Source organism: Nostoc sp. FACHB-152 (assembly GCF_014697475.1).
Lineage (GTDB): Bacteria > Cyanobacteriota > Cyanobacteriia > Cyanobacteriales > Nostocaceae > Nostoc_B.
The window spans coordinates 1-57671 of the sequence record NZ_JACJRV010000039.1; the positions used below are offsets into that span (position 1 = coordinate 1).

Below are 57671 nucleotides of genomic sequence, written 5' to 3' on the forward strand. Positions count from 1 at the left end.
CGAACTCTAGCTAGTGCCACTGCCAAACTCAACCTCTGCTTCATCAGGCTCATGATTAAGAGGCTTGCAGGTTCTTCCTAAGATGTCAAATGGGTTCTATATTGTTGAGAATGAAACTGGGCAAATCGTGGGTTTTGCAAGTGGAGGTCGAGAACGTACTGGCAAGTACCTAAATTGCGGTGAATTGTACGCTATTTATATTTTGCAAACCTACCAACGCCAAGGTTTAGGCTATCGCCTGATGACTCAGGTAGCCACAAAACTAGTTAAGTTAGGCATTAATTCGATGTTAGTTTGGGTGCTGGCTGATAACCCAGCTTGCCAATTTTATCAAAGCCTTGGTGGTTTGCAGGTCGATGAAAAACAACAAGAGTTTGGCAAAGTTGGGCTAGTTGAAATCGCATACCTGTTCAAAGATATGCGATCGCTGCGACTTCAACATGAATAATAGAATTTAGCAGATTATTGGTATTCAAATCCTGCCACATCAAAACTTTCGCATATTATGACTAACTGGGTCAAAACCACTAGTAAAGCGGGTGCTGTCATCATAACAAGCACCAGTTAAATCTGCGCCATACAGCTTGGCGAAGTTAAGTTTCGCTCCTCGCAAATTCGCATCTTTCAATTTGACACCAGATAAATTAGCTCTGGTTAAATTTGCCTTTGCTAGATTAGCCTGACTCAAGTCTGCTCCCCAGAGTTTAGCTTTTGCTAGATTAGCTCCGCTTAAGTCTGCTCCCCATAAATTAATTCCTGGTAAATCAGCAGCAATTAATTTAACTCCACTTAAATTTGCTGCGCTAAAATACCTTTCTCCTGCGGCGTAACGTTGTTTGAGTTGTTCAGCATCCATGAGTTGAGTTAACCTTCTTCAGTAATTGAGAAGTAATTTGTTCCCATTCCTGGTTGAGTTCGCCGATAAACTCTGGCTGACTGCTGCGGCGATACCAGTAACGCGCATTATGTATATCGCCTTCTTTGCGGTGGAGGTAAGCATGAACCCAAGCACTATCAGCATCGCTGAGATTTTGTACTATTTCATGTGCTTGGTTCCAATTGCCTTTTTTTTCATACCACAGGGCTTGCAATGCTTTTGGTAGGGTTTGGGGACATTGCCCCAGTTTGTCAATTAATCGTAGGAATTCTTGTGTATTCACGATCGCCATTCCACAAGTATCAAACTTATATTTCCAAGATACTCTCTGGCTGGCTGAGGTACGAGCATTCTTTGGTTAATTTTATTCTTTAGCGGCTAATTTGTCTTTTTCTTCAGGTAAAAGAGATGTTTCACCCGCAGGTTGCACGCCAGCAACAGGTACAGTTTTCACCAGATACGGCTTAATAATTATACTTACACCTGTTCCCCAAGCGATCGCCGCCATCCAGCCAGCAATAATATCACTAGGAAAGTGAACACCCAAATAAAGCCTTGTCCAGGCAACAGTTAAAACATACAACGTGCCAAAAATTAACGCTACCCAACGCCAGGAACTCCGCCAAGCTAAAACCAACACAATCATAGCCAAGGTTGTACTCGTCATGGCATGACCACTAGGAAAAGCAAAATCTAACTCTGGTGCTAGAGATGTCCACAAATCAGGGCGTAAGCGATGCCATAATTCTTTAGCTGTGCGGTTGATGAAGGTGCTTCCTAAGGCAGTGATGAGTAAGAAAACTAGCGATCGCCAATGTTTTTGCCAGATTAAAATAATTGCAACGGTAATTAAAATTGGCAATACAGTCCAAAATGAGCCTAATTTAGTTAACACCACCGCCAACGCATCTAATTGTGGGTTAGCTGTAGAGTGAACTGCCAAAAGTACTGGCACATCCCAAGGAAAGCCCGCTTGATATTGCCACACTTGGGCGGCTAGGATTTGGAATATTTGTAATGGTAGATATATACCAACAAATAATAATGCTAGCGATCGCCAACGGGCAACCAGCAAATTTTTGATAAAAGAAACAAGTGTCCTACTCTTTGCTGGAGATATTTTCTCTGCTTCCATATCAGCTTTTGTGCCTTTGTAAAAGAGATGAATACAAGGATTTTTAAGCACCAGACTCTATCAAGATCCCCCTAACCCCCTTAACAAGGGGGGAATAACAAGTCCCCCTTTTTTAAGGGGGATTTAGGGGGAGCTAAAAATATTTGATACATCACTAGTGACTTTTAAAACATCCTCTAACTTTGTGATTGTAAACGCACAGCTACGCTACCTGCATGGGCTGGTAAACCTTCCGCCTCTGCTAAAATCACAGCAGCTTTACCAATTTCTTGCAACGCTGCTTGATTGCATTCTAAATAAGTAATGCGCTTGAGGAAGTCGTACACACTCAACCCAGAAGCAAACCGCGCCGAACGGGAAGTAGGTAAAACATGGTTAGGGCCGCCTAAATAATCACCGATGGCTTCTGGGGTGTAGCGTCCTAAAAACAGACTACCAGCACATTTAATTTGACTCGCTAGTATTTGCGGGTTATCAACGCACAATTCGACGTGTTCAGGAGCCAGTTGATTTAGTAGTGGTATACTTTGAGCCAAGTCACCTACTACAATGACTGCACCGTGATTTTGCCAACTAGCGCTCGCTACTTCTTTACTAGGCAAATTGGTGAGAACTTTTTCAACTGCGGCGATAACTTGTTGGGCGAAGCTTTCAGAATCAGTAATTAAAATTGATTGGGCGTTGGGGTCGTGTTCTGCTTGCGATAATAAATCCCAAGCTATCCACTCAGGGTTATTTTTATCGTCAGCGACAACTAAAATTTCGGAAGGCCCGGCGATGCTGTCAATACCTACAGTCCCAAAGACCTGACGTTTGGCTTCCGCTACATAAGCATTACCAGGGCCAACAATTTTATCTACAGGAGTCAGGGTTTCTGTACCGTAGGCGAGGGCGGCGACTGCTTGCGCCCCACCAATACTATATATTTCCGTTACGCCAGCGACTTGGGCAGCTGCTAAAACTGCGGGGTTAATTTCACCGCGTGGCATTGGTACAGTCATCACAATGCGTTCCACACCTGCGATTTTGGCAGGTAAGGCATTCATGAGTACCGAACTAGGATAACTGGCGCGTCCTCCGGGAACGTAAATCCCAACTTGCGACAGGGAAACCCAATTTAACCCTAGTTTTACGCCGACGGTATCGGTGTAGCCAATATCTTGGGGCAATTGTTTTTGGTGGAAAGCACCGATACGTTCTGCTGCTAATTCTAAGGCTGCTTTCACATCAGTCGGACATTTAGCGGCTTGTTCGGCAATAAAATCGGCACTTAAATGCAAAGATTCCGGGCTGAAATGGTCAAAACGAGTCGTATATTCCTTAACTGCGGCATCACCCCGCGCTTTTACATCGGCGAGAATACCATGTACTGTACCACTAACATCAACCGTTGCTTCGCGGCGATCGCTCACTAAGGCTTGAAATTTAACAGAAAAGTCTTGGTTGGTAGTCTGAAGGAATAGCATGGACAGTACTTTGCAACAGTAAGGTCAATATTTATTTAGTGTAGAGCGACAAGGCACTTATTGATCTCCCCTAGCTGCCTTTCACAAGGGCTACCGTCTACACAAAAGTCTTTTAAAGCCGCCAGTCAAGCGGGTTAATTTTTACCAGTAGATGCATTAACAATGTAAGGCGATACATTAACAATGTAAGGCAATGCATTAACAATCTAAGGCGATGCATTAACAATGTAAGGCGATACATTAACAATCTAAGGCGATGCATTAACAATCTAAGGCGATACATTAACAGTGTGAGGCGATGCATTAAGCAAGTCAGTGTGAACAAACTAAACTATGTTCAAAAAATTTAATTAAGCTAAAACCCTTTTTCCTGCTGCTTTATCTCAACTATAGGATTCATATTTGATTTCTGAAAAAAACTCAGTATCCTTTTATTCCTTCTTTCATGTTCCCTATTGCCTATTGCCTGTTGCCTCTCTACACAAGTATGTTCAGTAATCAAATTAGATTCCTGTATAAATATTTACGCTGTTTTACTTAATAGTGCAGGGCGATGTTTTGTTACACCAAAAAGATAAATTTTCAAACATCCTCTTGTTGAACACCAGCCAGATGCAGCTTATTTGAGATAAATCAACAAATTCAACCCTGGTATGGTGCGCGAAAGCGTCCACAAAATCAAGGTAATATATAGTATGCCTAAACTCCATTGATACCAAGCCAGAGTAGCCACAATTCCTGGTAGATGTTGGTCGCGCAGGCGAATATCATTAAATCCCAATCTGACTAAGTTGTTCAAACTAAAGTCATAATAGTTCAACCAATTCCATTTGCGATCGCCCAATAATGGCATATATCTTTCCCGAAATGTCTGGTTTCTGGGAATTACTGGTAAACGACCAATTAATAATCTCAACTGGCGAAAAGTTCCGTCTTCTGTGAAGTACGAAACATCCATTAAGTCGTGATAGCGTCCCTGTTGATATAGTCTAATTATTAACGTCATTGGCAAAGGGATAATAATAATTAATAAACATCCCAAAGTAAGCCAAGGTTGTTCGGCATTCCGAAAAATCGCTAACAAACTCAAAAATTCTAAGCCAGTAAAACCCATCAATATTGATACAGTCTCGTAGTATGTGGGAATAATTGGTACAGGACGCAGACGGCGGTAACGATCTACTAGCCAAAATAGTAAACCAAAATAAGCGATCGCAACACCACCCACACCAAAAGCTAACCAAAAATTTGTGCCATAGCCACTTAATAGCAATAGCACACTCAACGCCAGCCAACTCCAGGCTTGTAATAACCAATTACCCAAAGAAAGGGGTTCACCAAAACTGAGGCGATCGCTCAGTTTATTATATGTTTCTAAATCAATATCTGCTAAAGTTAGTAATTCGCTGCTATTGCGGAAAGGTTGAACAGCACGACGATTAGATATGGCTTCGGCTTGAGTTGCTGAAAATCCTAAATTGATTAACCTATTTATGGAAGCATTATTAATATTAGTTCTAACCAAACGTTGACTTAATTGCACTAACCGTAAATGCTGCTTTGTATATTCCAATTGATTAGCATCAGCAATTTGCTGTTGCTGCCGAAAATTTTGTCCTAAATTTCTTAAAACATTTTGATTACCTTGTAAGTTTGGTACGCAAAACATTTTACCAATCTGTCCAAGATTGCCTAAAATTTTTGATTGGTTTGAGTTAAAACTTAAACCTGGAACGCTTAAAAAAGCAGTTTTGCTAAAACTTGCATCACTAAAATCTGCTAGATTCAGAATAGCAGCACCCCGCAAATTGACTGGCTGCTCAAATTGGGCTTCACGAAAGATAACAGCTTGTTCAAAAGTAGCATCTGCCAGCGATAAAATTTGATTAAAATTAGCTTTGGTAAACTGTGCTTGATTCGCAAAGCGAACCTCAGAAAAATTAGCATTTCCTTGCCACTGCACATAGCTAAATTTAGTTAACTGCTTAAACAATGCTTGGCTAAAGTTAGCTGCATCCTCAAAAATGCTACCTTGAAAATCAGCCTGTTCTTGAAATTGCACTTGTTTAAAATTAGCTTTATCAAAAAAAATACTGCCCTGAAAGTTGCTAGGTTGACGAAAAGTAGCACCCGTAAAGCTAACAATACGGCTAAATCTGGCAGCACTCCAATTTGTAGGTTGCAAAAATATGGCGTTTTGGGCATCTACAGACTGGAGAAAAAAAGTATTGGGAAACTGTACTTGCCCATTAAACCGAGTGTTAACTAGGGTTAAAGTACCGCGAAAAACATTAATTTCTCCAGAGGTATTGGCATCAGTTGCCAAAAGTGAGCGACAATCTTTAGAGGTAGGTAAAGCGATCGCTAGGGATTGTAAACAAACCAAACGTAAACTTTCTAATTGTTCTTGTTCTGTTGGAGTAAAAATCGGTGCGATCGCTTGCACATATAAAGGTGTACGTAAAGCCAATTCGCTCCCTAAAAAATCTCCCTGAATTAAAGAATAGCTGAGGTCTAAACCCAAAGGTTTATTACTAGTTTTTTGTAATTCTTTACGCAATAACTGATAAAAACTATCACGAAAACTGGCATTTTCCGGACGTAAATCAATCACCATTTGCCGCAAATCTACAGTTAAATTACCTTCGCGGAGTATGGGTGTACGTAGTCTCTCTTGCAAAACTTCTCCAGTTAGAGGCGTGCGTTCTAGGGTCTGTGCGGCTAAAACAGGTGATGGAATCAACAGAGTCGTAAAAATTAGACACAACGCCAAGATTAATTGCCAATTTTTTTTAAACCAGCTTTGCATAAGTTTTAACTAATATCAAGCTCAAGTTTATGAATTGAAATATAAGTTAGATTTTTGATAATAAGCCGAGTTTTAGCAAATAAACCACAGTTATTTCAGATGTTAAGTTCTTTTTAGTAAACATCTGCCCCCAAATTCTCTATGTAATGTTTATCCTGGAATAGTAGGGGAATCACCTTAGCGTAAATTGCCAGCAGGTGTTAGATGCTGCAAATAGAACAGATATTACACCACCGTTATCAAATTCAACGGCAACTTGGAAATAATGGCATTCGCCAAACTTGGCTAGCCAAAGATTTACAAGTTGCTGATGGAGAAGAATCACTAGTTGTGGTTAAACTCTTGGCCTTTGGTGGAACTGTCCAGTGGGATGACTTGAAGTTGTTTGAGAGGGAAGCACAAGTTCTCAAACAGCTAAAACACCCGCGCATTCCGCAATACATTGATTATTTTTGTGTTGATGACCGCACCTTATGGTTTGGCTTAGTACAAGAATATATTCCTGGGGAATCGCTCAAAGAAAAATTAGCATTTGGTAAAAGATGTACAGAAAAGCAAGCCAAAAAAATTGCAATTGAGGTTTTAAATATTCTGATATATCTGCATGAATTGAACCCTGGGGTGTTGCATCGGGATATTAAGCCGAGTAACTTAATATGGGGTGAAGATAATCATGTATATTTAGTAGATTTCGGTGCAGTACAAGATAAAGCGGCTAAAGAAGGCGTGACTTTTACCGTTGTGGGTACTTATGGTTATGCCCCAATGGAACAATTTGGTGGTCGGGCTGTGCCTGCATCTGACCTTTATGCGCTGGGAGCGTCTTTAATTCATTTATTAACTGGTGTTCCTCCTGGTGATTTACCTCAAAAAGATTTGCGCTTACAATTTGCTGACCAAGTTAGTTTAAGTCCTAGTTTTGTGCAGTGGTTGCAAAAGCTGACCGAACCTGCGCCAGAAAAACGCTTTCGTAATGCTCGTCAAGCACTGGATACATTAAAATCTGGCTTGGCTATCAAACCTGTTAGCCAAAAGCTCATTAATAATTCTGGTTGTGGAATAAATTCTCTTGAACCCGTACCGGAAGAAATTTTGGGTTGGAATTGGGGTGCTTTTTTATTGCCTTGGTTTTGGCTGTGGACTAATCAGGTATGGTGTGGCTTATTCTGCTTTGTACCACAAATTAGTTGGGTTATGGCGATCACTATGGGTGCAAAAGGCAATGAATGGGCTTGGAAAAGCAGACAATGGCGCAGTATCGAACATTTTAAAGAACATCAACGCGGTTGGGCGATCGCTGGAATTCTCATTGGCGCACCCTTTAGTATGGTTTTATGGCTAATGATGCTTGTGACGCTCAAATCAATACTGTAAGGGAGTAGGAAATAGGGGGTAAGGAAAGACAGAGACAAGGAGGAAAAGGAAGACAAGGTAGATAAATCAAGAATTTCTCTTTTGCCTTCTGATTTGAGAGAACTGGGTGCTGAGTAAATATTCTCCCCTGCTCCTCTGCTCCCCTGCTCCCCTAACCTTCTGCCCTCTTAGGCTTGTGTCTCAAATACACCCACAGGACAAGCAACATTTGTCCCGCCTAAACCACAATAGCCATTGGGATTTTTAGCTAGATACTGCTGATGATAAGCTTCAGCGTAGTAAAACTGTGGTGCATCTAAAATTTCTGTAGTAATCTCGCCATAACCTGAGCTAGTCAGTGCTTGCTGATAAGCTTCTTTTGATGCTTCTGCTTGCTGTTTTTGGCTTTGGGAATAGACATAAATCCCCGAACGGTATTGTGTGCCAACGTCATTACCTTGGCGCATTCCTTGGGTGGGGTTGTGGCTTTCCCAAAAAACTTTTAGTAGTTGGGCATAACTAATAATTTGAGGGTCAAATACAACTAAGACAACCTCATTGTGACCAGTCATGCCAGTACAAACTTCTTCGTAGCTAGGGTTAGGTGTAACGCCAGCAGCATAACCGACAGCAGTGGTGTAAACTCCAGGGAGTTGCCAAAATTTACGTTCTGCACCCCAAAAACAGCCCAACCCAAATACCACTTGCTCCATGCCTTGGGGAAACGGCGGTTTTAGAGGATTATTATTCACATAGTGATTTGCAGGTACAGGCATTTCCTTAGCTCGTCCTGGCAACGCTTCTTCAGGAGTGGGGAGAGCCAGCTTTTTTTTACCAAATCCAAATAGCACCATTGGTTCTAACTCTGCTGTTTGATATACATCTTTACTGTAGTTAATATTTTAACGATTCTGGCGATCGCTACGGATATTACTACTTCACCTCCAGTACTCAAAAAGAATTAAATTATCATCGAACTTGGCTTTACCACGAGTTGCCTAAACAGACTGAAGACATTCATCGAAGTCATCACCTGTCCAAGTCCCTGCGTGTCTGAAGATGGAACAGACTTTCAACCCTATTGCCTATTGCCTGTTGCCTGTTGCCTGCTGTATCAAGCTACATCAGAAACAACGGAAACAGAGGTATGCACCAAGGGTAACAGAGGCCCTAGTTGTTCTTGTCCGTTGACGGCTAAATCGCTGTGACACAAATAAACTTTGTCAGATACACGCGACAATAAATCTGCCAAAATTCGCTTTAGCCTTTCTTGTTCGGTTAATTTTTCATCCTCTGCTGTCCAAGGTTGACCTAGCCTGTCTCGCAAAAATAACGGCGCACCAAATAAAGTGGCTGCACCACCTTTCGCCCACAACGGTGAACCAGCATCTAGCCAAAAATGCCAACGATGCGATCGCCGACTCGAACGATATTGGAAAATAGTAGCTAAGGTGACTGCTTTTTTCGCTGGGCCGATAGGGCGCAGTGGGTAAGGATTGGCAGTAATCGTACCACGCCGCAACAATTGAATAAATTCCGCTAAAGTATTGCTGAGTAAATATTGCTCCCCTGCTCCTCTGCTTTCTTGCCTTAACCTCGTATCAATTTCCCAATAATGCTGGGCAGTTTCTAGCAATTCGCGCAGTGCTGCCATTTGGTCGTAGGGTGGGTTACTGTCTTTGCACAGAAAATCTTGAATTGCCAGATATAACAAAGAAATTGGGCTAGGAATTAAACGCTGTTCTTGTTGCGATCGCTGCCGTTCAATCCACTGTAATATCTCACTATAAGCTGTGGTCGCTGCATAGCCGATTCTATCCCAACGCTCAAAGGATGTTACAGGTAACAAATTAGGACGCTCAGGATGCGGTACAAAGCAGTAATCAGCAATTAAACCAGCACGTACCGGGTCAATCTGACTGCTAAATGACTGCTGATTAAATACTCCCCCCTGCTCCCCGGCTCCCCTGCTCCCCTTCCTACTCAGTACCAGCAACATCTCCGCCACTGCATCTCGGTCTACTAAGCGTCCCAAGCCAGGATAAACTAGTGCCAACATGGTCAGCAAAGCCCGAATCATCGGTGAACTAATCAAGGGGCGTTGGTCGTTGAGTGATTCGACGGGGATATTTTGCTTGGTCAGAATTTCTGTCAGGGTGTAACGGGCGATCGCATCCAAACCTGGTGCTATAATTGCTACTTCTTCTGGTTGTACTTGTCCTAACTTAATTGCCTTGCCTATCACCTCGGCTGTTTTTCGCAGGATCTCTGCACGGGATGTCATTTGAATCGACTGCACTATTCCCGGTAACTCGACCATCACCATTGGTTGGGTAATAAAATCTACCATTGGTGTAGCGAGTCTATCTGCTAATGATGGTTGAACTGGCTCATACAAAGTTTCTATTCGACAGTGCCTTGCCAACCCTTCCATATAATTAGGATCTGCCCCTAATCCCAGGCGTATTGCACCATCAGGATTGTAACTAAATGCGCCAATAGCACCTTGAGCGAGAAGTGTCTCAAACAGCTGACGTGCTACCCCCGGATATTCATCAACATCATCAGCGAGAATTGCTTGATATCTTTGTTTGAGGCGTTCTTGGTAATGGCGATCGCTTAATAAATGCTGAGTGTAGAGTTCAGTTATAATTCCATAGGTTAGTAAGCCTCGTTCTAAACACCAGTTACGCCAATCTAGCAGCAAAGATGCTAAAAATTCCGGCTCTAGATTTACGCCACTTTCTTCTAAGCCCGTTTCTAAAACCTCAGCAATGGCTTCGCAAGGTTTACCACTGTAAGCGGCTAACTGCAATAAGTCTAAAATCCGTCGCACGAAACGGTACTCATTCACTCCCGCGCGCTGCAAAACTTCCGCATCCAATTGCTCACGCCACAGTTTTGTTGCTAATTCCTGTTCGGTTTCTGGGCGCAGTCTTACCGGAAATTGAGCTTTTAAATTTAACAACTCAATCAATAAAGGCCAAAATAAAATTACCTCATCTTGAAAAAATCCCAACGGAGTTTTACCCCTAATTGGATATTTTCCTAAAGTTTTGGTAACTATTTTATCAGCCAACTCGCGGCGATTGTCATCATTGGCGGCTAAAACTAAGACTCCTGCTTCTGCTTGCTTCAAAGCCAGCGTTTTCGGTATAGATGTACCTGCTTTCTGACCTCGTTTTTTAGTATAAAATAATTCATTGTTATGATGCTCGATTTGCAGCCAGCGACAAAAATGCTCTACCAAGCGAGTTGTCTTACCACTGCGACTAGTGCCGACAATCCAAACAGAATGAGAAACCACAAACATTCTCCTTGTAGATTTGTTAGTATAGCTCGTGCGTTAATTTAGGGTTAAGAAGTACTAAAAAAGGCTGGATGATTGCCTACGATGAATAACTTTGCGTTTAGCCAAAAAATTTACTCTTACTTACTAGCTGCTTACCGTTGGTATTTACTCACACCACAGCGTTCTCTTGATGAAGCATATAAAGCAGCATTACACATTAAAGCCATAGAAGATGAACATTTCAATGGTAAGCAGGTAGATGCGACCTCAAGCGGCTATAGCAGCAGTGTAATGGATTATTTTGAGATAGATTTGCGAAAACAGTTAAAAATTGCCCGGATGCGGCTGACAGAGTTTCGAGCTAGTCGCTGGTTTTCTAACGAATCTAATCAAAAAGCTGCACGAAAAACAGGTATAGAATATCCAAGCCCTGCTGTAACTTTAGAAAAGCTAAGATTCATTGATGAAGTCATATCAAAATATACGATATCCGATATTGATGAGCCTGTTGTAGATGTAATTAAACCACAACAAATAGTTAAATTTGATGGTGCGAAGATGGAACCATCACCCGTAATATTACCAAATAAAAATGTCGAACAAATTCCCAGACCGAAACAAAAACCTCTTGGCAAAGCTAATACAACAGGTATATTACCACGTTCAATTTTAAGCACGATCGCCCGTCTTCAAGTTGAGTTAGATCCTAATTCAGAGCAGGATGTTGTACAAAACTTTCGTCAAGCACAAAGACGAACAATTATATCTATCAGATTTATATTGTTACTGATTATTGTACCCCTGTTAACTCATCAACTGGCGAAAACTTTAGTTGTCGGGCCATTAATTAACCATTTTAGACCTGCCGAAGCAACAAATGTCTTCATAAATGTTGAAATGGAAGAAGAAGCCTTAGCAGAGTTGCACAGGTTTGAAGAGAGAGTCAAATTTGAAAGTTTGATTTTTAATCATCCACCCATTTCAGGGGAAGAATTAGAAAATCGCCTGAAAGAAAAGGCGGAAGAACTGGCTGAAGAATTTCGCGGTGAAAGTGCCAACGCCATTAAAAATGTTTTTTCGGATATGTTTTCTGTTGTGGCTTTCATTTGGCTGTTACTTGTAAGTAAGCCAGCGATCGCAGTTCTTAAAGAATTCTTTGATAATGTAGTTTATGGGCTGAGTGATAGTGCCAAAGCATTTATTATCATTTTGTTTACCGATGTATTTGTGGGATTTCACTCGCCCCACGGTTGGGAAGTGATTTTAGAAGGCATATCTCGTCATTGGGGTTTACCTGCCAACCGAGATTTTATCTTCTTATTTATTGCTACATTTCCAGTGATTTTAGATACCATTTTTAAATACTGGATATTCCGTTACCTCAACCGTATTTCGCCTTCTGCTGTTGCTACCTACCGCAATATGAACGAGTAAATAGTAGGGGATAGCTTACAGGTTACAGATTTAGATGCCCTAACCTATACTTTGATTGCTATATCAATTTTTTGGATGAGATACCACTTAGCGACTATCAGCATCAACATCCCCTTAATTCTGTTCGTTTTTGGAGTGCAGATACCACCATTAGGACACAGGGAACTTAGTCCATTAGAATGTCAAATCAGTAAGTGGAATATCCCAGGGTCTTTACCAAGTAAACTACAACCACTCATCCAAAGATCGCCAATTACTTGTTGTCAAACTGACTTATCTTGTTTAGATCAAGTTCTCTACCAAGAAGACAACAGCAATTTAGCCCAAAAAAAAGCACTTGTAACCTCTATTGACCGCAGTTTAAAATATCTCCAAACACCTCAAGCTGTTGCAACTTATCAAAGCTATCCGGTAAAAGAAATTACACGCGATCGCATCATTAAAAGTTTACAAAGATTCCGCGAACTATTAGTTAACTCTCAATCTGCCACAGAACTTCATGCAGCTATAGAAAAAGAGTTTGTCTATTATCAGTCAGTAGGTAAAGACCAAAAAGGCACAGTTTTGTTTACTGCTTATTATGAGCCACTATATATTGCTAGTCGTGTGCCGACAGCAGAATTTCGCTATCCTGTTTATCGATTACCCCCTGATTTCAACAATTGGCCTCAGCCTCATCCTACCCGCAGCCAATTAGAAGGCGCAGACGGCTTACAAGCTGCAAAAGGCAAATTAAAAGGAACAGAATTATTTTGGTTGCGCGATCGCCTTGAACCTTATATGATTCAAATTCAAGGTTCGGCAAAACTTCAGTTAACCGATGGAACCCAAACAAGTATCGGTTACGCCGGCAATACAGGTTATAACTACAAAAGTATTGGGCGAGAACTTGCCAACGATGGCAAACTGCCTTTACAGGGGATGACGATGCCAATTATCCTCGATTATTTTCAACAGCATCCCCCAGAATTAAATATTTATATTCCCCGCGATCCTAGCTTTGTCTTTTTTCAAGAAAACCACGGCGCACCAGCCCAAGGTTCTATCAATGTACCACTCACAGCCGAACGCTCCATTGCTACAGATAAATCTCTCATGCCTCCCGGTGCTTTAGCTTTAATTCGCGCCGCTTTTCCCTTTGTTACCGCTAACGGCGAAATGCAACATCGAATTGTTAGCAGATACGTGCTTGACCAGGACACAGGCGGTGCAATTAAAGGTGCCGGGAGAGTCGATTATTTTTTAGGGACTGGGAAAATAGCAGGCGAGAGGGCTGGGGTGACAGTTAGCAATGGACAATTATTTTATCTATTAATAAAGCCCACACCATAGAAAAAACTCTAGGAACATTTAACTCAAAAGATAAAATTTTGTTATGAAAAACTATCTATAGCAAACCGTGGAGGATATCCAAACAAATCTTTTGCAAGAGTTCCTATTGCCTGCCTCCACGACTAGTTTGTAAATTAAATAGGATTGCTGTATATCAAAAAATCTCAGATTTTTCTACTGTAATTATAGTGTAAATAAAAAATTAATTAAACTTACTAAATACTGAAAACTACAGTTATCTTTTCCTCAGTATAAAGCAATAATAAAGACAGTTGGGTTTTAAATAGTAAAGTTGTACAAAATAGCCTTAAATTAAGTTAAACATAATGGCATATAGGAAAAATATAATTATTAAAAATACTGCTCATTAAAGTTTAACTAATACTACAAAATACAGCCTTGGAAAAGATGATTTTTAAAACACAAAGTACGATTTTCTAAGGTATGCAGACATAAAAAAGTTACAAACTCAGAGGTAATTTTTGCAACTATTTTGTTGTGCATTATTAGAAGGCTGATTAAAGATTATTAAATTACTGAGTTTACTTCTGCATAAACTAATTGCAGCAAATCCTTTTGTCTATGCTGCTAATTATCGAATTTTTTGCTATTAAACATTTCTGAATTTAGTATTTATTACAGAGGTTTATGGAAAATTTAACTTTTCCCGATTTGTACTGCCCATTTTCATCCCAAATCAATAAATATGGTAATGTTCTAGAAGATTATTCTTTGAAATGGTTACACCACTTTGATTTGCTAGCAAATGAATCAGCTTATCAGCGTTTTGCAAAATCGAAATTTTATTTATTAGCAGCAGGTACTTACCCTTATTGTGAGCTAGAAACTCTCAAAATTACGAGTGATTGGCACACCTGGTTATTTATTTGGGATGACCAATGTGATATGTCAGATTTAGGAAAACAACCTGAGGCTATAAATCTTTATCATCAAAGATTTATAGAAATATTGCTGGGAGCCGAACTGACAAGCCAAGATATAGCTTTGAGTCATGCTTTAAATGAGTTAAGACAACGAATTTTGCAAAGAGGTAATGCAAAATGGTATGAACACTTTGTCAGATGTTGTCAAAATTATTTTCAAGGATGCTTTTTACAAGCTCAATACCGCGCTCAGGGAATTGTGCCTAGCGTTAACACATATATTATGATCCGCAATTTATGTTCAGCTGTGGATAGTTGTCTCGCATTAATTGAACTAGGACAAGAAATCAAGCATCTTGGCTATATCAGAGAACATTACATCTTGAAACAACTTAATGTAATGACCAACAATATTATTTCTTGGTGTAACGATATTTTTTCTGCCCGCAGAGAGATAGAAAGTGGTGATGTTCATAATTTAGTATTTATCTTACATTATCACCACCAAATTAGTTTAGGAGAAGCTGTCAAACTAGCGGCTAAAATGCATGATAAAAAAGTAAAAGACTTACTTATTTTAGAATCATCTATTCCATCATTTGGAGAAAAATTAGATGATGAAACTGCAAAATATATTTCAGGACTACATTCATGGATACGTGGCAATCTAGATTGGTATTTTCAGTCTGATCGTTATCAAAATCAAGGCAAACTTGAGCTTGCTAAACTCTAAATGTTTAAAAATATATACAGCAAAAAGCAATTCTGTTAATAAGTAATAGTTAACTATTTGTTAATCAGATAAGAGCAATTTGTGATTACTAGGAAATATTACAATGTCATTACCTAATCCGCTCCAAACTCAGCCTTTTATTCAAAAGTGGCAATGGTTACTTGATCCGGTTAGATATCTGGAAAATGCAGCTACAAAATATCCTGATATTTTTACTGGTGACATACTGGGTTTTGAGTGTCCAGTAGTATTTGTAAACCATCCCGCAGGTATTCAACAGATTTTTACTAATGATCGCAAAAAGTTTGCTGCCCTCGGTGAAGTTAACAAACTTTTTCAACCCTTAATTGGCAATACTTCAACACTGATGTTAGACGGCGATCGCCACAAACAACGCCGACAATTGTTGATGCCTCCCTTTCACGGTGAGCGGATGCGAACTTATGGTTCTTTAATTTGTCATATTACTCAAAAGGTCTTGAGTCAGTTCCCGCTAAACAAAGCTTTTTCTGCTCGAACTCTAGCACAAGAAATATCGTTGTCAGTTATCTTAGAAGCTGTTTTTGGCTTACATGAAGGAGAACGTTACTATCAAATCAAGCATTTATTAGCTTTGCTGATGGATGTCTTTCAGTCACCACTCGCTTCTGGTTTTCTATTATTGCCCTTTTTGCAGCAAGATTTAGGCCCTTGGAGTCCTTGGGGACAGTTTCTGCGTGTACGACAGCAGATTGATAAATTACTTTACGCTGAAATTGCTGAACGTCGAGAAGAGGCTGATTCTAATCGCATCGATGTCCTTTCGTTATTGATGTCAGCCAGAGATGAAACAGGTAATGGGATGACTGATGAAGAGTTGCGTGATGAGTTAATGACCCTGTTGTTGGGAGGACATGAAACTGCTGCAACGACAATGGCTTGGGCATTGTATTGGATTCATTATCAGCCAGAAGTTCGGGAAAAATTACTTCAAGAACTGGATACTCTGGGTGACGACCCAGATCCCATGACTATTTTCCATTTGCCTTATTTGACCAATATCATTAATGAAACTCTGCGGATATACCCTGTTTTGGTGGCGAGTTTACCCAGAGTAGTACAGGAACCTGTTGAATTACTGGGCCATCCCTTAGAGGCTGGTACTATCGTAGTTGCTGGCATTTATCTCACTCATCATAGCGAGAGTATATATGTAGACCCAGAGAAGTTTCAGCCAGAGCGATTTCTCAATAAACTATTTTCTCCCTATGAATATATGCCCTTTGGGGGTGGTGTTCGTCGCTGTATAGGTGAGGCTCTAGCAATGTTTGAGATGAAATTAGTATTAGCCAAAATTTTATCTAACTATCAACTCCAGTTAAAAAGTAAGCAACCAGAAAAAGCTCAACGTCGAGGTGTCTCTTTAGCCCCAGGCAATGGAGTCAAGATGGTAATAAAAGACCGACGTGTGCGCCAAAAGTCTGTAATTCCTATGGCAAATTAATCTCAGAGGATGTCTGAAAAGTATTAAATATTTCTCTTTATCCCCTTGTCCTCTTTAATGCCCCTTGAAAAGCACGGTGATTTCATACGAAAAAATAAAAATCTATAAGTCGTGATTGATTTGTTTTGTAGCAGAGATCTTGACCCCTCTCCAAACCTCTCCCACGAGGGGAGAGGCTTTGAAATACAGTTGTCTTTTTTCTCTGATTATATGAAACCACCCTGCACTCTCTCCTACGAGGAGAGATTCTTCCAGCATTACTGAATTGATGTTCTAGTGGCGATTCGATAACTTGTGTGTACACAGTAGGACATCCCTTCACTGTTGGATTGGTATTTCAATTACAAACTCAGTTCCTTTGCCAAGAGTAGAATTACAAGCTAATTGACCCTTATGTTTATCTACAACTACCTGATAACTAATAGATAATCCTAATCCCGTACCACTACCTACTGGTTTAGTAGTAAAAAATGGATCAAATATTTTCTGCCTGACTGCTTCTGTCATTCCAGAACCATTATCAGCAATCCGAATTCGTAAAGTATTTGAGCCTGTTATTTCAGTAGAAATGCAAATTTGTGGTTTAGTTAATTGTTCAGAGTTTTCTTCTAAAGCATCGATCGCATTACTCACAATATTCATAAATACCTGATTAAGTTGACCAGCATAACAAAAAACTTCGGGTATTTTTGCATATTCTTTGATAACTTCTATTTCCGGAGAATCGTTCTTTTCCTTCAAGCGGTGCTGCAAAATCATTAAGGTGTTGTCAATACCTTCATGAATATCAACAGCCTTCATTTCCGATTCATCCAAGCGTGAGAAGTTACGTAAACCTAAAACTATATTGCGAATCCGGGAACTACCAACCTTCATAGAATCAAGAATTTTAAGCAAATCTTTAGCTAAAAAATCTACATCAATCTCTGCTGCTTTTGCTTCAACTAAATCTGAAGGATTGGCACATTCTTGCTGATATATAGCTAGTAAATCTAGTAAATCTTGGACATATTCACTAGCATGATCAATGTTGCCATGAATAAAGTTAATTGGATTATTAATTTCATGAGCAATCCCCGCAACCATTTGACCCAAAGAAGACATTTTTTCGCTTTGTACTAATTGGGTTTGTGTGCGTTGCAGCTCTTGCAGAGCTTCTTGCAGATGTTGATTTTTTTTGTTTAATTCTTGTGTTCTAGCTTCTACTTTTTCTTCTAAGCTATGGCTGTATTCCTCCAAGCTTTGATTCGCTTGTGCCAGATTGTTGTAGAGAATGGCATTCTCTAAAGAAATGGCTGCTTGAGTGGTGAGAAGTTTGAGAATTTCGACGCGATCGCGTGTAAATGCACCTGTAGTCAAATTATTCTCTAAATAAAGAATTCCCAGCAGTTTACCTTGATTGATAATTGGAATACACAACAGGCTCTTAGGATGTTCATGGATAATATAGCGATCGCCTGCTAAGAAATCAACAGTTTTAGCATCATCAACCACAAACACTTCTCCAGTGCGCTTCACATATTTCATCAATGTCATGGGAACATCGTTGCTAGACTCCAAAGAAATTGATGGAAACTGTGTAGAAATAGGTGCAGATGTTGAACTAGAACTAATAGCTATGACACTCAATTCTAACTTTCCGTCTTCACTCAAAATCAACGCAGATTTAGAAGCTCCGGCATTCTCCATCACAACTTGCATTAATGTAGCCAGCAGTTGCTCCATCTCAATTTCTCCAGAGAGTGCTTGAGAAGCCTTAATAACAACTGCTAAATCTAGCGAATCAGAAATGCTTGTTTTAGAACCTATGAGTGTTGTGTAACTACTTTGGTGTGATAGCGGTTCAGAAGTAGGAACAGTAGTATTTTCAACGGATTGGAAGCCAAGTTTTTCTTGCTGAAGTATTGGTAGAAGTAATTTAGGATAGCGTGTTGCTAAATCGTCAACTTTGGCTTTTGCTCCCCAACGAACATAGCAATAATAAGCATCAGTAAGATATGTTTGGGCAATTTTTTCTTTGCCCCATTCGAGATAAAATCTAGCCGCCAGTTCATTAGCTAAAGCTTCTTCATTAATGTAATCATTTTCTTTAGCACCATAAATGGCACAATCATAAAATTCTATTGCTTTAATATAATTACCTGTAACGCGATATCTTTCAGCCTCCACTAAATAAAATTTGTGTAAATAATTCATTGGCGCATGAGCCGCCCATTTCTGAAACTTTTGTTGATTAGCTTGTACTTTATCAATAATGTGTTTTTTTTCAGAATTAGATGCATCAGAATAAATTGCTATTCTTGCTAGAGAATCGTAAAAATGGAAAAGTGGAAAGTGCAGTTGTCCTGTCACACTTTCTAAATATTTTCCTGCTAATGCGGCATTGTTCACTGCTTGAGCAAAATCTTGAAATAGGTAGCTCAAATATAGTTTGCTCAAATATAAAGATAAAAGACTACTTCCATCTTTACTTAAAAGGTGAAACTGTAACATTTTCTCTTCGTCGTAGGCTTCACCCTTTAAAAGACAAGGGTTTTTCTCCTGACCTAGCAAGTTTAAGACACTTTGTCTATAGATGGCATTCCAGTGAAATGTTCTCTCTTGTTTGATTTGGGCAATGGCATAACTGTAGGTTGCCATCTCCTGTGCTAACAGTGTTAGTTCTTTACCGATGAAATACGAAGAGCAGGAATAATTGTAAAGAGAATAGGCAGCATATTCTAAATCTCCTGTTTCCAGCCCAGCCGCATAAGCTTCCAGCAGAGATGATAATATTTCTCTGGCGTGTTCCTTCCAATGCCGAATAACTGCATTAAAAGAATTAATAATTTTTGCTTCAATTTCTTTCGTATTAAACTTATTCAAAATGAGCAAAGCTAGTTTGCCAAATTTATGACCAGATTCAATATCTTCTATTACACAACAAAGAATAACTCCGTAATTGAGGTACGCGAATGAAGATAAGGAAGCATTACCATACTGAACTGATAACTTAATTTGCTTAAATATCAGCAAAGGGAAAAGTGCAGGCACACTTTGATAAGCAGGAGAAATTGTACTAGAGATAATCCGCATTATGGCTAGTGGTTGCGCGGCTGTCATCTCTGGTAGATTAATTAAATCTTCAATACATTTCCCACTTAAATCTGATGTGATTTCTGCCATTGCTATCTGAAAATCAGACTGACTGGGATTATTAGAAAATTCTACTCCTAATAACTTTAAAAAAGGTAGTGCAATATTGACGGCTTCTAGTGCTTTATCCTGTGTGCCGTAAGCTTGAATTTTAACTTCATAAACTTTGACTTTTTCTAGTAATGTTTTAGCTTGTGCTAACACAACATCAACTAATTGCTCCATCTGTTCAAATTCACCAGCTAGGTATGCTGCTTCTACTGCTGTTTCATACAAAGCTAAAGTGAATTCATATTGTGTTTCCCAGCTATCAGATGAGAGGAGTTCAATCCCAGTCATTAAATACTTTATGGCTGCTGTATAAGCTGTAGATGTTAAAGCTTTGCGCCCCGCCATAAAATTCATTTGGGCGATTTCATCACGCTTTGTCTGGTCAGTGATCAGTTCTAATGCAGTATTGAATTGATTGACAAGCTGAAAAATCTTGTTTCCCCGTTCTGCTACTGGAATATTTTCTAACAGTAATAAGCCAATTTTTAAATGAATTTGCTTTATTTGATGTTCGGGAATTAAAGAATAAGCAGCTTGTTGTACTCTGTCATGTATAAATTTGTATTTAGGAGCTTGAAACGTACTATTGTCAAATTCTGGATGATTTGCACTTTTGAGAATTTCTGCTGAACTATTACTATTTTGAAATAACTTATAAAGCTCAGTCTGAGGTAACACTATCCCCTCATGTAGAGCTATCCATAAGTCAGATGCTGTCTCTAATACAGATTTATCGTTGATAATTGCCAGAGTTCTTAAGTCAAATTCATTACCAATACAAGCCGCCAGTTTCAAAACATCTTGCGTAATTATTGGCAACTTCTCTATTTGCTGGGCAATGAACTCTACAACATCATCTGTTAGAGCTAATGCCTGGATTGCTGCTAAATCATATTGCCAGTAACCTACATCAAAGTTAAGTTTAATTATGCCATCCTGATGTAAAGATTTAAGAAATTGAGTTGCAAAGAAGGGATTACCTTTGGTCTTGGCAAACACCATTTGGCACAGAGGAATGGAAATTTCTTCATGACAGCTAAGGGTATCACTAATCAAAAAATTTAAATTAGCTTGATTTAGAGGTGCTAGGGTAATTTGATGAATATTAGCTCCCGCTTTTTCAATTTCTTTTAATGTTAAGCAAAGTGGGTGTGCTGGGTAAACTTCATTGTCTCGATATGCACCAATTAGGAGCAAATCTCCGTCAGTCTGAGTAACTTTCGTTTCTTCATTAACTTCCCAAGGCTCGCCATCCAATATAGGAGTCCATAAGTTCTGTTTTGTTTCTCTAGAAACTAAGCTAGAGTTTTGATTGGTGGCATTAGTTTGACTCATCAATAGTTGAATAAACTTCAAAGAAGCTGAGTCTGCCCATTGCAAGTCATCTAAAAAAATAACTAGAGGATGCTCTTTAGTACTGAATACTTGAATGAATCTTTGAAATAATAAATAAAATCGGTTTTGAGCAGCGTTACTAGAGAGATCAAGCACTGCTGGCTGCTTACCAATAATTTGTTCCAGTGCAGGAATTACATCGATAATTACCTGTGCTTGTTCACCCAATACCAAGAGAATTTTCTCTTTCCACTGTTGAATTTGATCATCACTTTCTGACAGGATTTGCTCCATTAAATCCTGAAAAGCTTGTACTAATGCTGATAAGGGAACATCACGTTGGAATTGATCAAATTTACCTTTGATGAAATAACTTTGCTGTCTAGCAATTGGTTTATGTACTTCATTAACTACTGCGGTTTTACCAATCCCAGAGAAACCAGCGACTAATATCATTTCTGTCGCACCTTTGGCTACTCGCTCAAAGGCTGCAAGTAAGGTAGCAACTTCTTGTTCACGACCATAGAGTTTTTCTGGGATGAGAAAACGGTCGGAAATATCTTTGGTGGCTAACTCGAAGGTGGTAAAATTACCGTTTTCTTGCCATTGGTTGTAGCAAACTTCTAAATCGTACTTCAGTCCGTAGGCACTTTGATAGCGGTCTTCGGCATTTTTAGCCATCAACTTGCTCACAATTGCCGACAAAATTGACGGATGATGAGGATTAATTTGGTTGACGGTTGGTGGTTGTTTAGCAATGTGAGCGTGAACTAACTCCATCGGTTCAGTATTGGTGAAGGGTAACTGTCCGGTCAGGAGTTCAAAAAAGGTGACACCTAAAGAATAAAAATCGCTGCGATAATCAATACCACGGTTCATTCTGCCTGTTTGTTCAGGAGATATGTAAGCTAGTGTTCCTTCTAAGACGTTGGGATTTGTCAGGTGTTGAACTTCTCTTGGCAGAAGAGTGGCAATACTGAAGTCGATAATTTTGACTTCTAGGGTACTGGGGTTGATGAGGATGTTGGCAGGTTTAATATCTTTATGAATAATCCGACTGCGATGCAATACTTCTAAGGTAGATGCGATCGCAATGACAATAGGAAAAAATTCTTTAAGTGTAAACCCTGATTCTTGTAACACCTTGTTATGCCGTACCAAGTCTTTGAGCGATATCCCGCCAAAGTCCTCCATGATTAAGGCATAGCCATTGCGATAGTTTTCTAAACACAGAGGTTGAACTATACCTGGTAAGTTGAGGTTTTTGGTAATTGTATACTGATTACGGAATTGAGCAATTTCACTGAAGGTAGGATACTCACTGCGAATCAGTTTAATGACCACAGGTATTTGGTCTTGTTCTCTAATACCGCGATAAACTAATGTCTTGCTGCCACAATAGATTTGTTCTAAGATTCGATATCCAGCAAGAGAGAATGCTTTATCAGATAAGGCTAACATTGCAGCAGTGTTCATCATATTTTTACTGTGCTTAGTATTCCCTTTAAATTAAATGATTTAACGTCGAAAGTTGTTTTTCGCTAATTGGGTCGATTGCGTACTTGCTGCGAATCAAAGCTATTACCTTGAAGCTTCTGATACTAAGTTACGTTCAGAAGTAGTATTCCTACTCTCCTACTCCCCTACTCCCCCGCGCTCTTAATGATATTTAGTGCGCCCCTGTTAACTTTGGTGCTGTCCCTCTAAGGGCGAGCTTGATGGCGATGGATTGTATTTTTTTCTGGGAACAAAACAACTGTTCCGTGTCATCACTAAAGTAGTTCAACTCATGATGATTCCGTGCATCTTAAAGTGGCACATCAAATCTGAAATCACCCTAGTTTTACTTGTATTTAATTATGTAAGTTTAAATTAATGCTAATTCAGATAATGCCTGTCTATATTGATATTCGCTTGATTAATCATCTCAGCGATCGCTGGTTTACCACCAAACACCTGACTACTGACCATGCTTCATTGTCAGCAGCCTAAATACAAGCTTATTAAATGCTTATTCGCTGCATTCATCCAGTCCATAATGGGAGTTAAAAGTGTTCAGGATTTTAGTTGATGCCGATTTAATATTAGATGCTTTAATGAACCGCCACAAATTAACCAAAGATGTCAGAGAATTATTAGATGCTGGGCATCCCTCAATACATATCTATTTAACAGATATTGGCTGGCAAAAAATTGCTGCTTACACCAGTCGCTTGCAAAATACACAAATTGCGGAGATGGTAATTGAGTGGTTACAAGAAAAAATTAGGATTTGTATTGTTGATCAGCATATGGTGCAAACAGCACGCTCTTTACCTCTGAGAGATTTTGAATCGGCTGTCGAGTTAGTTTGCGTCACTGATCAAGCCCTAGATGCGATCGTTACCCATAAACCAGAAGATTTTGCTCAAGCACCAAATCAACTGTGGGTTTGGTCAGTAGCAGACTTGTGGTTGCGCGCAAAATTAGAAAGACAGTTACAAAAATGTCTTTAAGGGATAGAGATTGGGGGCTAAAGGCTAGATTTTATACTTGTTTAAGCATTCTTAATAAAATGAGTCTCACTACTAATACTAAGTTGCGTCAGAAATAGTATTCCTACTCCCTACTCCCAGCCCAAGTTACTATCTTTGATTGCAACTTGGGATAAATACAGTAATCTTTACTTTCAACTCCTTAACCCTCTTTCCTGCTAATCACGGTAAAAACTCTCTTCCCTAGCCCCTAAACCCTAACCCCTAGCCTCTAGACCCTGTATTTAGGTGTAAAACTAAGTTTTTTTAAGGATTTTCTAGGCGCAGGTTTTGTTTGGTGCTAGGATCTAGCACTATAGATTGAGATAAAAGTGCTGTAGCTGTGAAACATAAGCCAAAACCGAGGATCGCTTTGCTTCGTGAGAGAGCAGGGCTAACCCAGCTTGAACTATCGCGTCTTGTCGGCGTGACTGAAAGCACTATTCAAAACTGGGAAAGTGGCAGAACTGGGACAGACCATATTGAGAGAATCATTAGGTTTTGCAAGGCTTTAAATTGCCAAGTAGAAGACCTAATTGAGTATGTGAACGAACCATTAGAAACACCTGTTGTAGCTAAACCAAGTTCAATAAATGAAGTACATCAACTCTTGGGTACTGAGGAACCAACCTCAGCTACTACTCATGAGAATGAACTGCCTCAAAAACACAAAGCTACATCTAGCTAACATCTCTATTGCGTAAATATACTACTGTTATAGCCTACAGTCCGTCCCTAGTGAAGGAACTGTAGGTAAACTCATAGTAGAGTTTTCATTATTTACTCCTGAGGTGAAAAAGTTTGATGTTGCTGCCACAGGCTGTCTATTGTCACAAACTTATAACCTTGTTGTAACAATTGGGGAATCAGGACTTCTATTGTTGCAGCTACGTCTTGTCCGCCACAAACGCCATCGTGCAGAACAATTAAAGAACCGTTTTGTACTTGCTGGAGAACTCGCTGCACCACAGTGGTAATTCCTGGCCTTACCCAGTCTTCTGGTACTACACTCCACATCACCGAACGGTAATTCCATTGACGGAATAATTGTAAAGTTTTCGGTGTAAATAAACCGTTGGGGGGTCGAACATCCCGGACTTGTTCGGGAAGTAGGTTGCAACTATCGTAGATAGCAGCTTGGGTTTTTTCTAAACTTTCCTTGAGTTGATAGGGAGAAAGTAAAGGAAAAGAACGATGATCGTAACCATGTAGACCGATCCAGTGATGGCGATCGCTCACTGCTTTAGCGACATCTGGCGCACGATTAACACAAACACCCAACCAAAAAAAACTCGCTGGAATATTGTAGCGGTCTAAAACTTTTAATACCTGGGGTGTGTATTGGGGATGGGGGCCGTCGTCAAAAGTCAGTGCGATCGCTTTGGAGTTGCGATCGCCATGCCAAAGACACCGAGGAAAACTCGGTTGCAGAATCCGATAAACAAATGGAAACAGAGGCGCAAACTGCATTACTAATCTTTTCGTAGCTTTCCCTAGTCTAGCTTGAGAATCTTGCCAATATTTGCTAACAGTCTGTTGATTCAATAATATCCATCATCTCCTCATCCCTCTTTTATTAGTTCACAGAGAAAATATCGTCTCAAACCTAAACCTTTTAAAAGAAAATTGGCAAAACTTTCAACGAAAAAAAATGCTGATAATTTTTCTAAAATCTGCATAAATAGCTAAACATCAACAGATAAGACAATAGAAGCTCACTCAGCAAAGGCAAAACCCAAGTACTTGAATAGCTTTTGGAATTTAGGGCAAGTAGCTGATTTTTCAGTATTACTTTGGATTTGACCGTTCAACCCTAAGCCTTACAGCCGTTCATCTAAACTTATAAAGAGTTTGCATTTATTGAACTTGCCATTTAACTATTGAGTGTGTATTCAGAAAATTTGTAAAAGTTAAACAAGGAGAATCATCATGAATTTATTGAAGATGTTCATCAAGCCAGCAAAGGTTTTGGCATTTGCTCTGTCATTTCTTATATTATGTTTCACTACGACAGCTATGGCAGTTCCAAATACTTTTGCTACCTTAATTATCACCGAAAAAGCTCAAATTAAAGGTGGAAAATTCAGTATCGATACAACGACTCCAGCTTTACCTGCTACAACAGTGATTCGCTCTGCCAAACTTGTCTTAGCTCCTGGTGAAACAGGCACAATCAATAAAATTAAAATTACTGGATCAAATGGAATTGAATTTGGTTGTCAAAATATTAAAGTAAAGGATGGGGTTGATTTAATTAAAGCTTGTGGTGGCCCTGCGGTTTTAGAAGCAAGCGGCCCGATTACTTATGTAGCTGAAGGAAGTGATTTTGCACCGAAACGTAACACGCAGCTTCAAGTTGTTTTATCAGATGATTTTTAGACAACAGTTTCAATTGGACTGACAAATATAAGACTGAGAAATAAATTGCTCTAGCCTGAATTTCAAGCACAAATATTTTGAAGTGAACCTGATTCAGATAATTTGTGCTTGGAATTTTTCTTACTATTTTCATCAATTATTTATGTCAATAATTTATCCCTTAACACATTTAAGTATTGCATTCAGCGAATGGATATTAATAGGCTGGGCAATTTATCGGTGGCGGCAATCAACCAGCCTCGCAATGATTATTTTGCCTATATTGCTAGCAAGTATTAGCTATGATAATTTTATTCTTTCAATAGGAAGTCTAATTGGAGAAGGAGAGGTTTTAAAAACACTCAGTGCAATACGCTTTCTTTTACACTACTTAGTTGTACCACTATTTATTGTAATTGGTGTTGAACTCGCTCACCGCGCCGGTGCTAGTTGGGCAAACAATATAGTCCGGATTTTATCTTGGGTGATTGCATTAGGACTTGCAGCGATAGATATTGCCAATAACTATATAGGATTAGAACTACTTCCAGTTCAGTTTATGGGTATCTTACGCTATCATATCGCTAATCTGAGTGGCCCTCCAATGATCACGATTGTAGTTAATCTGTTTGTCCTACTAATTGCTATAGGTATTTGGATTAGGCAGAAATGGTGGTGGTTATTTGTAGGAACCTTAGCTGCTCTTGTTGGTAACGCTATACCCGCCTCTTTAGTAGGTACACTTGCTGGTAGCACATCTGAATTTATAATGGCGATAAGTTTGTTGTTAACTGAAAATATTTCTAGTAAAATGCCTCGATTGAGTGTCTAAGCCCAAGGTATCTAAAGTATAAAAATCCTTTTTCCCTGTAAAAATTTAAAAAATCACATTGGATTTATTCTCTAAGGCTTGCCAACAGATAATAAATCTTTTTTTTACTCTTTTCTTAGCATTTTTATGGGTTCATTTTAAAAACAAATTATATTTTTACAAACAATTGCTACAAGTAGATAAACCATTTGTCATTTACCCAACAATTTAATAAAAAAACTTGATTTTGTAAGTAAAATTACATTCTATTAGCATAAAAACATTTTGTATTATAAATGACTTATTTAACAATATATATGTTAGTAAATCAAAAGAAATAAATAATTTAAATTAACTTTTTATTTTTTTAATTGCCTATTATAGAAGTAGGTCAACTACGTTTTAAGATAGATTATGCCAAAGCGTGTAATTAAAGAAGTCAATAGTTGGTTTGAGCGAGATAGAATTGTCAAAAATTTGGAAAGATTTCAAGACTTTATCATTGTATCGCTTTGCCTTGGATTATTCTGCGTCATGCTGCTGAGGCTAGGAGATATGTTTTTCTCCTTTTTACATCCCTTAGATTTACGAGAAATTACCTCGGATATACTGTTTATTTTGATTCTTGTTGAGTTATTTCGCCTACTTCTTGATTACTTACAAACGCAGCAAATCTCAGTAGGAGCAGCAGTAGAAATTACTATGGTTTCTGCATTACGTGAGGTAATTTTACGCGGTGTATTAGAACTACAGCAGAGTCAACTGTTTGGAATTTCAGCATTTTTATTAGTTTTAGCAGTAATTTTTGTGGCTTTACCTTTGATGTCTGGTTTATTTGAACACGTTACTGCAAGCAAGCAAGAAACATTGTCAGAATCAACAGAAATGTTGTCTCATAAAGTTGTGGCTTCTGATTAGTCATTACAACAATACAAGTGAGAAGTTTAACATTAAATTTAGGGTGCGTTAAGGTATTAATATACCCTACGCTACTTTTATTTTGAATTTAGTTGACTTACCGTTAAGCAAAAGATACATTCTAAATAATGTTATGGCTTTTAGTTGATGTATTTTAAAGTACTCAGGATTTATAAATTAATCTTATCCCACATTCAAAAGGAGAGAATTTACCCTTTTTAAATACCCCTTACTTAGTGGGCATTAAAGGCTGTCTGTTTGTCACATAATCTGTAGCAATCTTAAATCAAAGAAGTATAAATATGAATAGGATACTATTTTGCTTTTAGAGTATTATTTGTCAAATTTTGCTGATGCTTATTCAAGCTTAGACAGATAAATCTCTTGTTTTGGAGAAATTAGAGAAATGGATCAGGTTGTCATTAATGACACTACATTAAGAGACGGTGAACAGGCGGCTGGCGTTGCTTTTAACTTACAGGAGAAAATAGCGATCGCCAAATTTTTGGATGCAATTGGTGTACAAGAGATAGAAATTGGCGTTCCGGCGATGGGTGAAGCAGAACAGCAAGCGATCGCTACAATAGTTGACTTAGGTTTGCAAGCTCATCTTCTAGGTTGGAACCGCGCCGTGATTTCAGATATTCAAGCTTCCATAGCTTGCGGTTTAAACCGAGTGCATATATCTATCCCTGTTTCCGAAATTCAAATTGCTGCCAAATTTCAGGGAAAATGGCACATAGTATTACAAAAGCTCAAAGATAGTCTCAGCTTTGCCCTAGATCAAGGATTATTCGTCTCTGTAGGCGGTGAAGATTCTTCTAGAGCCGACGAACAATTTCTCCTGGATGTTGTATCATCTGCCCAAGAATGGGGTGCATCCCGGTTTCGCTTTTGTGACACTGTGGGCATTCTCGACCCTTTCACAACTTATGACAAGGTGAAGAAACTGGTACAATCGGTGTCCTTACCTCTAGAAATGCATACTCATAATGATTTTGGTTTAGCTACCGCCAACGCCTTAGCGGGGATCAAAGCTGGTGCTGTATCTGTTAATACTACCGTGAATGGTTTAGGTGAAAGGGCGGGAAATGCAGCCTTAGAAGAAGTTGTGATGGCGTTGAAACATCTATATAAGATTGATTTAAATATTGATACGCGGCGTTTGTTAGAAATATCTCAACTCGTAGCGACAGCATCAGGTTATCATGTTCCCCCTTGGAAAGCGATCGTGGGCGAAAATACCTTTGCCCACGAATCTGGTATTCATGCTCATGGTGTCTTAAAAAACCCCAATACTTACGAGCCATTTGCACCCGAAGAAATTGGACATGAGCGGCGTTTAGTTGTAGGTAAGCATTCTGGACGACATTTGTTATCTAATGTCTTACAACAACACGGTATTCTTCTCAATCAAGAAGATACTCAATCTGTTTTGAATGCCGTGCGACAAGAATCAATGCAGAAAAAACGTAGTCTAACTATCCAAGAACTTTTGTATTTAGCACAAGTACATCAGCATTCTCATGCAAGTTAGTATAAGCAACAACTACTGGCACTGATTCAATTTGGCTGATGGGCGCAGGTTGCATATCTCTAGAATCTAAGATTTGGACAAGAATGAGATAGACAACTGCCAATAGTATAGAGATTGCGCCTGTAACAATCGCAACTATTTTTGAGCGGTTCATTAGTAGTTCCTCAAATGTAAATTACTGTGTGTTTCCTAATATCCACATTGCCACAGGATATGTAAATGTTCTTGCTTTTCATCCATCGGCAAAGTTAACTAAATTTTGAGTTCAGGCAGGAGAGAATATACAGCACATTGCAGGTAAATGAGATACAAATTTTAGAGGCTATTTATAAGTCTAAAAGCGAGAGAAAGAAGTTACTAGAACGATAAGATACTTCATAAACAGTGTATTTACATAGTTGATCATGGTGCTAAAGTCTGCTCCCACAGACTTAACTGATATGGAGTGGGAAATCTTGGTTCCCTGGATTCCACCAGCCAAATCAGGTAGGCATCCACGTACAACAGATATGCGAGAAATATGCAATGCCATCTAAGATACATTACTTTAGATACATTACTTTTTTGTTGAAATTATCCGAAATTATATATAAAGGACTTTATAAAATGTGAGCAATATGGCGTTTCATTACCAATACGTCAGTATTGAGCAGCCAGCCATCAGTCAATTGATTCGAGAACTCCGGCAAACTTTAAAGCTGACCCAGGAGAAGTTTATTGAGATGCTTTTGAATCCACTATCGGAGTCAGCCGATGCTAAGGTAAGAGAACGCCACTAGGAAATACGTGGGAAATACTTTCCATATGGAACTCAACGTATGAGGGCAGAGGAATCCAAGGCAACGGCTGAGAATTTGTTGATTGGCGGCGAGTTGGGGGAGTTGTTGCTTACGCACGATTGGTCACAAACCTCATTAGGGGCTGTGGAAACTTGGTCAGAAGAACTGAAAACGGCGGTGCAAATTGTACTGACCGAACTCGAACGAGCCAAGCCAACTGAAAAGCCCCGGCTAGACTCTGCTCTGCCACAGGATGGGTCTACCTTAGCAGTCGGTGTCACTCACGATACCTTCCGCCATCTAGTAGAAAACTCACCCTTTGGTGTGTATATCGTCGATGCAGACTTCCGCATCGCGCTCTTGAGCGCGGGGGCGCAGAAAGCTTTTGAAAACGTCCATTCATTGATCGGGCGCGACTTTGCCGAAGTGCTGCGTATGCTTTGGTCAGAGCCGTTCGCCAGTGAAGCGATCGCCCACTTCCGGCACACACTAGAGACAGGTGAAGCGTACCACGCGCTCGGCACGAGCGAGCGTCGCCGCAACGTTGGCGAGGTCGAGTGGTATGACTGGAAGATTGAGCGCATTACGCTGACCGATGGACAGTTTGGAGTTGTGTGCCATTTCTACGATCTTTCGGAACGCCAGCGTTATGAGGCAGCATTGCGAGCAGCAGAAGAGATTTCGCAGCGAGCCGCCCGATTGGAGGCATTTCGCGTTTCGCTGGCCGATGCGCTGCGTCCGTTGGCTGACCCGATCGAGATTCAGGCGACAGCCAGCCAGGTGCTGGGTGAAGCGATTAATGCAAACCGCGTGGCATACTTCGAGGTTTGCGGCGCAGATTACGTCGTCGAGCAAGATTACATTCATGGAGCCGAATCCATTGCCGGACGCTACCCGATCGACTCGTTCGATCCCAGGCAGCTTGCAGCCTTTCGCCAGGGTCGCACTGCAACTTCATCTGATGTGCCAGCCGATCCAAATTTGTCGCCAGAGCAGCGATCCGCCTTCGCCGCTATTGGGATTGGGGCTTATATTGGCATTCCGTTGATTAAGCAGGGTAAGTTCGTGGCAGGTCTCGCCGTTCACACTATTAGACCGCGAGTTTGGACAGTGGATGAGGTTGCACTGGCAGAAGAAGTGGCTGAGTACACTTGGGCAGCAGTCGAACGCGCCCGTGCTGAAGCAGCTTTACGCCAAAGCGAGGCGCAAACTCGGAATATTTTGGAGAGCATTCATGAGGCATTCTTTTCTCTAAATGAATTTTGGCAGATCACTTATGTTAATCAATCGGCTGGAAACCTGCTTGATCGCGCTCCAGAAGATTTGATTGGCAAGAATTTATGGGAAGAATACCCAGGACTGATCGGCAGTGAGTTTGAGCGAATTTACCTGGACGCGATGCACAATCACGTCGCTGGCTCATTGACCCAGTTTTACCCGGATCACGATCGCTGGTACGACGTTCGCACCTATCCCGCCCCAACTGGCATCGCCGTTTACTTCAGAAATGTCACTGACCAAGTTCAAGCCGAGGAAGCACTGCGCCAAAGCGAAGCTCGCTTTCGGCGGATTTTTGAGTGCAACATGGTGCCCATCGCAGTTTGGACAGCGACAGGCAAAATTACTCAAGCCAATAATGCCCTGCTCGATATGATTGGCTATACACGCTTTGAGTTGGAGACGGGGCAAATCAACTGGCAAGCCTTGACTCCACCGGAATATCGATCGCTGGACGAAATTGCCCTCAACGAAATCGCCACGAAGGGGGTTAGTGCGCCCTATGAGAAAGTGTACATTTGCAAAGACGGCAGACAAATTCCCATTTTGATCGGTGCGGCATCATTTCTGGATGATGCCAACAGCGGTATTTTCTTTGCCATTGATTTAACCGATCGCAAACAAGCTAAAGCCGCCCTGCGGGAATCGGAGGAACTCTATCGCACGCTGTTTGAGTCGATCGACCAGGGCTTTTGTCTGCTCGAAGTTCTGTTTGATGCAGATGAAAACCCGTTTGACTACCGCTTTGTTGAGATCAACGAAGCGTTTGAACAGCAGTGCGGCTTAGTTGATGCGGTGGGAAAAACTATTCTCGAACTCGTACCGAACTTCGAGCCTCAATGGGCAGAGATTTACGGTCAGGTAGTCAAGACCAGTGAGGCGATTCGATTTGAAGCCGATGTCCCCTCGCTGAACGGGATCTTTGACATTTATGCGATTCCCAGCGGTGCGCCCGGTCAAAATCTAGTTTCTGCACTGTTTACCAACATTACCGAACGTAAACGTCGTGAAGCCAATCTCGCCTTTTTAGCAGAAGTTCAGGACGATTGCGCTCATCTGACGACGGCTGAGGAGGTGATGCAAACGATTGGCGCAAAAATCGGTGCGTACTTGAACCTTGCCATTTGTGCATTTGTGGATGTAGACGAAGCCCAAGATCAAGCGATTGTGTCCTATTGTTGGCATCGAGCAGACGTACCAAACTTGGTTGGCACTTACCGCATCTCCAACTTTGTTAATGAAGAATTCTACATCGCGGCACGGGCTGGAGCGGTTGTGATTGTCAAAGATACGAATACAGATGCGCGTACTGATGCAGTAAGCTGTGCCGCACTCAATGTTCAGTCGTTCATCCATGTGCCGCTGCTACGCGATGGGCAATGGAAATTTCTGTTCAATGTTTACGATTCTCGCCCACGGAATTGGCGTGAAGATGAAATAGAATTATTCAGCGAACTGGCAAACCGCATCTTCCAAAGACTGGAACGCGCTCGTGCTGAAGTCGCCCTAAGCCAATCCGAGGAACGTTACCGGACGCTGTTTAGCTCGATGGACGAGGGCTTCTGTGCGGTTGAGGTGCTGGTTGAGCCGAACAATACACCGATTGATTACCGCATCTTAGAAATCAACCCGACCTTTGAGCAACAAACTGGAATCCCACAAGCCGTAGGTAAAACAGCACGGCAGTTGAACTTGGAAGACCATTGGATTGAAACTTACGGGCGAGTTGCGCTGACGGGTGAACCCATTCGGTTTGAAAGCAGATCCGAAGTCCTGGGGCGCTGGTTTGATGTGTATGCCTGCCGCACAGGTGAACCAGAGACGCGAAAAGTGGCGATCATCTTCAAAGATATCAGCGATCGCAAACAAGCCGAAGCCACCATCGCCACCGACCTTGAAAATACCCGACTGCTGCACGACTTAAGCGCACGACTGATCAATGAAGACAACATTCAGGTGCTGTACGATGAAATTATGGCGACTGCGATCGCTCTGACAAAAGCAGATGCGGGTACGGTGCAGATTCTAGACAAAGCCACGCAAGACCTTTTATTACTGGCATCTCAAGGCTTTGACAGAACCATGACCGATCATTTCTACCGAGTGAATGCGAGTTCAAACACACCCTGTGGCATTGCCCTGAGGAGGGGGACTCGTACCTTCATTGATTTTGATGTACCAGAATGCGACGACCCCGATGGTTCTTTGCGAATGCACGTTAACGCAGGCTACCTTTCCGCCCAGTCTACGCCGCTAATCTCCCGCTCCGGCAAACCGATCGGCATGGTTTCGACTCACTGGTGCAGGCCGCATCGACCGAGCGATCGAGAACTCCGGTTTCTCGATCTACTGGCGCGTCAGGCTGCCGATTTGATTGAGCAGCGACAGACCGAAGCGGAACGTCAACAGATTTTGCAACGCGAACAGGCGGCACGGGAAGAAGCGGAACGGGCAAACCGCATTAAAGACGAGTTTCTGGCAGTGCTGTCACACGAGTTGCGATCGCCCCTCAACCCGATTTTGGGCTGGACGTGCTTACTGCAAAAGGGCAAACTTGACGAAGCCCGTCGAGTCGAAGCCTTGAGAACAATCGAGCGCAATGCCAGACTGCAATCGCAACTGATTGAAGATTTACTCGACATTTCCCGCATTATGCGGGGCAAGTTATCTTTAACTGTGGCTCCCGTCAGTTTGACATTTGTGATTTCTGCGGCGGTTGAAACGGTGCGGTTAGCAGCAGAAGCCAAGCACATTCAGATCGTACTTGACCTCGATCCAGCCGTTTCTTCCATCTTTGGCGATGCCGCTCGCTTGCAGCAAGCGGTGTGGAACTTACTCACTAATGCCGTCAAGTTCACACCTAATGGCGGACAAGTGACCGTTGAACTGCGGCAAATCGACGGGCTGGGTCAGATTCGAGTCATTGACACTGGCAAAGGCATCAACCCACAATTCTTGCCCCATGTATTTGAATATTTCAGACAGGAAGACGGCTCAACCACGCGCCAATTTGGCGGGTTGGGATTGGGGCTGGCGATCGTGCGGCAAATTGTAGAAATGCACGGGGGTAAGGTCACAGCAGAAAGCCAGGGTGAGAATCAAGGCGCAACCTTCATCATCAAACTGCCCCTCATGCAGCAGGCAACATCGAGCGCATCCGAGCCAATCCACCCCCAGGCAGAAGCAGAAGTGCCTTTAGACGGCGTTCAAATTTTGCTGGTGGATGATGAGCCAGATACCCGCGAGTTTCAGGCATTTGTGTTGTCACAAAGCGGGGCAAATGTGACAGCCGTCGCTTCTGGGGAAGAAGCTTTACAAGCTCTAGAGCAGTTCATTCCTGATGTGCTAGTAAGTGACATAGGCATGGCACAGATGGACGGCTATATGCTGATGCAGCAGATTCGCTCCCGCCCACCGAATCAAGCAGGAACCATTCGGGCGGTTGCACTGACCGCTTATGCCGCAGAAATTGACCAACAAAGAGCATTTCAGGTAGGATTTCAAACTCACATTACAAAACCTGTAGAGCCAGAGAAGTTAGTGAGCGCGATCGCCAACTTGCTAGAACGCAAGTAACTTTCCGCATCTCTATTAATGAGGCTTTTCATCTGCCAGTGCTGCGAAACTTCCTTGCTCATACCGTTTCACTTTAAATTTGATACAAATAGGCCGCAGGGGAGCAGAGAAGAAATTATTTGTATCATTTATAGGGTGAAATGGTATCAGTCGAAGGGCGATCGCAATTTTCAAGCCTCAACCGGGAAAGAGTTGCTTCTAGCATTGATAGATGCTCTCTAAGCACAAAGTCATATACCAATAGCCTTTTAACCCTATTGCCTATTGCCTATTGCCTATTGCCTGTTACCTGTTACCTGTTACCTCCTGTAAGTTAAGGCTGACTTGTTGACAAACAAGAGAAAAATTGTAGATGAATAATTATTCAAAAATATGGTAAAGAAAGTTGCTATTATTGGCGCTGGCCCAGGAGGTTTAGCAGCCGCGATCGCACTGTCAAATCTCGGTTTGGATGTGCAAGTTTACGAACAAGCTCAAGAATTTCGTCCGGCTGGTACTGGTTTAGGGCTAACTCCCAACGGTTTAACTTGTTTAGAAGCGATCGCACCAGGAATAGTTGCCGCACTCACCAGTTCTGGCTGTCAGGTTCACCATACTGTTTTCAAAAGTATGCCCGGAGAAACCATTAGAACCAACGCCAGTATGATGTTAGCGCAATACGGACAGCCATTGTTAACTGTTTGGTGGTGGCGATTGCAACAAACCCTGGCCTCCAGATTACCATCTAATATTATTCACCTCAATCATCGCTGTATTGGCTTTGAACAGAATGAAAGCAGCGTAAAAGTTAAGTTTGACAATGAAAAAACCATAAATGCAGATTTGCTAATTGGCGCAGATGGATTACACTCCGCAGTTAGACAAACCTTATTTGCAGAAGGTCAACCGAATTATGTGGGGAGTATGTGTTGGCGTGCTGTGATTGAATACGATCACGAACTATTCAATTCCTATGACTTAGCCTTTATCAAAGGCCAGCAACAATTTATGTTTCTGCTTAATGTTGGTGGAGGGTACACCAGTTGGGTTACTCGTAAATTCATGCCAGATTATTCTTTGTCACGTAGTGCAGTAGAAGCTAAAGCTCGGATTCTGCATGAATTAACAGACTGGGATGCATCCTTTCGGGCAATTGTAGAAGCAACGCCAGCCGAGCAGATTTGGGAAGGGCCGATATGCGATCGCCCACCGTTAACCCACTGGAGTCAAGGTAGAGTCACGCTTTTAGGCGACGCAGCCCATCCGATGGCCCCAGCAATGGCTCAGGGAGCTAACAGCACATTTGAAGATGTATGCGAACTGCAAGCTTGTTTATGTAATGCAACAAGTTTGACAGAGGCTCTAGTCAGCTACGAACAGCGTCGCCGCGATCGTACCAGTATCATCCAAGCTCGTAGTGCAGTAGGGGAGATGCGTTACTATGACATTGAAACACCTGGGCAGAAGCAGGAGTTATCCCAGTCAAATAATGAAGATTTCCAAGATTGGCTATATAAGTATCAACCACCTGTCCATTCTGGTAAATTGACAGCCATGCTATAACAAGAAATACAAAAAGAAACAGATACTTCAGATCAGCTAAAACCAAAAATTAACTAGTATCAAATTCATTAGCCAGATTTTTATCACTAAATTACTTAAAAGTAGTGTTTACTTAATGTCTAAAAAGCCGTCTCAAACCCCTTCCACAAACAATGCTCATTACACAGATAAATGGCATGAAAGGGTAGCACAAGTAGCCTATCGCTTTAACCGAGAGTATCAAAAACAAACCTTTGAGCTACCAGCAGAAGTCCAGGCAATGCCAATATATCAAGAGTGGATTGCAGGTTTATTAGCAGGAAGAATAGTTTCGCCATTTTGGGAAATTGCTCAACCGCAAAAAAGCCAGCAGTGTTTAGATATTGGTTGCGGTGTCAGCTTTTTGATTTATCCTTGGCGAGATTGGCAAGCATTTTTTTATGGGCAAGAAGTTAGTAACTTCGCACGAGATACGCTCAATTCTCGTGGTTCACAGTTGAATTCTAAGCTGTTTAAAGGTGTTGAGTTAGGCCCGGCTCATCAGTTAAACTATCAGCCATCTCAGTTTGACTTGGCGATCGCCACCGGATTTAGCTGTTATTATCCTTTGGAATACTGGAATCTTGTCTTAGAGGAAGTCAAACGGGTATTAAAACCAGGTGGACAGTTTGTGTTTGATATCCTCAATCCCGAACAGCCTTTGGCGGAGGATTGGGCAGTGTTAGAAACTTATTTAGGTGCTGAGGTGTTTTTAGAACCTGTAGCTGAGTGGGAGAAAATAATGAAAGAGGCTGGTGCTAAAGTTGTCACCCAGCAATCAGGAGAATTATTTCATTTGTACAAAGTGCGGTTTTAAAACTAGCTTTTTGCCAATAAACTCATCCAATCTCAGGGTGCAAAATGATAAACCCAAAGAACTATACTTTTTTGGGTAAGTGAGGATTTTGATATGTCGCCCTGGACAAGTCTGATAACTGTTTTGACATTACTGTTTTACTTAGCGATCACAATTAATGTTGGTCGAGCTAGAGCCAAATATAAAGTACCACCTCCACAAATGACAGGAGATGCCAATTTTGAACGAGTACTGCGTGTTCAGCAAAATACCCTAGAACAATTAGTTGTCTTTCTTCCTGGTTTATGGTTGTTCTCTTTTTATATCAACCCGTTATGGGGAGCAATTATTGGTGCTATCTGGCTGGTTGGAAGAATTGTCTATGCTTGGGGATATTATCAGGCTGCTGAAAAACGGGGAATTGGTTTTGCTATTAGTTCCCTCAGTGGTATGGTGCTACTTTTGGGTTCGCTAGTTGGCATTATCCTCTCTTTAGTGAAGGTGTAAACTGCACTGAAGCGCAAAAGCGATCGCACTGATTTTGACTTATTCTGAGAGTGAGAAATGAGGCGATCGCTTTTGAAATTGGTAAAACTTTATCTAATACTTGGTAATTATCGGAAAATCGATTCAGTAAAAATAATACAAATATTTTACGTACTAATACTATATTTTATTTACAAATAATTATTAAATTATTACATTTAAACTACTGAAATAAGACAAATTTCAGCCTTAATTATGGTTTTGAGCCTGAGAATATTACGAAAAAAGTATTTAATATCACATTAATCCTATGTGATATTTTTACTAAAAAAATTAGCGAATTCATGCATAAATATCCTGATATCAGATTTTGCTGCGAGGAGAATTTATACAGCTATAACCAGACTTTGCTTGGCATCGGGAGTGACTTCAATCATGACTATGACATCTCCATACTTGTTCAAAATTCCAGGAAATTCGGCTATTGAAATTTCGCATGATGAACTGCGATCGCTACTTGGAGAAATTGAAGGGGAACTCCATCGCAGTAGAGTTTATCGTCAAGCTGTAGCTAAACTGCAAAAGTTACTAGGCTCTTGTGAAGAAGCCAAAACTTTGTTTAAAGCTGTAGGTAGAGAAGCAATTGGTTTAGCATTTCAGCAATTTGCTCATCATGCACAAGTTTTAGATACCAACCAACAAACAGATACAGCAGCAGAAACATCTAATAATCAGATAAATCCGCAAACAACAAACACAGATTTATCATCAAAACCTTCGCCAACCCAAGATGTAACTAATACTTGCATAAATAATCCAGAAAATTCAGAAAACAAACATCCTGTAACTGCACTAGTAAACTGGCTTAAGCCTAATCAAAAAACTGCTAAAGCTGAACTAGCCAAGCAAATGGCAGAGGAACAGCGCTTAGAAACTATGCGCCAAATTGGTCAGCAACTTAAACAAGCCCGTGAAGCTAGAGGTTTTTCTTTCAGAGATTTAGCTATCTTCACTCATCTGCCAATTCATCAAATGGAAGCAGTGGAAAGCGGTAACTTAGACTTATTGCCAGAGGATATTTTAGTTCGGGGATTTATTCGCGTGATGGGTAATGCTTTAGGGCTAAATGGCATAGTTTTAGCTAACTCTTTACCTGCAACTAACATTGTGCCTTCGGTGTTGCCTTCTTGGTCTAAACCTAAGCATAGCAAAGGTTTAGAGATAGAAATACGACCGATGCATTTGTATTTGGGATACACAGCACTTGTGGCTGGGACAGTAGGAAGCTTGTCGTTAATGTCTCAGCCTGGGAAAATTGACACAACTGTAAATCCAGAAGTAACGCCTTCTTCGCCTATTTCTCAATCGAGCCAAGATACTGAGATGACTGCTAAACCAGGTATTAAATCCAGTCCTAATGGAATTGGTGTCGGTTCAGATATTGCCCCTCCAGAAGCACTGTAGTAAAAGTATGTAGACGCTGTTAGCGGCTTGCCGTAGGCTAGTCTAAAGTGTGAAGTATGAAACTGTATCGTACTTCACAATACCTATGCCTAGAAATTATGACTACAGACCCTTATGCTTGGATAGAACAATCATTAACCACCATTCATCGAGCAGACTGGTATCGTTCAGTACAGGTATTGAGCGATCGCCCAGGGGCAACTGTGGTTTTAGCAGGGCAAGAGGTAATTAACTTTGCCAGTAATGATTACTTGGGTTTAGCTGGTGATGAGCGGTTAATAAATGCTGCGATCGCGGCTGTTTCTAAATTTGGTACTGGTAGCACTGGTTCTCGATTACTCAGTGGGCATCGAGAATTACACAGAGAATTAGAGATAGCGATCGCATCTCTCAAACAAACAGAAGATGCGATTGTCTTTAGTTCAGGATACCTTGCCAACTTAGGTGCGATCGCTGCTGTTGTTGGCAAACGTGATTTAATTCTATCTGACCAATACAATCATTCCAGTCTGAAAAATGGCGCAGTTCTCAGTGGTGCAGCAGTTATCGAATATCCACACTGTGATGTTTTAGCTTTAAAAACTCAGTTGCAACAACAACGCCAAAACTACCGGCGCTGTTTAATTATTACCGATAGCGTCTTCAGTATGGATGGCGATTTATGCCCTTTACCAACACTATTGCAATTAGCTGAAGAATTTAACTGTATGCTGTTAGTTGATGAAGCTCATGCCACTGGAGTAATAGGCAAAACTGGCGCAGGATGCGTTGAACATTTTGGATGTACAGGAAAGCAGTTAATTCAAATTGGGACTTTAAGCAAAGCTTTGGGTAGTTTGGGCGGGTACGTAGCTGGGAGTGCAGCCCTGATTGACTTTTTGCGTAATCGCGCCCCGACTTGGATTTATACCACCGGACTTTCACCCGCAGATACAGCAGCAGCATTAACCGCAATTGGAATTGTTCAACAAGAACCGCAACGGCGAATTCAATTGTGGCGAAATGTAGATGATCTCAAAAACTTAATGCAACAGCAGCTACCGCATCTCCAATTACTACCTACAGAATCACCCATTCTCTGTTTTCAATTACCTAGCCCAGCAGATGCACTCCAAATAGGTAAACACCTCAAAGAATCAGGCATTTTCGCTCCAGCAATTCGCCCACCTACAGTACCTACAAGCCGCATCAGAATTTCTGTGATGGCTACTCATGAAATGATGCATATAGAAAAATTAATAACTGTGCTAAAAAAACAAATTAATGCCTAATGTTTGAGTTATTTCCGGTGGCGGCGAGGTTGGTGATTGAGCAATCTAATGCTTAGAGTCTGAATTAGATGCTTTCTCCTGTTTGACCTTTTTGATTAATTCCATATAGACATTAATCTCGCTAACTTCTATATCATGTTCAATTCGCGTTACTCTCCAATTTTCCTTATTTATGTAAATTTCTTCTCCTATTCGGGGAACGAATTGTAAATCATAAAATTTTTTGACATATTCTTTTTGTTTTTCTTCCCATAATATTACTTTGGTTCCTTCTCTACTCATTGCTGATCCTGTTTTGTTACTAAATGGAAGTCAGTGTTTAACAAGACTCATTTAGCAAGTTTATCTTAATCATTAAATCCAATAGCGTAGTTAAAACCACATTATTCCTAATATTGCCGGCAACTATATAGGAATCTGGTTTGATTACTGAACTACTTGTGTAGTCAGGCAATAGGGAATAGACAATAGGCAATAGCAAAGAAGGCAGGTAACGATGTACTGATTTTTTTCAAAAATCAAATATGAGTTCTATAGCAATCCTAAATGAATTACACACAAATTTACTTACCACTCTCTACACACTACTCCCTGCATCAACCAGTACTTAAGAAATCAAATAGGATTGCTAGGTAGGGTTTATCTAGCCAAATTTTCTTTTTTGGCTTTTATTGAAAATTTAATAAAATTTCAGCTTTTGAATTTAAAATTTTACAACTTACAACATTATAAATTTATTTAGATACGTACAATATTATCTAAGAATTGACCACTGGCAGAAGGTATTTTTAATTTAAATATAAGAATCTACCTGAAGGTAAATTCCGAAAATTTGCAAACTAGCTTAAGGTATGTATATGCCCTGCCATAAGTATTGGTTGTTTGCAAATCTGTTCATGCCATACATTCATTATTCACACTTACTACGTTATGCCGTTGTAGTTTTAATTGTCGCCACAGCACTAGTAACAATGCTATTGCTTGATCCTTGGATAGGAATGGATGGAACGCCATTCCTACTATTTTTTGGTGCTGTGATGGTAAGTGCTTGGTATGGTGGTTTGAAAGCAGGAATATTAGCAACCTTTTTATCTGTGGTACTGAGCGATTACTTTTTTCTTTCCCACAGGTACGCCCTAGATTTAAATTTAGCTGATGTTGTCAAAATATTGTTATTTGCTGTACAGGGATGGCTGATTAGTATTTTATGTGAAGCATTAAGGCACGCTAAACGTAAAGCTGAAATCAATCTTCAAAAGCTGAAAGTTAGCGAGGAGCGATTTCGCATAGCATTAAGCAATTCAGATATTGTCGTTTTTCAGCAGGATCAAGATTTACGCTATCAATGGGTTCATAATCTTCAAGGCATAAATACAGCCGAGTCAGTATTAGGTAAATCTGATGATGAAATTTTTCCCATTTCATTAGCGCAGCAATTGATAGCAATTAAGCAGAAGGCAATCCAACAAGGTATTTCGACCCGCGAAGAAATCTGTGTAAATCTGCATGGAGATGTTATTTATTATGACTTGCTGGTAGAACCACTCAAAGGCATAGACGGCGGTGTAACTTGTGTAGGGGTGAATATTACAGAGCGTAAACAAACAGAAATTGAAAAAACCAAGTTACAACGAGAAGTTCAGCAAGCCCTTCAGGAAAAAAATGAATCTTTGGCTTTATTAAATGCGTGGATAACCAGTTCTCCCATCGCATTGGCGTTTTTTGATACAGAACTCCGCTATGTTTATGCAAATGAAGCATTAGCCGCAATCAACGGTATACCGCGAGAGCAACACATCGGTCGCACACTACGAGAAGTGCTACCGCAATGGGCAGAGGAACTAGAGCCAGTTTTTCGGCAAGTGATGCAAACAAGGGAACCACTACTCAACCAAGAAGTGGGCGGTGAAACTTATCCGCCTGGGGTATATCGTCAAAGTCTAGTCAGTTACTATCCTGTAAGCTTACCAGATGGTAAATTGCTGGGAGTCGGAGTCACGGGGGTTGAGATAACTCCTTTAAAACAAGCGGAAAATGCATTGCGAGAAAGTGAAGCAAAATTTCGCAGTGTCGTTGAGTCAAATATGATTGGAATCGGCTTTTGGGAAAGAGACGGGAGAATTACAGATGCCAATGATGCTTTGCTGAAGATGCTGGGTTATAGCCGCGAAGATTTAGAGGCAGGAGAACTTAATTGGCTCAATATGACTCCTGTAGAGCATCTGACACTTGATGAGCAAGCACTGGCTCAATTTGAAGAGGGTTCTTTTTCTACTCCTTATGAAAAAGAGTATATCTGTAAAGATGGAACTCGCATCCCAGTTTTGATAGGTAGTAGCCATTTTGAAGGGACTTTAGAGAGAGGAGCTTTTTTTGTTCTCGACATTACAGAGCGCAGGGAAGCTGAACAACAACTGAGATACATTGCGGAAATTAGTAGTTTATTGTCTACCTCATTAGATTATGAGGAAACTTTGCAGCAAATTGCCAAAATTTCTGTACCTCAACTAGCTGACTGGTGTAGTGTAGATATTCTGGCTGAGGATGGTTCGATTCGTCGCCTACCTATTGCTCATGCAGACCCAGCCAAAGCAGATTTAGCCGAGAAACTTCAGCAATATGTACCTGAGTCCCAAAGTACAAATCCGATCGCTAGAGTACTACAAACCGGACAACCACAGTTAATTTCAGAAATTCCAGATTCACTGTTAGTCAGGGCGACTCAGAATGCAGAACAATTAGAGATTATCCGGCAGCTAGGCGTGAAATCGGCAATGATTGTGCCTTTAATCGCACACAAGCGAATTCTCGGCTGCATTACATTTGCGATCGCCGAATCAAATCGTCGTTATGATCAATCAGACTTAGGATTAGCTACTGATATAGCTTATCGCGCCGCCATAGCAGTCGAAAATGCCCAACTTTATCGAGATAATCATCAATCTTTAATTAAATATGCCGAATCTCTGTCACTGTTAGATGCTTTATTAGCAGGCGCACCTGTGGCTGTATGCTTTTTAGATCGAGAACTGCGCTATATCAGAATCAATCAAACTTTAGCAGATATCAACGGTTTAACTATTGCAGAACATCTCGGACGCAAATTTGGCGAAGTATTTCCGGGGTTGGTAGATGAGTTTGAAGCTCAGTTACAGCAGGTGTTAGAGACAGGAGAACCATTACTAAACGTAGAAATCACTGGGGAAGCCTTAGGAAAAGGAGGAACCTATAGCCACTGGTTGGGTAACTATTACCCAGTCCGCAATGCGTTTGATGAAACTATCGGAATTGGCATCATTTTATCGGATGTCACAGCCACAAAAATTACAGAAATTGCCCTGCGCGAAAGTGAAGCTAGATTTCGCGCGATGTTCAACCAAGCAGCTGTGGGCATCGCTTTAGTAGCTTTAAATGGACAATTCCTGCAAGTTAATCCGGCACTGTGCGACATTACTGGGTACAGCCAAGAAGAATTGATGCAGTTAAACTTTCAAGAAATTACTCACCCTGATGATTTAGCTGCTGATTGGGATCAAGCTAGAAGAGTATTAGCTAAGAAAATTAGTGGTTATTCTTTAGAAAAACGCTATATCTGCAAAGATGGTGGGATTATTTGGGTAAATCTGACTTCTTCGGCGGTGTGGGATGCTAACGGCCAAGCGAAATATGCAGTCGGCATTATCGAGGATATCAGCGAACGCAAACAAGCGGAAGCAAACCAAACCTTTTTACTCGAAGCCAGCACCCTACTAGCTGCATCATTAAATTATGAAGTCACCCTCGCTAATGTGGCAAATTTGGCAGTACCTACCCTAGCTGATTGGTGTCTGATCGATGTTGTTAAAGAAGATTATGCAATTCAACCTATTGCCATGATCGCTGATAATCCGGCAAAGCAAAAAATATTAACTCAACTGCGACGACTTTATCCACCTAAATACGAAAACAACCATCCTTTTCGGGAAACTCTGTTACAGGGGCGATCAATTTTTTATCCCGAAATTCCCTACCCAGCACTCACCCAAATGGCTGAAGATGAGCAACATTTGCAATTACTGCAAAGTCTGGGGATGCGTTCTTTAATGGTGATTCCCCTATACTCACGCGGGCAACTATTTGGGGTGATTTCTTGTGTCAGAGGCGAATCTAGCCGTTTATACGAACAATCGGACTTAGCTTTAGCCCAAGATTTAGCGCGGCGGGCGGCCACAGCGATTGACAACGCTAGACTTTATCAAAAAACTCAACAGGCAAAGCAAGCCGCAGAATTGGCTGTCAGCCGCACAGTCCGGTTACAAAAAATTACCGCCGCCCTTTCGGAAGCTGTCACACCGCAACAAGTAGCTGAGGTAGTGGTAAACCAAGGAATTGCTGCTTTGGGTGCTAGTGCAGGTTCTGTTTTCTTGTTAGCCCAACAAGGTAATTCTCTCCAAGTTATCCAAGCAAGTGGCTATCCCCAATCAGTAGTTGAGGCTTGGTCAAATTTTCCAGTGTCGGCTGCTGTACCTTTAGCAGTAGCAGTGAGAACTGGAAAACCAATTTTTATCGAAAGTCCGGAAGCCTTCGCAGCTAATTATCCAGAATTAGCAGATTTACCATCGATGACAAGAAATCAAGCCTTTGCTTGTATTCCATTAATTGTAGAAAAACAAACCCTTGGGGTGCTGGGGTTAAGCTTTACTACTAGCCAAGCATTTGCAGCCGAAGACCAAGGATTTATGTTGACATTGGGGCAACAGTGTGGTCAAGCGATCGCCCGCGCTCAACTTTACGAAGCTGAACGCGATGCGCGTTCCGAAGCCGAAACAGCCAACCGCATCAAGGATGAATTTTTGGCTGTACTTTCCCACGAACTCAGAACACCGCTAAACCCGATTTTAGGCTGGGCAAAATTACTCCGCACCCGCAAAAACGACGAAAAAACCGTAATTAAAGCTCTAGAAACAATTGAGCGCAACGCCAAGTTACAAGCCCAACTAATTGAAGACTTATTAGATGTATCGAGGATTTTACGCGGTAAGCTAAGTCTGCATATCCGCATAGTCGATTTAAAATCAACAATCACAGCCGCTTTAGAAACAGTGCGCCTAGCAGCAGAAGCCAAGTCAATTCAACTGCAAACGGTATTTTCTAAGAAAAACTTAGAAGTTATGGGCGATGGTGATCGCTTGCAACAAATCGTCTGGAATCTCGTTTCTAATGCTGTCAAATTTACCCCGGCTGAAGGTAGGGTAGAAGTACGTTTAGAGCAAGTCGGCTATGAAGCTCAAATTCAGGTAATTGATAATGGTAAAGGCATTACTCCTGAATTTTTACCCTACGTCTTTGAATACTTCCGCCAAGCCGATGGCAAAACCACCAGAGTATTTGGTGGATTGGGTTTGGGACTCGCCATAGTTCGCCATTTGGTAGAATTACACGGCGGTACAGTCGCAGCAGAAAGTGAGGGTGAAGGAAAGGGGGCAACTTTTACAGTCCGGCTACCACTGCATAAAAGTGCCGAATCTTCCGCTTTCAGTGCTGATGCCCAGATAGATGAGACTGATGATACATTACTCGCTGGATTAAAAATTTTGTTGGTGGATGATCAAGCTGATGTGTTAGAGTTCTTTACCTTTGCCTTAGAACAGTATGGTGCAGAAGTCACATCTGTCGCATCCGCCGCCGAAGCATTAGAATCGCTAATCAACCTACAGCCAGATGTTTTATTAAGCGATATCGGTATGCCTACCACGGACGGGTATATGTTAATGCGCCAAGTGAGACAACTACCCCCAAACAAAGGGGGGCAGATTCCGGCGATCGCATTAACCGCTTATGCTGGCGAAATCGACTACAAACAAGCAATGGCCGCCGGCTTTCAAAAGCATATCCCTAAACCAGTTGATCCCGCCGATTTAGCAGTAGCGATCGCTAAATTAGTTAGTAATAAATAATACTCAAGCTAGATGTGGCAAACAGGCGCAGAACGTAAAAATAATCTATATACTCTTGTTTAAAGTTAAGTCTTCATATCATGTCTGCTTGATTACTTAATAAAACCTCTAAGCCGCACCCCGCCAACGAGGAGTGGTGCAATGATTGCGGGAATTATAACTAATTAGCCGGACATCATATCACAACCACTCCAGATGATGTTTTGATTTTCCTACCTGCTACCCAACTTACCCCTTAAGTAAGAATTTTTGCTTGTTTAAGTGGTATTACCTTATACAATCAAATTTTGTAAATCACCCGATCGGGTTAACCTAATGGGCGATGTATTGAGGATATTTCTTATTATAAATTTTGAAATCTAGAGAAAATGCATATTCGTAGGATTAATTTTCACGAGAAAACCAAATTTGTAGACTAAGCTACTTTCGTTAACTCCCACACTTGGTTGAAATTATGGTTGAAATTAAACAAATCGTCCAGCAAGCTTTCAAAAACGGTTATTTGAGTATTGCAGAGCAAAACCAGATCAAAGCACTGCTGCGGGCAAATTATGACTCAGAAGATTTAGATGCTTTTATTATTTTGCAACGAGCGATCGCATCTGGTGAAGTACAACGCGAGTCAAACCGTCGCAAAGCCTCTACATCTTCTAATCACAAAGATCATACATCCAATATCAAACTAGCTTATAAGATAGCTGCCGAGCTTGCTTATACAGCAGCACTAGCTCTATCCATACCAAAAAATTCGCAAGATCAGCCTTCTTTAGGCGCATAAAATTAAATAGTCAGTTAAAACACAAATTCATTGCACCATTATTTCGTGGGATCGTTAACTGTTGACTGTTAACCGTTGTCAGTCAACAGTCAACACCACTGTTTTGTCTCATCGATTTGGCATATTCAATAATTAAATAATTACGAAAATATTAAATTTTGATACACAAAGCAGACACCAGAGGAGAAGTCTGAAAATGGCAAACACTTATGGTGTCAGGTTTAGCAACAATTACAACAAAAGTTTTTAACTTTTAACAAAGTCACAGCTACTTTACAAACACAGTATAAAGAATTGGCAGCATTGAGAAAAGAAAGTCAACAATAACCATAGCTGAACTAGGAGGTTTGCTATCTCTATGCAACCAATTCGCACATTCAATGTTTCACCCTCGCTACCGCAACGCCTGGAACCACTGCGGCGACTGGCGTATAACCTGCACTGGGATTGGAATGTTGAAACTAAAGATTTATTTCGCCGTTTAGACCCCGATTTGTGGGAGTCTAGTCGTCATAACCCAGTGTTAATGCTGGGTACTATCTCTCAAGCACGGCTGTTGGAAGTGGTAGAAGATGACGGCTTTCTAGCACAAATGGATCGCGCCGCGCGTCAGTTAGATGATTATCTGCAAGAGCGCACTTGGTATCATAAACAACGCAGCCAAAAGCCCAAAGAATGCTTTGCTTATTTCTCGGCAGAATTTGGACTAGTAGACTGTTTACCTATTTATTCTGGTGGCTTAGGCGTTCTAGCAGGTGATCATCTAAAATCTGCCAGCGACTTAGGGCTGCCATTAGTGGGTGTAGGCTTGTTGTATCAACAAGGGTATTTTGCCCAATACCTCAACGCTGATGGTTGGCAACAAGAACGCTATCCCATCAACGATTTTTATAATATGACCTTGCACCTAGAGCGCAATCCTGATGGTTCAGAATTGCAAATAGCTGTGCAGTATCCCGGACGCAAGGTATACGCCAGAGTTTGGCGGGTACAGGTGGGCGTAGTTCCCTTGTATATGTTGGACACCAATATTGAACCCAACAATCCTTACGACCACGACATCACAGACCAGCTGTATGGTGGTGATATCGATATGCGTATCCACCAAGAAATCATGCTAGGGATTGGTGGTGTACAAATGCTCAAAGCGTTGGGATATGATGTCACAGCCTACCACATGAATGAAGGTCACGCCGCCTTCTCCGCTTTAGAGCGTATCCGCATCCTGATTCAAGAACAGGGATTAAGTTACGCGGAAGCTAAACAGGTAGTAATGTCTAGCAACATCTTTACTACCCATACACCAGTACCAGCAGGTATTGACTTGTTCCCTCCCGATAAAATGTTGTATTACCTTGGGTACTACGCAGATATCTTTGGCTTGCCCAAGGAGGAATTTTTAGGGCTGGGAAGAGAAAATACTGGTGATTTATCCGGGCCATTCAGTATGGCAGTGCTGGCGTTGAAGATGGCTAGTTTTTCTAACGGTGTGGCACAGCTGCATGGTGTGGTGTCGCGGCAAATGTTCCAAGGTTTGTGGAAAAAAGTACCAGTTCAAGAAGTACCAATTGCTGCTATTACTAACGGTGTTCACGCCCGGAGTTGTGTTGCTAAATCAACGCAAGAATTGTACGATCGCTACTTAGGGCCAAACTGGTCATCCGCACCACCCGATAACCAACTGTGGGAACGGATGGAGGCAATTCCCGATGAGGAATTATGGCGCAATCACGAACGCTGTCGCCTAGACATGGTGTTGTACGTGCGGGATCATCTAGTCAAGCATTTACGCGATCGCGGTGCTTCTCCTTCAGAAATTGCCCAAGCCCAAGAAGTTTTAGATCCCAATGTTTTGACAATTGGCTTTGCCCGTCGGTTCGCTACCTATAAACGTGCTACCCTCTGGATGCGCGATTTAAAACGCATTCAACGCATTTTACTCGGTGATAAAAACCGCAAAGTTCAATTTGTGATCGCTGGTAAAGCCCACCCCAAAGATATTCCTGGTAAAGAACTCATTCGTGAAATAAATCATTTTATCCGCGAACACCATTTAGAAAAACAGGTAGTTTTTGTTCCTAACTACGATATTCATATATCCCGGTTGATGGTTGCAGGTTGCGATATCTGGTTAAATACACCCCGTCGCCCACGTGAAGCTTCCGGTACTAGCGGGATGAAAGCCGCTATGAATGGATTACCCAATTTAAGTGTTCTTGATGGTTGGTGGGATGAAGCTGATTATGTCCGCACCGGATGGGCAATTGGACAGGGCGAAAATTACGAAGATCCCAATTACCAGGATGATATAGAAGCCAATGCTCTCTATGATTTGTTAGAGAAGGAAGTTGTGCCGCTATTTTATGACCGAGATGTCGATGGTTTACCCCGGCGTTGGGTTGCCAAAATGAAAGATGCCATTCGCTTAAACTGTCCATTCTTTAATACAGCGCGGATGGTACGCGATTATGCACAAAGGGCTTATTTCCCAGCCAGCGATCGCTGTCATACTTTAATTGCTGATAATTACGCCCCAGCTAAAGAATTAGCCGCTTGGAAAGCCAATCTCAGCGAAAATTGGTTTAACATCAAAATCAAAGATATTGATGTCTCCGCCAGTGCAGATATTGAGGTTAACCAAACCGTAGCCGTCAAATCAAAAATTGACTTAGCAACTTTGACTAACGATGATGTGCAAGTTGAACTTTACCAAGGTTCGATCGATGCCAATGGTGATATCGTCAATGCTGTGCCAGTAGTGATGGATTACCAAGGGCAAGATAGCCAAGGTTTGAGTATGTACACTGCTGATATCATCTACACTACCTCTGGTTTGCAAGGCTTGTCTTTGCGCGTGTTACCTAAACATCCGCACTTGTCTAGCCCTTATGAGCCAAGGTTGATTGCTTGGGCTGAGTGAACTAGGGAATAGGGAGTAGGGAATAGGGAAAAGAAACCTATAGCGAGATTTTCCCTTTTCTCCCTGTCCCCTAACCCGTTTCCTCTTTCCACTCTCCACTCCCCACTCTCTGAGGAATGACAATGTAACCTGTAGTGCGATCGCCTAATACGAGGTTACGTTGTTCACCCCAATACCACCAGTGGGCGGCTACATAAGCGCAGATTAAACTGTCTAGTTTGTCTTCGATGGCTTTAAGGGCTGCACCTGTAAGACTCAATTGGGTGAAAGAATTCTCGTTAAGGCCGCAGGGGAGCAGGTTTTGCGGTTCCTGGATGAATTTCAGACTAGGTTCAAGACTAGGTAAAACTTCGAGAATATATTGATAGAGTTTGATTAATTCTAGGCGACGCTCATTGATGCGTCCTTTTTTATATTTAAGGATGCGTTGTAAACCAAATAAATGCACGATCGCCGGATGGGGAAAAACTTCTATTTGATATCTGCCCCTTTTTTTGGGTTCGATAGTAGGTGCGTGAACAAAACCACGAGATTCTAATTGGAAGCCAAAGTTAATTGTGCGATCGGCAAAAGCTAAATTTTGATTCGCTGGGTAGCAGCCAGCATGATATTTACCAAAAAATTTATGGCTGAGTTTATCGGGGAGGCGGCTACCTGTGGCGTTGGGGATCAGAGTTGGCGCATCCACTGCAATGATTGCGGGTTCCTCTGGTTTTACCCAGGTATCTATCCAAGCGAGAATATCTGCGATCTCTTCTTTACGATCTAAATCAGCTAATTGTAGCTGTCCTTCTATTAATTCTAAACAGCATAAACCACTTGGTTGCGATTTCCACCCTAAATCAATGCCGATAAATTTCATAACTCATACCATTTTGGATTAGAGTAGCAGGAACCATAAATATACAAAAATAAACACAGATATAGATGTGTACCCTGCCAAACGCCGCTATACATCTATATCTATGTTTACCTGTAGTTTTATATAGCAAACCGTGTAGGAGATCCAAACAAATCTGTTGCCAGATTGCCTATCGCCTGCCTTCACGACTAGTTTGTCAATTAAATAGGATTGCTATATGCGAGATCTAGTCTGATGCAAGAGGTTTAAAGGATCAGCTTCAAAGTCTCCTGCTGTCTGACTATTATCAGTAGGTCGGATGAGTTTACTAGTGAAGCGATCGCTCCTACAGCCTTGTTTAAGGGTGAGTGAAACGGTCAGTTTGGCCATTGTGGTTTTCCACGACTAGGCTATCTTCATAGCTAACCGCTCTACTCAGCCTTAATTTCAACTTAGGTGAGAATGATATCACTAGCACCTAGTGTTACTCCACCTGCTAGAGGATGATATCATTGGCACTTGGTATTGGCCCACCTGTAAATTGAATCTCAAAGTCTGGACTTGTAGTGCCAAAGAGATTTGCTTGCAACAATCCGTCTTGGAATCGCACTTGCCCAACTGCATTAAAGCTTCCAGAGCCAATGAACACGAGCGTTCCGTTATAGAGTGTTCCTAAATCGATTTTATCAACACCAGTAGTGAAGTCTGTGATGGTATCACGGGAATTTGCACCAACTTGTGACTGACTGGCAGAAGTGTAGACAAATCTATCTGCTCCACCTCCACCTGTCAGGATATCTCGGTTCTGTCCACCTATCAGCACATCATTGCCAGATCCACCACTGAGAGTGTCGTTGCCAGATCTGCCATTGAGAGTGTCGTTGCCAGCTCCTCCATCGAGATTATCGTAGGCAGAGCCTCCATTGAGATTATCGTTGCCATCATCTCCAAACCCAGAGATTGCTGTGTTTGTACCACTAGCATCCAACCTATCGTTTCCTACACCACCTCTAAAAGTCACAGCACTTACGCTAGTTCCTCCTAGATTGCCAACGACAAGGCTATCATCGCCTCCTAACCCATTAATCTCGAAACTTTCTGCACCATTGACTGTTAGGGTAAATGGAACTAAATTCAGCCGTTGAAATATGGCGTTACTACCATTTCTCTGTAAGCTGAATTGGTCGCCCGCAGGCGCACCATTGACCTCAACGATGTCGTAGCCAGCCCCACCATTGATGATGTCGCTGCCGTCACCGTTATTCCAAATTAGTCGGTCGTTGCCATCCCCACCATTGAATGTGTCACTACCAGTATTGCCAACTAGGGTATCGTTGCCAGATCCGCCATTGAGTCTGTCGTTGCCTGCTCCACCATTGAGTCTGTCGTTGCCAGATCCGCCATCGAGAGTATCACTTGCAGACCCACCAGTGAGAGTATCGTTACCCCCATCGCCAAAGGCTGTGATTTTGATGGTTGTACCACTACCATTAAAGCTATCGCTTCCTGCACCGCCTCTAAATGTAGTACCAGAAGAAGAAGAAGAAGAAATTGACAAAGAAGAAGAAGACGACGAAGAAGACGAAGACGAAGAAACAGAAGAAGAAGAAACAGAAGAAGTAACAACATTACTTCCTCCTCCTTGCTTTTCGGCCTCTGCTACTACGTCTTTTATAAATTTATCTATATCGAAATCGTCTAGTGCCATGATTAGGTTCTCCTGATTTGCTATCCTTGAAAGACTATCAAGTTTATTAGGTACTAATAGCTTTAGTAGTACCTAATAAACTTGAAATATTTTAAAAAATTTCCTACTGGAAATGTAGGCTTGGCTGATTCAAAAAGCAGTCATAGCTAACAGCATTTATTTGCTTGGTAGCTGTATAATAAACACTACCATTGTCAACTTCGCCTGACAATTCTTATGCATCAAATTTTGGGAATTTTTCTTATTTCCAGCGTGTACCTGGATAATAAATGAAAAAGATAGGAATTAAATCGACACAGTTAGCAAAATACTATTTATCTTTCTGAGAATCGATAATGCTTAAATATGAGCTTTATTTATTCCGCCCATATCTTGGCTAACTCCCCTATAGAAGACCTACTTGTAAGTTTATATAAAACTACGAAAAATCATCCACTTAGATTGTAACTTTTTATAAACTCTATGCATCAATTGAATAATAATCTAGTTTTGACGAAAATGTATAATATTAACTGTTTAAGATCAAGTCATGAGGACTATAATCTTTCACTTTCTCTTGCGCGCTCCACGTAGCATTGTTTTACTTTTATATTCAGCATCTGCAATATTGTATTCACTGTTATTTTGACAATTAAGAAAACCTGTAATTTTCTAAATAGCTACAAAACTTATCTTTATTTGTTATGAGATTTTTTTTAATCGTTAATTGTTATTTATTTAACTTCGGTAGTGTAATTTATCTGCAAAAACTTGGAGCGAGTATTCTAATTTTATTATACTGTTTAACTGGATAAAATATGTTAATTATTTAGTTCTAAGCATCTGATAATTTATATTATTTATATAAAAATAGGACAAATTTAAGTTTAATAACTTTGCCATTATATAGATACGATCGCATATCAGTTTAGTTATAAAAGTGATTATTAAAAATTGAACTTGCTCAATTTCAATTTTTAGGGAATTAAATCATATCACCACTTAATAAATTTAGTCTATTTTGTAACTTCGGTAGGAAATTATGAGCTATAATGCTCTTGAATTGCCAAGCTTGCTGTTAAAAATGCTTCTTGCTTGCCTTGTGCAGAATATGGACATCTTGCTTTTTGATAATCTGTAATTGCCGCTTGATTATTGCCTAATTTACTTTGCAGATTTACCCGATGAAAATAAGTATCTACTTGCCCATTGTTTATAACAATTGCTTTGTTGTAGTTCACCATCGTTTGTTGATTGTGGCCAAGTTGATAGTTAGCAATATCTCTGTTTGTATAGCTGTCGCTATCTTCAGGAGAAAGTTGAATTGCTTGAGTATAATTCTCTCTAGCTTTTGGGTAACTTTTTGAAGCCTCATCAGCTTTGCCTTGCTGATTATAGATATAAGAAAAAGAGGGATTTTGCTTTATAGCGATTATGTCGTCTTTGATCGCTGCTTTATAATCTCCAAGTTGGCTGCTAAGATTAGCACGATATAAATAGGCTCTATCGTGATCTTTGTCGAGTTGGATGACTTGAGCGATATCTTTCAAAACCTCTCCATAGTCTGGTTTATGCCGTTTCTCCAGCCCTTGGTTTACAAAGCTTTCCACCTGAATCGACTGGAGTAAGGGTACTAGAGTTGAAGAAGGTTTAGTGGTAGTACTCGCTGGAGAAGAATGATGATGTTGGGCGATCGCTGGTATAATTTGGAGACTGACAAGTAAAGCACCTATGAGGCTGGCTAGTCCCCATGTGGCAATCTTTTTTAACAGACGGCGCATAGTTTTACTGGATGATTTGATTAGGTCAAAAACTACTGTGGCTTAATCTTCTGGCAAAACATAGTCCAACTGAGGTCAGCTGTTGCTTGTACTGGTAGAAATGCAGTAGAAAAGCAGCTACTAATACTACTCTAACGAACTTTTTCTACATAGATTGTTTTGCCCTGTGATCTTCAACATTACTCTGAACAATGCTCTCGTCTGTCCAAATCTACATCCTCTTTGCTTTCAGATTTAGCTTCTATATATATCTATAGATAGAGGTATGTTCATTAACTTAATGCATAGTTCTTACGATCTATAGAAGGGATGCTGGCAGAGGCTTTGCTGAAACTTTAACAACTTCAAGCTGATTGATTATATCGTTGTCTTCGGAAATCGTATTGTGACAGTAGGTTATGTACTTACCAACTGAAAACCTAAGGGAAGCATAAAAAATTACCAGCACGCTCCTAGCTTCAGGGCTACTCATCAAGTTATGCGGCTTACTTTCATGTCTCTCTTGGTAGATGGCAAATTTTGAAAGCAGAAATCATAAAAAAACGTCAAGAATTACGAAAAAAAAGTCATACATTAAAAACTAAGCAAACACAGCATTGTTAGTGGGTTGTGTCTGTTTAGAATCGTTAATTTCCCTTGAACAAGCTCACTAAACTGATAGAAAGATAGTGCGGCTAAGGTTGCTTATTGATCAAAAAAAATTAATATTTGTCAGGAGAGTTTTTGTAACATTTTCTAGGATAAGAGTAGATAATTTGAAAATTTCATCTTGAATTGCTTATGAAGCAACGCACATATATGCTGATAGGGTTTTTCCTCAGTTTTCTTTTAAGTTTCGTTCCCTTTTCAGTGAATTTGCTCACAGCCACACCAACAGCAGCTGCGCCTGTACCTGGTTTATCTTTTACCCAAGGCGTACAAAAAACAGTATTAGACAATGGCTTGACAGTATTAACTAAAGAAGTGCATACTGCTCCGGTTGTGAGTGTACAAGTTTGGTATAAGGTTGGCTCACGCAACGAAGGTAAAGGAGAAAATGGGATTTCCCACCAGCTAGAACATTTGATGTTCAAGGGTACAACTGACCGTCCAGTACAGTTTGGACGTTTGTTTAGTGCCTTAGGTAGCCAGTTTAATGCTTTTACTAGTTACGATGAAACAGCTTACTTCGGCACAGTACAGCGAGACAAACTACAAGCACTGCTGATCTTGGAAGCCGATCGCATGAAAAATGCGTTAATTGGGGCTGACCAACTCAAAAGTGAAAAACGAGTGGTGATATCCGAGTTGCAAGGGTATGAAAATTCACCGAGCTATCGTTTGAATCGGGCAGTAATGCGGGCAGCTTTTCCAAATCGAGCCTACGGCTTAATGGTGGGCGGCACAAAGGCAGATGTAGAAAATTTTACTCTCGAACAGGTGCAGAATTATTATCAAACTTACTATAGCCCTGACAATGCCACTTTAATAATTACAGGTGACTTTGACACAAAATCTGTACTTAAGTCCGTTAAAGAGACTTTTAGCAAGTTGAAAAATAGTCAAGGGTCAACGGTTAATGCTCAAGGGTCAACGGTTAATGCTCAAGGGTCAAAACCTTCAACTCCTATAGTCCTAAAGGAACCAGGAAGTGCTGCACTGTTGCAAGCTGTCTATCCTTTACCAAATATCCAGCATCCTGATGTGCCAGCAATTGATGTTATGGATGCAATTCTTACAGGTGGACGCAGTTCTAGACTTTATCAAGCTTTGGTTGAGTCTGGTCTGGCTAGTTCTGTAAGTGGTGCGGCGGCGGAGTTAATCGAACCAGGTTGGTATGAAATTGATGCGACAGCTGCGCCTGGTCAAAAGTTAGAGAAAATTAGTCAAGTTCTGCAAACATCTCTATCACAATTACAACAAAAAGCTGTTAGCTCAGAAGAATTAAACCGAGCCAAAACATTACTCCAAGCTTCGTTTGTCTTAGATAATCAAGACATTACTAGCCAAGCTAGCCAATTGGGTTATAACCAAACGATCGCCGGAGATTATAGATATATTGAACGATATTTAAGTGCGATCGCCAAAGTTACCCCAGAGGATGTGCAAAGAGTCGCCAAAACTTACCTCGTTCCAGCAAAACAAACCATTGGCTTTTTTGAACCGACTCAACCAGACGGTAAACCAGGAACTTCTAATGCTGGTGCTGGCCGCACTATGGAAAACTTCAGTCCTGGTAAACCTGTAGACCCCGCAGAACTAGCCAAATACTTACCACCAGCCAACTCAGCTACAAAGTCTAATAAACAACCCCTACCACAGCAGTTCTCTTTGGCTAATGGTTTGCGAGTTTTATTGCTACCTGATCGCAGTGTACCGACAATTAACATTAGTGGTCAAGTCGATGCTGGCTCGGAATTTGATAGCAATCAAAAAGCGGGATTAGCCAGTCTAACTGCGGAAAACGTAATGAATGGTACGCAGACTAAAAATGCTTTGGTTCTAGCACAGACCTTAGAAGACCGGGGAGCTAGTCTAGATTTTAATGTCAGCCGTGAAGGTGTGAATATTAGCGGTCAGGGATTATCAGCAAACTTGCCCATATTAATTCAAACTTTGGCAGATGTGCTACAAAATGCTAACTTTCCTGCTGACCAATTAGAACTGAGCCGCCAAAGAGCATTGATTAGTCTGCAAGCGCAATTAGATGATCCTAATGCTTTAGCTAGACGAGTATTCCAACAAACCATCTATCCAACTAATCATCCTTTTCACAGTTTTTCCACAGTCGAGAGCTTAAAGAATATCACTCGTGATGATGTGTTGGGTTATTACAAAGAACACTACCGACCAGACACGACAACACTAGCTTTAGTAGGTGATTTTGACCCAACTAAGGTAAAAGAGTTGTTGAATCAAACTTTTGCTAAATGGCAAGCTGAGGGTAAACCGCCTGTGGTAAATTTGCCGAAAGTCTCACTACCAGAGACATCGACTCGTCTGAATAAAGTAATTCCTGGTAAGGCTGAGGCGGTGACTTACATCGGCTACAACGGTATCGCTCGCAAAGACCGGCGTTATTA

General features: G+C 41.0%; 38 protein-coding genes and 1 pseudogene (1 of these 39 running past the window's edge). 24 read left to right on the forward strand and 15 right to left on the reverse strand.

Annotated features, from left to right (window positions below; all coding sequences use genetic code 11):
- Positions 1-82 precede the first annotated feature (82 nt).
- Positions 83-448: a GNAT family N-acetyltransferase gene (locus H6G76_RS21900; protein ID WP_190705496.1), complete on the forward strand. Its 366-nt coding sequence runs from the start codon at positions 83-85 to the stop codon at positions 446-448.
- 39 nt (positions 449-487) lie between these two features.
- Here the strand turns inward: H6G76_RS21900 and H6G76_RS21905 are convergent, their stop codons facing one another.
- The 5 genes from H6G76_RS21905 to H6G76_RS21925 form a co-directional block, all read right to left on the reverse strand.
- Positions 488-856 carry a pentapeptide repeat-containing protein gene (locus tag H6G76_RS21905; protein ID WP_190705498.1) on the reverse strand — a complete coding sequence of 123 codons (369 nt, stop codon included), beginning with the start codon at positions 854-856 and terminating at the stop codon, positions 488-490.
- Complete coding sequence (locus H6G76_RS21910) at positions 846-1169, reverse strand: hypothetical protein (protein WP_199337476.1); 324 nt, start codon at positions 1167-1169, stop codon at positions 846-848. Before H6G76_RS21910 ends, H6G76_RS21905 begins: the two co-directional genes overlap by 11 nt.
- A 72-nt stretch (positions 1170-1241) precedes the next feature.
- The gene (locus H6G76_RS21915; RefSeq protein WP_190705505.1) at positions 1242-2012 is read right to left on the reverse strand and encodes a phosphatase PAP2 family protein; all 771 of its coding nucleotides are present in this window, start codon (positions 2010-2012) and stop codon (positions 1242-1244) included.
- A gap of 176 nt (positions 2013-2188) precedes the next feature.
- Entirely contained in the window at positions 2189-3478 is a 1290-nt protein-coding gene (gene hisD, locus H6G76_RS21920) for a histidinol dehydrogenase (protein WP_190705509.1), read from the reverse strand.
- Between the two features lie 619 nt (positions 3479-4097).
- Entirely contained in the window at positions 4098-6287 is a 2190-nt protein-coding gene (locus H6G76_RS21925; protein ID WP_190705510.1) for a pentapeptide repeat-containing protein, read from the reverse strand.
- Between the two features lie 204 nt (positions 6288-6491).
- On the opposite strand from H6G76_RS21925, the gene H6G76_RS21930 reads away from it, so the two are divergent.
- Complete coding sequence (locus tag H6G76_RS21930; protein ID WP_190705513.1) at positions 6492-7661, forward strand: serine/threonine-protein kinase; 1170 nt, start codon at positions 6492-6494, stop codon at positions 7659-7661.
- Positions 7662-7828: 167 nt separating this feature from the next.
- Here the strand turns inward: H6G76_RS21930 and msrA are convergent, their stop codons facing one another.
- Positions 7829-8494 (reverse strand): peptide-methionine (S)-S-oxide reductase MsrA, encoded by a 666-nt coding sequence (gene msrA, locus H6G76_RS21935; RefSeq protein WP_190705515.1) that lies wholly within the window; start codon positions 8492-8494, stop codon positions 7829-7831.
- Positions 8495-8754: 260 nt separating this feature from the next.
- Positions 8755-10947 carry a recombinase family protein gene (locus H6G76_RS21940; RefSeq protein WP_190705519.1) on the reverse strand — a complete coding sequence of 731 codons (2193 nt, stop codon included), beginning with the start codon at positions 10945-10947 and terminating at the stop codon, positions 8755-8757.
- An 87-nt stretch (positions 10948-11034) separates the two neighbouring features.
- Between H6G76_RS21940 and H6G76_RS21945 the strand changes: the two genes are divergently transcribed.
- The 4 genes from H6G76_RS21945 (at position 11035) to H6G76_RS21960 (ending at position 16798) form a co-directional block, all read left to right on the forward strand.
- The gene (locus H6G76_RS21945; protein ID WP_397333755.1) at positions 11035-12366 is read left to right on the forward strand and encodes a proton extrusion protein PcxA; all 1332 of its coding nucleotides are present in this window, start codon (positions 11035-11037) and stop codon (positions 12364-12366) included.
- Between the two features lie 75 nt (positions 12367-12441).
- On the forward strand, positions 12442-13698 hold the full coding sequence (locus H6G76_RS21950) for a murein transglycosylase A (protein WP_190705525.1): 1257 nt from the start codon (positions 12442-12444) through the stop codon (positions 13696-13698).
- Between the two features lie 648 nt (positions 13699-14346).
- Positions 14347-15315 (forward strand): terpene synthase family protein, encoded by a 969-nt coding sequence (locus H6G76_RS21955; protein ID WP_190705527.1) that lies wholly within the window; start codon positions 14347-14349, stop codon positions 15313-15315.
- Between the two features lie 103 nt (positions 15316-15418).
- Positions 15419-16798 carry a cytochrome P450 gene (locus H6G76_RS21960; protein WP_190705530.1) on the forward strand — a complete coding sequence of 460 codons (1380 nt, stop codon included), beginning with the start codon at positions 15419-15421 and terminating at the stop codon, positions 16796-16798.
- A gap of 318 nt (positions 16799-17116) precedes the next feature.
- Here H6G76_RS21960 and H6G76_RS21965 read toward each other — a convergent pair whose 3' ends face one another.
- Positions 17117-22780 (reverse strand): ATP-binding sensor histidine kinase, encoded by a 5664-nt coding sequence (locus tag H6G76_RS21965; protein ID WP_190705600.1) that lies wholly within the window; start codon positions 22778-22780, stop codon positions 17117-17119.
- A 590-nt stretch (positions 22781-23370) separates the two neighbouring features.
- Here H6G76_RS21965 and H6G76_RS21970 point away from each other — a divergent pair.
- On the forward strand, positions 23371-23814 hold the full coding sequence (locus H6G76_RS21970) for a PIN domain-containing protein (protein WP_190705532.1): 444 nt from the start codon (positions 23371-23373) through the stop codon (positions 23812-23814).
- Positions 23815-24175: 361 nt separating this feature from the next.
- Positions 24176-24520, forward strand: a complete 345-nt coding sequence (locus H6G76_RS21975) for a helix-turn-helix domain-containing protein (protein ID WP_190705534.1) — start codon at positions 24176-24178, stop codon at positions 24518-24520.
- A gap of 92 nt (positions 24521-24612) precedes the next feature.
- Here H6G76_RS21975 and H6G76_RS21980 read toward each other — a convergent pair whose 3' ends face one another.
- Positions 24613-25302, reverse strand: a complete 690-nt coding sequence (locus H6G76_RS21980) for a polysaccharide deacetylase family protein (RefSeq protein WP_190705603.1) — start codon at positions 25300-25302, stop codon at positions 24613-24615.
- Between the two features lie 459 nt (positions 25303-25761).
- Between H6G76_RS21980 and H6G76_RS21985 the strand changes: the two genes are divergently transcribed.
- The 4 genes from H6G76_RS21985 (at position 25762) to nifV (ending at position 29456) form a co-directional block, all read left to right on the forward strand.
- On the forward strand, positions 25762-26211 hold the full coding sequence (locus tag H6G76_RS21985) for a hypothetical protein (RefSeq protein WP_190705536.1): 450 nt from the start codon (positions 25762-25764) through the stop codon (positions 26209-26211).
- A gap of 142 nt (positions 26212-26353) precedes the next feature.
- On the forward strand, positions 26354-27022 hold the full coding sequence (locus tag H6G76_RS21990; protein WP_190705539.1) for a hypothetical protein: 669 nt from the start codon (positions 26354-26356) through the stop codon (positions 27020-27022).
- Positions 27023-27415: 393 nt separating this feature from the next.
- A complete protein-coding gene (locus H6G76_RS21995) occupies positions 27416-27919 on the forward strand; it encodes a phosphate-starvation-inducible PsiE family protein (protein ID WP_190705542.1) in 504 nt (167 codons plus the stop codon).
- A gap of 406 nt (positions 27920-28325) precedes the next feature.
- A complete protein-coding gene (nifV, locus tag H6G76_RS22000; RefSeq protein WP_190705545.1) occupies positions 28326-29456 on the forward strand; it encodes a homocitrate synthase in 1131 nt (376 codons plus the stop codon).
- On the opposite strand, the gene H6G76_RS22005 is transcribed toward nifV, so the two are convergent.
- Positions 29401-29610, reverse strand: a complete 210-nt coding sequence (locus tag H6G76_RS22005) for a hypothetical protein (RefSeq protein WP_190705548.1) — start codon at positions 29608-29610, stop codon at positions 29401-29403. The two genes, nifV and H6G76_RS22005, sit on opposite strands and share 56 nt — an antisense overlap.
- A 250-nt stretch (positions 29611-29860) precedes the next feature.
- Here H6G76_RS22005 and H6G76_RS22010 point away from each other — a divergent pair.
- The 8 genes and pseudogenes from H6G76_RS22010 to bioF form a co-directional block, all read left to right on the forward strand.
- A pseudogene (locus H6G76_RS22010) lies at positions 29861-29989 on the forward strand (IS5/IS1182 family transposase); the annotation flags it as partial.
- A gap of 84 nt (positions 29990-30073) precedes the next feature.
- Complete coding sequence (locus tag H6G76_RS22015; RefSeq protein ID WP_190705551.1) at positions 30074-30235, forward strand: hypothetical protein; 162 nt, start codon at positions 30074-30076, stop codon at positions 30233-30235.
- Between the two features lie 39 nt (positions 30236-30274).
- The gene (locus H6G76_RS36660; RefSeq protein WP_199337478.1) at positions 30275-35089 is read left to right on the forward strand and encodes a PAS domain S-box protein; all 4815 of its coding nucleotides are present in this window, start codon (positions 30275-30277) and stop codon (positions 35087-35089) included.
- A gap of 372 nt (positions 35090-35461) precedes the next feature.
- Positions 35462-36631, forward strand: a complete 1170-nt coding sequence (locus H6G76_RS22035; RefSeq protein WP_190705553.1) for an FAD-dependent monooxygenase — start codon at positions 35462-35464, stop codon at positions 36629-36631.
- A 115-nt stretch (positions 36632-36746) separates the two neighbouring features.
- Entirely contained in the window at positions 36747-37466 is a 720-nt protein-coding gene (locus H6G76_RS22040; RefSeq protein ID WP_190705556.1) for a class I SAM-dependent methyltransferase, read from the forward strand.
- Positions 37467-37559: 93 nt separating this feature from the next.
- Complete coding sequence (locus tag H6G76_RS22045) at positions 37560-37952, forward strand: MAPEG family protein (protein ID WP_190705559.1); 393 nt, start codon at positions 37560-37562, stop codon at positions 37950-37952.
- Between the two features lie 420 nt (positions 37953-38372).
- Positions 38373-39395, forward strand: coding sequence for a helix-turn-helix transcriptional regulator (locus H6G76_RS22050; protein WP_313934815.1), 1023 nt, complete (start codon positions 38373-38375; stop codon positions 39393-39395).
- Between the two features lie 98 nt (positions 39396-39493).
- Positions 39494-40666, forward strand: coding sequence for an 8-amino-7-oxononanoate synthase (gene bioF / locus H6G76_RS22055; RefSeq protein WP_190705609.1), 1173 nt, complete (start codon positions 39494-39496; stop codon positions 40664-40666).
- 45 nt (positions 40667-40711) lie between these two features.
- On the opposite strand, the gene H6G76_RS22060 is transcribed toward bioF, so the two are convergent.
- On the reverse strand, positions 40712-40948 hold the full coding sequence (locus tag H6G76_RS22060) for a hypothetical protein (protein WP_190705565.1): 237 nt from the start codon (positions 40946-40948) through the stop codon (positions 40712-40714).
- A 614-nt stretch (positions 40949-41562) separates the two neighbouring features.
- On the opposite strand from H6G76_RS22060, the gene H6G76_RS22065 reads away from it, so the two are divergent.
- The 3 genes from H6G76_RS22065 (at position 41563) to glgP (ending at position 50300) form a co-directional block, all read left to right on the forward strand.
- The gene (locus tag H6G76_RS22065; protein ID WP_190705568.1) at positions 41563-46602 is read left to right on the forward strand and encodes a PAS domain S-box protein; all 5040 of its coding nucleotides are present in this window, start codon (positions 41563-41565) and stop codon (positions 46600-46602) included.
- A gap of 454 nt (positions 46603-47056) precedes the next feature.
- Positions 47057-47380, forward strand: coding sequence for a hypothetical protein (locus H6G76_RS22070; RefSeq protein ID WP_190705571.1), 324 nt, complete (start codon positions 47057-47059; stop codon positions 47378-47380).
- Between the two features lie 358 nt (positions 47381-47738).
- On the forward strand, positions 47739-50300 hold the full coding sequence (gene glgP, locus H6G76_RS22075) for an alpha-glucan family phosphorylase (protein WP_190705574.1): 2562 nt from the start codon (positions 47739-47741) through the stop codon (positions 50298-50300).
- 70 nt (positions 50301-50370) lie between these two features.
- Here glgP and H6G76_RS22080 read toward each other — a convergent pair whose 3' ends face one another.
- The 4 genes from H6G76_RS22080 to H6G76_RS22095 all read right to left on the reverse strand — a co-directional run bounded on the left by H6G76_RS22080 (position 50371) and on the right by H6G76_RS22095 (position 54609).
- Positions 50371-51162 carry a DUF429 domain-containing protein gene (locus H6G76_RS22080; RefSeq protein WP_190705577.1) on the reverse strand — a complete coding sequence of 264 codons (792 nt, stop codon included), beginning with the start codon at positions 51160-51162 and terminating at the stop codon, positions 50371-50373.
- A 213-nt stretch (positions 51163-51375) separates the two neighbouring features.
- Positions 51376-51531 (reverse strand): hypothetical protein, encoded by a 156-nt coding sequence (locus H6G76_RS22085; RefSeq protein ID WP_190705580.1) that lies wholly within the window; start codon positions 51529-51531, stop codon positions 51376-51378.
- Positions 51532-51637: 106 nt separating this feature from the next.
- Entirely contained in the window at positions 51638-52849 is a 1212-nt protein-coding gene (locus H6G76_RS22090; protein WP_190705583.1) for a calcium-binding protein, read from the reverse strand.
- 1019 nt (positions 52850-53868) lie between these two features.
- Positions 53869-54609 (reverse strand): tetratricopeptide repeat protein, encoded by a 741-nt coding sequence (locus tag H6G76_RS22095; RefSeq protein ID WP_190705586.1) that lies wholly within the window; start codon positions 54607-54609, stop codon positions 53869-53871.
- Positions 54610-55389: 780 nt separating this feature from the next.
- Between H6G76_RS22095 and H6G76_RS22100 the strand changes: the two genes are divergently transcribed.
- Positions 55390-57671, forward strand: partial view of a pitrilysin family protein gene (locus H6G76_RS22100; protein WP_190705588.1) — the 5' portion only. Its footprint extends 487 nt past the window's final position; the window shows 2282 of its 2769 coding nt (coding positions 1-2282); it begins with the start codon at positions 55390-55392; its stop codon lies off the right edge, out of view.

Bases quoted from the DNA above. Each gene is read 5' to 3' on its own strand.
- H6G76_RS21945 (WP_397333755.1), top strand. From the start codon at position 11,035: ATGAATAACTTTGCGTTTAGCCAAAAAATTTACTCTTACTTACTAGCT.
- H6G76_RS21930 (WP_190705513.1), top strand. From the start codon at position 6,492: ATGCTGCAAATAGAACAGATATTACACCACCGTTATCAAATTCAACGG.
- H6G76_RS22050 (WP_313934815.1), top strand. From the start codon at position 38,373: ATGACATCTCCATACTTGTTCAAAATTCCAGGAAATTCGGCTATTGAA.
- H6G76_RS21900 (WP_190705496.1), top strand. From the start codon at position 83: ATGTCAAATGGGTTCTATATTGTTGAGAATGAAACTGGGCAAATCGTG.
- H6G76_RS21915 (WP_190705505.1), bottom strand. From the start codon at position 2,012: ATGGAAGCAGAGAAAATATCTCCAGCAAAGAGTAGGACACTTGTTTCT.
- H6G76_RS22085 (WP_190705580.1), bottom strand. From the start codon at position 51,531: ATGGCCAAACTGACCGTTTCACTCACCCTTAAACAAGGCTGTAGGAGC.
- H6G76_RS22060 (WP_190705565.1), bottom strand. From the start codon at position 40,948: ATGAGTAGAGAAGGAACCAAAGTAATATTATGGGAAGAAAAACAAAAA.
- H6G76_RS36660 (WP_199337478.1), top strand. From the start codon at position 30,275: ATGAGGGCAGAGGAATCCAAGGCAACGGCTGAGAATTTGTTGATTGGC.
- H6G76_RS21985 (WP_190705536.1), top strand. From the start codon at position 25,762: ATGAATTTATTGAAGATGTTCATCAAGCCAGCAAAGGTTTTGGCATTT.
- H6G76_RS21925 (WP_190705510.1), bottom strand. From the start codon at position 6,287: ATGCAAAGCTGGTTTAAAAAAAATTGGCAATTAATCTTGGCGTTGTGT.
- H6G76_RS22070 (WP_190705571.1), top strand. From the start codon at position 47,057: ATGGTTGAAATTAAACAAATCGTCCAGCAAGCTTTCAAAAACGGTTAT.
- H6G76_RS21980 (WP_190705603.1), bottom strand. From the start codon at position 25,302: ATGCAGTTTGCGCCTCTGTTTCCATTTGTTTATCGGATTCTGCAACCG.
- H6G76_RS21965 (WP_190705600.1), bottom strand. From the start codon at position 22,780: ATGTTAGCCTTATCTGATAAAGCATTCTCTCTTGCTGGATATCGAATC.
- H6G76_RS22090 (WP_190705583.1), bottom strand. From the start codon at position 52,849: ATGGCACTAGACGATTTCGATATAGATAAATTTATAAAAGACGTAGTA.
- hisD (WP_190705509.1), bottom strand. From the start codon at position 3,478: ATGCTATTCCTTCAGACTACCAACCAAGACTTTTCTGTTAAATTTCAA.
- msrA (WP_190705515.1), bottom strand. From the start codon at position 8,494: ATGGTGCTATTTGGATTTGGTAAAAAAAAGCTGGCTCTCCCCACTCCT.
- H6G76_RS22065 (WP_190705568.1), top strand. From the start codon at position 41,563: ATGCCATACATTCATTATTCACACTTACTACGTTATGCCGTTGTAGTT.
- H6G76_RS22080 (WP_190705577.1), bottom strand. From the start codon at position 51,162: ATGAAATTTATCGGCATTGATTTAGGGTGGAAATCGCAACCAAGTGGT.
- H6G76_RS22045 (WP_190705559.1), top strand. From the start codon at position 37,560: ATGTCGCCCTGGACAAGTCTGATAACTGTTTTGACATTACTGTTTTAC.
- H6G76_RS22095 (WP_190705586.1), bottom strand. From the start codon at position 54,609: ATGCGCCGTCTGTTAAAAAAGATTGCCACATGGGGACTAGCCAGCCTC.
- H6G76_RS21990 (WP_190705539.1), top strand. From the start codon at position 26,354: ATGTCAATAATTTATCCCTTAACACATTTAAGTATTGCATTCAGCGAA.
- H6G76_RS21910 (WP_199337476.1), bottom strand. From the start codon at position 1,169: ATGGCGATCGTGAATACACAAGAATTCCTACGATTAATTGACAAACTG.
- H6G76_RS21950 (WP_190705525.1), top strand. From the start codon at position 12,442: ATGAGATACCACTTAGCGACTATCAGCATCAACATCCCCTTAATTCTG.
- H6G76_RS22035 (WP_190705553.1), top strand. From the start codon at position 35,462: ATGGTAAAGAAAGTTGCTATTATTGGCGCTGGCCCAGGAGGTTTAGCA.
- H6G76_RS22015 (WP_190705551.1), top strand. From the start codon at position 30,074: ATGGCGTTTCATTACCAATACGTCAGTATTGAGCAGCCAGCCATCAGT.
- H6G76_RS21960 (WP_190705530.1), top strand. From the start codon at position 15,419: ATGTCATTACCTAATCCGCTCCAAACTCAGCCTTTTATTCAAAAGTGG.
- H6G76_RS21995 (WP_190705542.1), top strand. From the start codon at position 27,416: ATGCCAAAGCGTGTAATTAAAGAAGTCAATAGTTGGTTTGAGCGAGAT.
- H6G76_RS22005 (WP_190705548.1), bottom strand. From the start codon at position 29,610: ATGAACCGCTCAAAAATAGTTGCGATTGTTACAGGCGCAATCTCTATA.
- H6G76_RS21955 (WP_190705527.1), top strand. From the start codon at position 14,347: ATGGAAAATTTAACTTTTCCCGATTTGTACTGCCCATTTTCATCCCAA.
- H6G76_RS22040 (WP_190705556.1), top strand. From the start codon at position 36,747: ATGTCTAAAAAGCCGTCTCAAACCCCTTCCACAAACAATGCTCATTAC.
- glgP (WP_190705574.1), top strand. From the start codon at position 47,739: ATGCAACCAATTCGCACATTCAATGTTTCACCCTCGCTACCGCAACGC.
- bioF (WP_190705609.1), top strand. From the start codon at position 39,494: ATGACTACAGACCCTTATGCTTGGATAGAACAATCATTAACCACCATT.
- nifV (WP_190705545.1), top strand. From the start codon at position 28,326: ATGGATCAGGTTGTCATTAATGACACTACATTAAGAGACGGTGAACAG.
- H6G76_RS21905 (WP_190705498.1), bottom strand. From the start codon at position 856: ATGGATGCTGAACAACTCAAACAACGTTACGCCGCAGGAGAAAGGTAT.